Genomic DNA, 56,408 nt, shown 5'->3' with positions numbered 1-56,408 from the left:
GACAGACACCACAACGGTTGTGATCATGACCATGAGGCCCAGCGCAAAGCTGCGCCGGAAACTGCCCCAGATATCCCCCACCGCCTGCTGTTCGAACAGGTCCCGAAACCAATAGAGCGAGGTGCCCCGCATCGGGAAGGTCAGCCCGCCGCCCTCACCCTGAAACGACAGGATGGCGATGGTGATCGTCGGGCCGTAGAGAAACAGCAGGAACAGCCCAAAGACCGCAGCAAGGACGTAAAACGATCTTGATCTCGGCTCCACCTTACAGCTCCTTCCGGATATCGACAAAGCGCAGCATAATCGCGATCACGATCAGCACCGTCAGCAGCAGCACCACCGCCGTCGCCGCCGCCGACGGATATTGCAGCAACGCGATGTCGTTGGAAATCAGCCGGCCCACATTGGCCGACTGAGACCCCGACATGAACCGCACAGTGATAAAATCGCCCATCACCAGCGTGATGACAAAGATCGACCCGATCATGATCCCGGGCTTGCACAGCGGCACGATCACATTCCACAGGATCTGCGCCCCATTGGCCCCCGCATCCCGCGCCGCTTCGATCAGTGACTTGTCGATGCGCATCATGGTGTTGAAGATCGGCACCACCATGAACAGCGTATAGAGATGCACAAAGGCGAGGATCACCGCAAAGTCCGAAAACAGCAGCCATTCCAGAGGCTCGTCAATCACCCCCCAGGAAATCAGCGCCGAATTGGCGATCCCGTTGCGCCCCAGAAACGGGATCCAACTGATCATGCGGATGATGTTGCTGGTCCAGAACGGGATGGTGCACAGCAGGAACAAGGTGATCTGCCAGGTCAGGGTGCGCACATGAAAGGCCAGAAAATAGGCCACGGTGAACCCTATCACAAAGGTAAAGGCCCAGGTGATCAGCGCATATTTGAAGGTGTTCAGAAACACCCGGTAGGTCACGGAAGAGCCGAACAGGAATTCGTAATTGTCAAAGTCAAACGCGGGAATGATGGAAAACTCGGTCGCCTGCCAGAAACTGACAATTGTGATCATCACGATGGGCGCCACCAGAAACACCAGCAGCACAAAGGCCATCGGCGCCGCCTGCAACCAGGCCACTGTCCCTGCTCTCATCCGCCCCATCACGCCACCCAAACTTCCTGTTTCATCTGCCCTTAAATATCCCGGGGAGTGTGAGGGGCTGGCCCCTCACTCCGGCAGAGAGGCCAGGCGCAAACGCCCGGCCCCAGACATCACATCACGCCGCGATGAATTCGTTCCACTTGCGCACCATGTACTGGTTCTGGTCCATGACCGAGTTCCAGCAGGCAACCGAGCCCATACGCTGTTCGAACGACCCGCCGTCGCGCATCTCGCCGACCTGCGCCAGCGGATCGCCAAAGGGCGATGTGATGACATCGGTGGCTTCCTTGCCCTCGAACCAGTAGCCCCATTCGTTTTCGGACATGTAATTTTTCGAGGTCTCGGGCACGGCCGAATAATAGCCCTGACGCATCAGGAAACCGCCAACCCAGCCGTCGAGATACCAGTTGATGTATTCATAGGCCGCATCGCGCTCCAACCCGGTCAGTGCCTTGGACAGGCCGATGCCGCCACCCCAGGAGCGATAGCCCTCTTCCAGCGGCTGGTATACGCATTCGATGCCCTTGGATTTGACCGCCGTGATTGCGGGGGACCACATGGACTGGATCACCACCTCGCCCGACGCCATCAGGTTCACCGATTCATCGAACGACTTCCAAAAGGCTCGGAATTGGCCCGCCTTCTTGGCCTCGGTAAAGATCGCAAGCGTCATGTCGATCTCGTCCTTGGTCATGTTGCCCTTGTCGCCATAGGTGTGCTCACCCATCGACTCGATGACCATCGCCATGTCCATGATCCCGATGGACGAGATGTCGAGGATCGACGCCTTGCCTTTGAATTCAGGGTTCAGCAGTTCGGACCAGTTCTTGATCGGACGGCCGATCAGGTCGGGGCGGATGCCCAGCGTGTCAGCGTTGTAGATCGTGGGGATCAGGGTCATCCAGCCAGATTCCTCCTGCACGAAATCGGTGCCATCGGGACCAGAGGTGAAACCGACCGTATGCGGTGCCGTGCCTTGGGCAATCGTGCTTTCGGGCGTCAGTTTTCCATCGCGGAAGATGCCGACGATCTTATCGTAATTCTTGATCTTCGAGGTGTCCATCGCCTGCAGGTTGCCCGCGGGCCAGACCTTTTTGCAGATGAAATATTCGATGTCGGCGATGTCAAAGCTGTTGGGCTGGGTCGCCGCACGCTGGGTCACGGAATCCGTGTCGAGCGCGGTCATCTCCAGCGTAAAGCCAAGATCCTCTTTCACCTTCTGGCCCACCTCGTTGAGGTTGGACACACCCGTGCCGAACTGGCGCAGGGTGACGTCCTTGATGTTCTGTGCCCAGATCATCGGCGCACCCAGTGTCGATCCGGCAGCAAAGGCGGCACCGCCCTTGAGCACGCCACGGCGGGAAATCTTTGTCGTTTTCATGATACTCTCCTTGTCAGACATATCGCCGCTTCACGCGGTCAGTTTATGCAGATTCTTGGTGTCCCAGGTCAGACCGACGCGGTCGCCCGGGGTATGCGGCTTGGCATAGAACACGTCTTCGGGCACCAGCGCGGTCACTTCCTGATCCCCGGTGATCCGGGCCAGAACAGAGACATGCGTGCCCTGATATTCGATACCGGTCACATGCGCCTCGACGCCCATACCCGGGGTGCTAACGCCCACGGCGTCGGTGCGAATGGCAAAATATCCCTCCGGCAGGGCGACAACGTTATGCCCCCCCATGAACTGGGCCACAAACCGGGTGCGGGGCGCATTAAACACATCCCGCGCGGGGCCCGCCTGTTCGATCACCGCGTTGTTCATCACCACGATCTCATCCGCGAGCGCGAGGGCTTCGTCCTGACCGTGGGTGACATGTACGAAACTGATCCCCAGTTCGTTTTGCAGCTTGCGCAGCTCGCCGCGCATGCGGATGCGCAGGAACGGGTCCAGCGCCGACAGGGGTTCGTCCAGCAGCAGCACCTGAGGCCGCGTGATCAGCGCACGCGCCAGCGCCACGCGCTGTTGCTGACCGCCAGACAACTGATCGGGCAGGCGTTCGGCCATAGCCGACAGATCGACAAGCTCCAGCATTTCCGCCGCCTTGGCGCGGCGTTCTTTCGCGTCCACACCCTTCATCTTGAGGCTGAAGGCGACATTGTCGGTGACGGTCAGATGCGGGAACAGCGCATAGCTCTGGAACATCATCGCCGTGCCGCGCTTTGCGGGCGGCAGGTAAGATATGTCGCGCCCGGCAAGGTTGATCGCGCCCTCGCTCACCGATTCGTGCCCCGCGATCATCCGGAGGGTCGATGATTTTCCACAGCCAGACGGCCCCAGCAGGCACGTGTAACTTCCTGGCCGGAAATGATGGTTGATGGCATCGACCGCGACAGTCTTGCCATAACGTTTGGTGACGGACACCAGTTCAAGGTCTTGGATGGGCTGGCTCATGGTTCCCCCGTGGCTTACTTTGAGGTTAACCGAAGACATGGGCGATCGCGCAAACAGAGTTCGCAGTTGTCGGCCTTCGGTACATCAAACTGCTCAAAAAAAGCGCAGATCCACAGGCTTCTGTCCCTTTTTTGGACACAACATTGTATACAAAGCTGGCTGAGATTGCGTCCATCTGGTCCCGCCTTGTCGGGCGTTCGTGATTCTGCCATTGCATCGCTGAAAGATGTGATGATGCCAAAATCGAGCCCCACCCTTTACAGAGATCCGGACCGTCTTGCCGCAAGTGATCGCGTGGCCGGGGCGCTGTCGCTGGCGATCCATGAACACCGCCTTCTGCCCGGCACCAAGCTGGGCGAGGATGAGATTGGCGAGGTTTATGGTGTGTCGCGCACCATCGTGCGGGCGGCGCTGCAGCGGCTTGCGCATATCCAGCTGGTCGAAATGCAGCGCAACCGGGGTGCCTTTGTCGCGCAACCCAGCCAGCAAGAGGCGCGCGAAGTGTTCGAAACGCGGGAACTGCTGGAACCTCGCACCGCCCATAAGGCTGCGACCCTTGCCACGGATGCAGATGTTTACAGGCTGCGCGAACATATCGCGCTGGAACATGCCGCCATGGATGCAGGGGATCGGGGCCGCGCGCTGCACCTGTCGGGCCTGTTTCACATCGACATTGCCGGTATCGCCGCACAGGCCACCATCGCGGGTTTCATCGAAACGCTGATCGCGCGATCCTCACTGATCATCGCGCTCTATTCCCGTCGCGACAGCGCGCTGTGCGACAGCCACGCCCATCACGCGCTGATTGAGGCGATCGCCGAAGGCGACGGACAGCATGCAGAAGAGCTCATGCGCAATCACTTGCTGGAGTTGCATGAGGCGCTGGATCTGCATCAGTGCGCAGCGCCGCCAAGGTCATTGAAAGACGCTTTGCTCAGCCGGGAAAGCTGAGCGTGGCGCACAGACCGGGCCCGGCATCCGCCAGCGTCAGTCTGGCGTTGTGCACCTGCGCAATGCTTGCCACAAGGCTGAGCCCCAGACCATTGCCCGGCGTTGTGCGGCTGCGGTCCAGCCGGTAGAGACGGCGCAGCACAAGCTCGCGCTCGGCTTCGGGGATGCCGGGACCGGAATCGGTTACGGAGAGGTCCACATGGCTGACGCCTTGCGACAGGGTGACGGTGATCGTGCTGTCCTTGGGTGTGTGGCGCAGGGCATTCTCGATCAGGTTGGCCAACACCTGCCCCAGCAGATTGCGATCCCCGTTCACGGGGCGCACCGGATCACACGGCAGCGCACAGGTCAGCGTCTGACCATTCTCTGCCGCCGAGGGTTCGTAAACATCGCACAGTGTCTGGCACAGGGCGGTCAGATCAACAGAGGTGAACCGCGCCCGGGGGGATCCGCTTTCGATCTGCGCCAATTGCAGCAGCGAGTGGAAGACCGACACGATCCCATCGAGTTCGTCGAGCGCCTTGTCCACCAGCACCCGCTCCTCCTCGGGCAGATCCTTTTGCGACAGCTCGTCCAGATGCACCGCCACACGCTGAATCGGAGTCTTGAGGTCATGCGCAATGTCCGACGACACCTGTCGCAGGCTTGCCACCGTATCCTCTTGTGAGCGCGCCATCTGGTCGACCTTGGCGCCGATCCGGGCCAGATCGTCAGACCAGCCCCCGACGCCGCCCACCCGCGCCTGCATATCGCCAGAGGTCAGCCGATCCAGCGTGCCACCAATCACCGCCACATGCCGCGCGCTGCGCCGGGCGAGGATCAGCCCCCCGGACAGCGCAATCAGGATTGTCGGCAAAAGGCTGAGCCCAAGGATGTTCAGAAACACGCCGCGCAGAGCATCAATCTGCGCCCGGCTGCGCGCCACGGTCAGCTGCCCGCCCTGCATTGAGGCCGTCAATGCAAGGTAGCGTCCGGTAATTTCGGGCCGGTCCGGCAGATCGGTCAGGATGCGGTATCCATCGTCATCCTTGGCCACCACCGCATTGCCATAATGCAGCCCGTTGGGGGCAAAATAGCTGAGCACCACACGTTCTGGATCGGTTGAACGTGCCTCGGCCTGGACCAGCGCCGCCAGAGCCGCAGCAGAGGGCGCGGCACTGAAACCGGCCATGTCCTGCGACAGGTCGGCGCGCATGGTCTGTTCGAACGAGGCCTGAGTGTAGACATAGCTGGCCAGCAGCCCCAGCAGCGACACAACCGAAAACAACAGCACAAGCCCGCCCGCAAGCCGCAGCGGCATGGAGCGCAGCATCGAATCGCGTGTCAGGGTCACGCGTCGATCCGGTAACCGGCGCCGCGCACGGTCTTGATCAGTTCGGTTTCAAAGGGCTTGTCGACCTTGGCGCGCAACCGGCTGATATGGGTTTCGACGACATTGGTCATAGGGTCAAAGGAAATATCCCAGACCGATTCCAGCAGCATGGTGCGGGTCTGCACCCGCCCCTTGCGCCGGATCAGATGTTCTAGGATGGCAAATTCGCGCGGCAGCAGGTCAATTTCCTGCCCCTCCCGCGTGACCTTGCGGGCGATCAGATCCATCTCAAGCGTGCCGGCGCGCAGCACCGTTTCCTGATCCACGGCCTGCGGGCGCCGGGCCAGCGCCGCGACACGGGCAGACAGTTCACCAAAAGCGAAGGGTTTGACAAGGTAGTCATCGCCACCCGCGTTCAGCCCGCTGATCCGATCCTCGACACTGCCCAGCGAGGTCAGAAACAGCACCGGCGTGCGGTTACCAGCGCCGCGCAGGGTCTTGACCAAGGTCATCCCGTCAATCTCGGGCAACATGCGATCAACGATCAGCACGTCATAACTGCCGCCGGTCGCCTGAATCAGACCCTCGCGCCCCGAAGCGACCAGATCGACGCTTTGTCCCTCTTCACGCAAACCCCGTGCGATATAGGCTCCCGTCGTCACATCATCCTCGACCACCAGCAGTTTCATGTCGACCTCATCCGGTTTCGGCCCACCCAGGACCCTTGTCCTAAAATCAGCGCTACGACGCTTCAGGGCAAGGGCCGCGCGCTGGTTAAACTATTTGTATAGCCGGATGCACACGGCTGTGAGGTCCGATCGTCATCTTGAGCGCATCAAGACAACCACCAACGGAGCGTTCGCAGATGAAATCTACCCCCCTTCTTCGCCGACTTGCCGGATCCGCGGCTCTCATGGCTGCGCTGAGCGCGACCGGCGTCACCCTGACCACGGCCACCCCGGCGATGGCCGTGCCAGCAGGCGGCTACGGCGATCTGGTCGCGGCTGTGTCACCCGCCGTGGTCTTTATCGAGGTCACCGAAAAGGCAGATCCGGCAGCAGCCAACCTTCAGTTCCCCGAAGGCATGCCCGAAGAGCTGCGCCGCCAGTTCGAACAAATGATGCCGCAGGGCACTGAGCAGGCACCGCGTCAGGCGCTTGGTTCGGGCTTTATCATTTCCGAGGATGGCAAGATCGTCACCAACAATCATGTTGTCGACGGGGCCGATACGGTGACCGTGAAGATGGCCGACGGGCGCAGCTTTCCGGCCAAGGTGCTGGGAAGTGACCCGCTGACCGATGTGGCGCTGATCCAGATCACCTCTGAGGAAAAGCTGCCCTTCATCAAGTTCGGCGATTCCGACAAGATGCGCCCAGGTGACGAGGTGGTGGCCGTCGGCAACCCCTTTGGTCTGGGCGGAACAGTGACATCCGGGATCGTTTCGGCCATGTCGCGCAACATCAACTCGGGTCCCTATGATGACTTCATCCAGACGGATGCGGCGATCAACAAGGGCAATTCGGGTGGTCCGCTGTTCAACAACGCAGGGGACGTGATCGGGATGAATACGGCAATCTTTTCGCCGGACGGCGGATCGGTGGGAATCGGCTTTGCCGTACCGTCCGATCTGGTCCAGAGCATCGTCGCGGACCTGTCCGACGGCGGAGTGATCACCCGTGGCTGGCTGGGCGTCCAGATCAAACCGATGCCTGACGACATCGCGCAGGTGCTTGGCTACAGCCAGCCCAAGGGCGCAGTGGTCGAAAAAGTCAGCGACGACAGCCCTGCGGCCAAGGCAGGACTGGAAAAAGGCGACATCATCCTGTCCTTCAATGGCAAGCCTATCACTGAGCTGCGTGATCTGACCCGCGCCGTTGCAGCCACCGATCCGGACTCGACCGCGCCGATGACCGTCCTGCACAAAGGGTCGGAAAAAACCATCGATGTGATCGTCGGCACGCTGCCCAAGCAGGACGCCTGATCTGGAATTCCTCGGCATATGCCCCCCCGTATGCCGAGGCGCCCGTGTGAGAGCGGGAAAACGTGCTGCGGTATCTGGGAGAGGCCGTAGCACGTCAATGAAAGCCTGATGGGACCCCTCCCTTCCCTCAGGGTTTACCTCACCTCTCCCTTACCTCGTCTAAACTCCCGTAAACACTTGGCCCCCGGCACTTTGGCGTCGGGGGCTTTTTTAATCTGCAGCGAAGCCGTCGGTGATCAGGTTTTGCCGATGCATCCAAGAGGAGTGTCGCCAAACCCTTTGGGGGACTTCAGCCCGTAGCCAAGCATCCGGTCAAAACCGGAATGCGCGATCCAAAGAGCCCCGAGCGCGGCAAGAACAGGTTGTGCCAGCGCATGACCGACACAAAGCATAAGCTCCCCCACCGCATAGAGATGCACAAGGTTGCACACGAACGCGCCGACCTTCGGACCAGACAGATACCCGAAAAAGCTAAGATCCGGCGGCAAATATCGCAGCCCCTTAAACCTTCTGCCAAATCACGGCTCTGCACATCTTTTCAAGCCGTGCTTGCTGGTCGCTTGACCCGATAGACCGCCAGATAGAGAGCAGGCACAAACACCAGTGTCACCACTGTGCCGGCAATGATCCCGCCCATCATCGCAAAGGCCATCGGCCCCCAGAAGATCTGCCGCGAGATCGGGATCAGAGCGAGGCTCGCCGCCGCTGCCGTCAGCAGGATCGGTCGTGCCCGGCTGTCAGAGGCCGTGAATACCGCATCCCAAGGGGAAAGCCCGTGATCATTGATCTGCACTTCGATCTCATGCACAAGAATGATCGAGTTGCGGATCAGGATCCCGATGAGCGCGAGAACACCAAGGATCGCCACGAAGCCGAGCGGCGCGCCGGAGGGCAGCAGTGCCGCCACCACCCCGATCAGCCCCAGAGGCGCCGCGGCAAAGACCACAAATGCGCGGCGGAAGCTTTGCATCTGCACCATCACCAGAAACGCCATGATCAGCAGCATCAAGGGCACAACCGCAGCAATCGGTGCCTGCGATTCCGCACTGGATTCTACCGAACCGCCGACCTCGACACTGAAGCCCTTTGGCAGGTTCGCATTGAACTCTGCCACCTTGTCAGCCAGCGCATTGACGATTGTCGCAGGCTGATCCTTGGTTGTGATCGCGGCCTTGATTGTGATCGTCGGGCGGCGGTTTTCCTGACGGATCACCGGCTGTTCCGTGTCGTATCTGAACACCGCGATTGAGGACAGCGGCACGGGCTGGCCGTCCGGGCCGCCAAGCTGCAGGTTGGTCAGGCCCTCGATTGAGGATCGCGTCGCATCGGAACCGCGCGCAATCAGATCCACCAGATAGGTGCCATCGCGCAGTTCGGTCACCGCGGTGCCGTCATAGATTCCGTTCAGCGCCGAGGCGATGTCGCGCGAGGTCAGCCCCAGCAGGCGCACCCGGTCCTGCACGATATCGACACGAACCACCCGGGACGGTTCGTTCCAGTCCATGACGATATTGTCCGTCCGATCGTCCGTTGCGACAAGTGCGGCCATATTGCGTGCAACATCCCGCAACCCGTCCAGATCCGAACCGGTCACACGATACTGTACCGGACGGCCCACCGGCGGCCCGATTTCCAGCAGCTTGACGAAGATATCAACGCCGGGGAATTCATCCGCCGCCAGTTTCGTAAGCTGATCTTTCAAACGGTTGCGCGACTCGATCCCCGGCGTCTGGATCACGATCTGCCCCGTGTTCGCGCTCGGCGCCGGCACATCGAAGGACAGGATGAAGCGCGGCGCGCCGCGACCGACGTAGGATGTCCAGAACTTCACATCCTCGTTGTCCTTCAGCGCTGCCTCGAAACGGTCCATCGTCACGCGCGTTTCGGTGATCGACACATTCTGCTGCAAGGCAATGTCGACAACCAGCTCTGGCCGGTCCGAGGACGGAAAGAACTGGTTTTCGACGAATTGCATCGACCAGACGGACACGCCGAAGATGCCCAGCGTCGCGGCAATGGTCAGCCAGCGAAACCGCATCGCCCCACGCAACACGCCGTGAAACATCCGGCGGATGCGCCCGGGCTCACCATGGGCATGCGCGATATTTTCCTTGAGGATCGTCACCCCGATCAGCGGTGCAAAAAGAACCGCAACCACCCATGACACCACCAAAGCCACTGCAATGACGACAAAAAGCGAAAAGGTGAATTCACCCGCCGCCGAGTTGTTCAAGCCGATGGGAATGAACCCCGCAACAGTGACAAGCGTGCCCGACAGCATCGGAAAGGCTATCGAGGTCCAGGCAAAGGACGCCGCCTTTGGCAGGGATTCGCCAAGTTCCAGACGCGAGATCATCGTCTCGATCGCGATCATCGCATCGTCCACCAGCAGCCCAAGCGCGATGATCAGCGCGCCCAGCGAAATCCTCTGCAGTGTGAAGCCGGTATAGTTCATCACCACAAATGTGATCGCGAGCACCAGTGGAATGGTCAGCGTCACAACAAGCCCGGCTCGAACTCCGAGGCTCACAAAGCTGACCGCAAGAACGATCAGCACCGCCTCGACCAGGGCCTGAACGAAATGGCCGACCGCTTCCTGAACAACTTCGGGCTGATCAGCGACATGGTGCACTTCGATCCCGATGGGCAGCGACTGTTCGTATTTGGCCATCACGGCAGACAGTTCTTCGCCAAAAGACACGATATTGGCGCCCGTGCGCATGCCAATAGAGAGGCCAATCGCCTCGCGCCCGTTGTAGCGGAAGAGTTCCGAGGGCGGATCTTCATAGTCGAGCGTTACGGTGGCCACATCCGTCAGACGAAAGAACTGATCGCCCACACGCAGGTTCACATCCGACAGACTTTGCGCATTGTCAAAGCCGCCACCGGTGCGCACCAGAACCCGTTCGGATCCGGCGTCGATTTCACCCGACGGCAGGATGGCATTCTGTGCCGCAAGTGTCGCACTGACATCCGCCTGGGACACACCCAGAGCGGCAAGCCGGTCGGTGGAATATTCCAGATAGACCACCTGATCGCGGGTTCCAAAGATTTCGACCTTGCCCGAATCCTCCAGTCCCTGCACCGCGCGGCGGGCGTCCTCGACATAGTCACGGACCTCTCGTGGGGAATAGCCGTCCGAGGTGAAGGCATAGATATTGCCATAGACGTCGCCGAAATCGTCGTTGAACTGAAAACCGGCGAATTCAGATGGAAAATCGGGCCGGATATCCGACATCATGTTGCGGATTTGCTGCCAAAGGCGCGGCAGATCCTTGGCCTTGGTCGTGTCCAGAAGATCGACATAGACGATGGACACACCCGGCTTGGTGATCGAACGTGTTTTATCGAGCGAGCCCAGATCCTCGAGCTTTTTCTCGATCCGGTCTGTGACTTGATTCAGCGTCTCTTCGACCGAAGCGCCGGGCAGGCTGGCGGTGATGACCATCGTCTTAATGGCGAAATTCGGATCTTCCTCGCGGCCTATATTGATATAGGACATTGCACCCGCCAGAATGCTGACAAGCATCAGGAACCAGACAAAAGACCGGTGCTTGAGCGCCCAGTCAGAAAGGTTGAAACTTTTCATTGGGTGGCCCCCGGAATTTGCCGCACGGCAATGCGCGCACCGACGGTCTGGCCGTCCTCAATGGAATTCACACCGCGAATGACGACTTCGTCCCCAACCGCGACACCTTGCAGAATGACCACGCGTCCCCCGGCGCGCGGGCCAGGCGTGACCGTTGCGCGGCTGACCTTGCGGCCCTCCTTGCCCACCCGCCAGACGGCGGCTGGTTCAGCACCGGCGATCAGCGCGGTGACCGGTAAGGTGGTGGCCGCGCCGCCCCCCGCATCAAATGTGGCGTTGACCAGCGCACCAAGCCGAAAACCGGCATTCGCACCTTTGGCCAGCGTCAGGTGCGCGTCTCTTGTCCGGGTCGCGCGCGCCGAAACCGGATCGATCCGGGACAGGGTGGCCTGAGTCGTTATCTCGGGGTTGGACAGAAGACGCACGTCAAATACCGCATCGGCCGTCATTCCCGCCGCATCCTCTTCGGTCAGCGCGATGATGACTTCGAGCTTTTCGGTCGAGGAAAGGCGCATCACCGCCTCGCCCGCCGATAAAGTCGCCCCTGGTTCAGCGCTGACACTGGTGATGACACCAGCCATTGGGGCCGTCAGATCGGCGTATTCGCGGGCGTCTTCGGCACGAGCCTCTGCGGCACGAGCCTGCTCCATCGCAGCCTCTGATGCGGCAAGATCATTGCGGGCGGATTCCAGTGCCATCTCGCTCCCGACGCCGCGGGTGGCCAGCTGCTTGGCGCGATTAAACGCGTCCTGGGCGGTTTGCAGATTGGCCTTGGCTATCGTCACTCCGGCCTGGGCCGCACGAAGTTCAGAATCCAGGGTGGAAGCATCTATCCGCGCCAGAACATCGCCTTTTTCAACGATATCGCCGGCGTCCACAGCACGTTCCGCCAAAGTGCCCAGACGCAGAAAGCCAAGGTCCAGCTCTGACGATGCCGCGACGCTGCCCACCCAACTGGAAGAGAGGCCTGCTTGCGGCGTCACAATTTCGGAAATCACGGGACGGGGGGCTGCAAGTGTTTGCGCAGCATCTTCGGCCATCAGCGGCTGGGTCGCACACAACAACTCCAACATGGCCGGGAAAACAAGATGCCTCATTCCGGAACCTCCACAACCCGGACAACCCGCCCGGGGTAAAGCAGCTGAGTGCCCAAACGCACAACGGTTTCTCCCGGCGCCACGCCGGACGTCAGCAGGATCGACTGGCTGGTGTAACGACGTACCTCGACCTGTCGCAGGCTGACGGTACTGGTGTCGGGATCCAGGATCCAGACAGCCGGTCCTTCGACTGTGGCTGAAATCACCGACCAAGGCAGCGTCACGTGCGCACCTTCCTTCTGAACCGTCCGACCGCGCACTGCATCTCCATAGCTGAGTCCCGGCAGGGTTCCGTCCAGCATGACCTTGATCGCTACTGTCCCACTCGCCGCATCGACCAGCGGCGAGATTTCGGACACATGGCCCACAACAGTCGTTTCCGGATGGTCTATAGGCGAAAGCATAATCTTGGGGTCAGGGTTAGACCCTTCGGTCAGCACTGATTCGGGCACATCAAAGACGGCCTCGATTCCCTGGCCCTGCGCCAGTTCAAAAACCGGCTGGGCTGCGCCGACCACTTGGCCGGGTTCAGCCAGACGCTGAATTACCGTGGCATTCTGCGGTGCCAGAAGGACCGTATCTGCCAGATCTTCCTGCGCCTGTGCCAGCTCGGCCTCGGCCTGGGCCTTGCGTGCGACGGCAGCGGCAAAGCGATCTGCGGCGGCATTGCGCGTCGCGCGGGTCGTGGCACCCCGTTCAAAAAGTCCGGCCTGCCGGGTATCATCCTCGCGCGATGCGGTAAATTCTGCGGTTGCGGCGGCCAGTTGCGCCTCGGCGCTGCGCAGGGCCTGCTCCTGCTGGACCCGGTCGATCCGCGCCAGCATGTCGCCTGCGGCAACGCGGTCACCGTCATCTACCATTATTTCGGCAATGCGACCACCGGTCGGAAAAGACGCGTTCAGCGTTTCAGGCGCCCTCAGCTCTCCGGTCAGGGACAGGGTCCGCACGGTATCGGCGCTTTCGGCCTTGATGACGGCAACGGCAAGAGGGTCTTGCGCACGGGCTGGACCCGTCGAAAATATCAAAGATGCTGCAAGGCAAAAGCCCGACCGCACAATAAATGCGTATCCCATAGCGGTGATCCCCTTGTGGACGCTAAAGTTGACAGCTCCAAACTAAACCATTTAGTTCAGTTCGTAGCCGAAACCTATTCAGGGATCAAGCGAAGGAGCGCAGGGTCTTTAACAAGTGACCCTGCGTCACATTTTTATCGAGATTCCTCTGAGATACCTATAAAATGGTACCTGTTTCAGAAGTGTTACTTACCTGCCTCAATCGCATCGAGACGGGCCTTGAGGGCCATGTTCTCTTCACGGGCCTTCTGCGCCATGGCGCGAACCGCATCAAATTCTTCGCGGGTAACGAAATCGCGATCCGCCAACCAGCGATCCAGCATGGATTTCATCGCTGTCTGCGCTTCTTCCCGCGCACCCTGAGCCACGCCCATGGCGTTGGTCATGAGCTGCGAGATATCATCAAAAACTTTGTTACGCGTCTGCATGGTACTCTCCGCCGTTACATCTGATTCCTATATGGGCCGTGACCGCCCGGGTCACAAGTCCGCCAGCCGGTTGACTTCCGCGCACAGCCAGAGGCAATTAGCTGCAAATGAGCACAGGTATCCCTTTCCCGCCCCTTTCGCCCGAACTGTTTTCGATCTCGGTTTTCGGGATGGAGTTTGCCCTGCGCTGGTATGCGCTGGCCTATATAGCAGGCATCCTGATCGCGTGGCGACTTGCTGTGACCGCGGTCAGGCGCCCCGCGCTATGGCCCGCTGAAAAATCGCCCATGCAACCCGCGCAGGTCGAGGATCTGCTGACCTGGATTATCCTTGGGGTAATTCTGGGTGGTCGCCTGGGTTTTGCGCTTTTCTACGAGCCGGGCTATTACCTCAGCAATCCGATGCAGATCCTGATGGTGTGGCAGGGCGGCATGTCATTTCATGGCGGGCTGATCGGGGTCACGCTGGCCGCGCTGATCTATGGCCTGCGCAACAATCTGCCACTGCTGTCGCTCGCCGATATGATGGCGTTGGCCACGCCGCCGGGGCTTATGCTGGGACGGCTTGCGAATTTCGTGAATGCCGAACTTTGGGGCCGCCCGACGGAGCTGCCCTGGGGGGTGATCTTTCCCGGAGACATGGCGCAGTCCTGCGGACAGGCCTTGGGCGAGCTTTGCGCCCGCCACCCCTCTCAGCTGTACGAGGCTGCGCTTGAGGGGCTGTTGCTGGGCGTGCTGCTGATCTGGCTGGCCTTTCGCAGTAATACACTGAAGCGGCCTGGCCTTCTGACCGGCGTCTTCATCGCGGGTTACGGGCTGGCACGGTTTCTGGTGGAATTTGTGCGTCAGCCGGATGCGCAATTTGTCTCACCCGGCAATCCACTGGGGCTTGCCTGGCATATTGGTGGTTACGGACTGACAATGGGACAAATGCTGTCGCTGCCAATGATCCTGCTGGGTCTGGCACTGATCATCTGGGCGCGCCGCCGCTGATGACGACGCTGCGTGATATCCTTGCGGCGCAGATCGCAACACACGGCCCTCTGAGTATTGCGCAATACATGCACGCCTGCCTTTTGCATCCGGAGCATGGTTATTACACAACGCGCGATCCCTTTGGCACCAGCGGCGATTTCACCACCGCGCCCGAAATCAGCCAGATGTACGGAGAGCTGATCGGGCTCGCGCTGGCACAGGCCTGGCTGGATCAGGGCGCGCCTGCGGCATTCACTCTGGCCGAACTTGGTCCCGGTCGCGGAACGCTGATGGCCGATATTCTGCGCGCAACCGCGCGTGTGCCCGGATTTCATGCCGCCGCGCGCTTGCACCTGGTTGAGGTTTCCGCAGGTCTGCGCGCCCGCCAGGCCGAAGCCCTCAGCGCTACAACGCCTGTATGGCACAACAGCACAGAGGGACTGCCCAAAGATGCGCCGCTTTTTGCCGTGGCGAGTGAATTCTTTGACGCCCTTCCGGTCCGGCAATTCCTGCGTGATGGCGATGGATGGCGTGAACGGGTGGTCGGCCTGCACGACGGAAAGCTGAGCTTTGGCCTGACCGATGCGCTGCCGGATGCGCGCCTCACAGGGCGGCTGGAGGACACGCGGAATGGTGATCTGGTCGAAACCTGTGCCCCCGCCCTGCCCATCGCCGAAGCCCTTGGCCAGCGCATCGCTGACCATGGCGGGCTGGCCCTGATCGCGGATTATGGCAGCTGGCGCAGCCTGGGCGACACGTTTCAGGCGGTTCGCCGGCATCGCAAAACCGATCCGCTGCAGGATCCCGGGCAGGCCGATCTGACCGCCCATGTGGATTTTCAAGCGCTGGCCGAGGCCGCGCCTTGTGCCCATACCACACTGACCCCGCAGGGGGTGTTTCTGGAGCGCCTTGGCATCACAACACGGGCGCAGGCGCTGGCCCGGAACATGCAGCCGGATGCCCTCAGCAGTCACATTGCCGCACATCGCCGGTTGACCCACCCCGATGAAATGGGGACGGTGTTCAAGATGATTGGATTCTTCCCCCACGGCGCCCCGACGCCCCCCGGATTCGCCCATGATGCTTGAAATCATATCCGCCAACAGCCTATCGCCGTTTCGCCACGGCTTCTTTACCCGCAAGGGGGGCGCGTCCTCGGGCGTGTATGCCGGATTGAACTGCGGCACCGGATCAACAGACCAGACCGAGATCGTGGCGATCAACCGTGCCCGCGTGTCCGAGGCGATGGGGGTGGCGCCCAGCCATCTTGTCGGCGTGCATCAGGTGCATTCGACGGATGTCGTGGCCATAAGCGGCCCCTTGGCGGACAAGCCAAAAGCTGACGCGCTTGTCACTGCAACCCCCGGCGTTGCCCTGTCGGTCCTTACGGCGGATTGTCAGCCCGTGCTGTTCGCCGATACACAAAACGGCGTGATCGGCGCGGCCCATGCCGGCTGGCGCGGGGCCTTGGAAGGGATTCTGGAGCGGACAGTGGACGCGATGGAAGTGCTCGGGGGCAATCGTGACACGATCGCTGCGGTCATAGGGCCGGCAATCAGTCAGCGCGCCTATGAGGTCGGCCCCGAGTTCTTTGAGACTTTTCTGGCAGAAGACCCGCAATATGCGCGTTTCTTTGCCAATGGGACCGGCGATCGGCTGCATTTCGACCTGCCGGCCTTTGGCCTCTACCGGCTGCGCCTTGCCGGTGTCGCGGCGGAATGGACGCGGCACTGCACCTACTCAGATGCCGCGCGATTCTATTCCTTCCGTCGCACGACCCACGACCAAGAGGCGGATTATGGTCGCCTGATTTCCGCCATCCGGCTCTGAACCCGCTCTAGGCCCTATGCTGAGAGTTTCAGGCAGATCTGCTCAGACGCTCTTCGAGAATTTCAAAGGGCACACCGGGTTCATCCTTGGCACCACGAATGACAAGCGATGTCTTGACGCTGCCCACATTGGATGCGGTCAGCAGCTGGCCTGTCAGAAAGCTCTGAAAGGTGCTCAGGTCCGGGGCGACGCATTTCAGGATGAAATCCACCTCACCGTTCAGCATGTGACATTCCCGGACAAGCGGCCAGTTGCGGCAGCGCTCTTCAAAGGCGCTCAGATCCACCTCTGCCTGACTTTGCAAGCCAACCATGGCAAACACCTGCACCTCGAATCCCAGCTCGCGCGGGTCGACATCGGCATGATACCCTCGGATGAATCCCTGCTCTTCGAGCGTGCGCACGCGGCGCAGACAGGGCGGCGCGGAAATGCCAACCCTTTTGGCAAGTTCCACGTTGGTCATCCGGCCATCGGCCTGAAGTTCGGAGAGAATTTTACGGTCGATCGGATCAAGCCTGTGTGCCGGCACGCCCTTACCCCCTTTTTTTTGTTTGTTACCACACAACCCTGAGAACGCGCAATAATATAACACAATTGCGCAAGTATCTTAACCTGTCTTTGGTTAAAAACCTGCTGCTCACGGCTGCGTGTCCCGGATTTGCGCCGGCGCTTGCCTGCGCGTATATGCAAAGCCTGAACGGGATACGCAAGCACACGCGAAGGGGTCTTTTGATGACCAAGACACGCCACACCAAGGTTCTGATCATCGGATCGGGCCCGGCCGGTTACACAGCCGGCATCTATGCCAGCCGGGCGATGCTTTCGCCGATTCTGGTGCAGGGGATCGAACCGGGCGGCCAGCTGACCACCACCACCGAGGTCGAAAACTGGCCCGGTGACACCGAGGTTCAGGGCCCTGACCTGATGATTCGGATGGAGGCTCATGCCCGCGCCATGGGGACAGAGATCATCGGCGACATCATCACCTCTCTCGACATGGACAGCCGCCCCTTTGTGGCGCAGTCTGACAGCGGCACAATTTATACCGCAGATGCGGTGATTCTGGCGACTGGCGCACGCGCGAAGTGGCTTGGCCTGCCGTCGGAAGATAAGTTCAAGGGCTTTGGCGTGTCCGCCTGCGCCACCTGCGACGGCTTCTTTTACCGGGGACAGGAGATCGTGGTGATCGGCGGCGGCAACACCGCTGTGGAAGAGGCCCTGTTTCTGACCAACTTTGCCTCAAAGGTCACGCTGATCCACCGCCGCGACACACTGCGGGCAGAAAAGATCCTGCAGGATCGGCTGATGAAGAACCCCAAGATCGAAACGCTCTGGTTCCATGAACTGGCCGAAGTGATCGGTGCCGAGTCACCACTGGGTGTCGAAGGCGTGCGGGCGCGTCACGTCGAAACAGGCGAGATCACCGAAATCGCGGCCAAGGGCGTCTTTGTCGCCATTGGCCACGCCCCGGCAACCGAACTGGTCAAGGACAAGCTGGAAACCCATATGGGCGGCTATGTGCTGACAAAACCGGACAGCACCGCAACGTCCATCCCCGGGATCTTTGCCGCTGGCGACCTGACAGATCACAAATACCGGCAGGCCGTGACATCAGCCGGAATGGGCTGCATGGCAGCCCTTGAGGCGGAGCGCTGGCTTTCCGAGCAGAATCTGGATTCCGGAAAAGACGAAACGGAACCGCTGGGATGGGGCGCACCCGTGGATGAAACCGCCTGACACAACGCACGATCCGGTCACAAAAAAGGCTGCCCTGACGGGGCAGCCTTTTACGTTTTACAGCCCTCGGCTCTGGCTCAATGCACGGTCACCGGGGCAAGATCGTTTTCACGCGCCAGCGAAAACGCCATGCTGCGGTCCGTGACAAGGGCAAGACGCTCTCCGTCCGCGCGGTGCACGGCATACAGGATATCCTGATCCTCGACCTGGTCCTGCACATCCTCGGGCAGATCGCTGACCAGAACGGGCCTTACATAGACCAGTCGATCCTCGTCCTGTCCGTCGAAATCATACTTGGTATTCACCTGCTTACCCCTTTCTGATTTGTATTGTCTGCACAACCATCTCGGGTCGAGACAGCGTGAGATCGACATGCAGCAATCCGTTTTCCATAACCGCCTCGCCAACCTCGACTCCGTCAGCCAGCACAAAAGACCGCTGAAACTGGCGCGCCGCGATGCCGCGATGCAGGAAAATACGCTCTGGCGCATCTTCACGGCTGCGACCGCGAATCACCAGTTGCCGGTCTTCTACGGTGATCGCGAGATCTCCTTCGGAAAACCCCGCCACGGCGAGCGTTATGCGATACGCATCCTGAGCCGTCTGTTCGATATTGAAAGGCGGATAGCCTTCGTTTCCGGTCTTGGCGGTACGCTCCAGCAAGCGCTCCAACTGCTCAAAACCCAGCATATGGGGGTGTGATCCCAGTGTCATTTTTGTCATCGACACGTCCTCTTGCACAAGCGACAGTCTGCGAAGGTCCCGTTATGGCAACCTTGCTCTTCAAATATGGGAACTGCGGTGTGGCAAAGCAAGGGCTTTGCGCGGGGGCTGCGAGTCGCTATTCTGAAATTCAGCCAGCCCAAGGATTCAGACCAGCCATGAACGCACCCGGCGAAATCTCGATGAAAACCGATGACGTGCTGCGTGTCGAGCTTGAGGTGTTCCGACGCGAACACCGTGATCTCGATGACGCGATACGCGCCCTGCAGGACCGCGGTACGGCAGATCAGCTGACTCTGCAGCGTCTGAAGAAGAAAAAGCTGTACCTCAAGGACAAGATCGCCCTGATCGAGGACCGCCTTCTGCCCGACATCACCGCCTGAACGGTAAGGACGCAGGAACACGCCGGCGCTTTTCACTGTCCTTTCAATTTGAATATTCGAGAAGAGAAGAAGGCGGGAACGGCAGTTTAAAACATGCCCGCCGCACAGGTGACCAAGGTGACCATCCGCCAGCTTCTTCCCTTCAAAAACACGCATTCTTCGACAGTTGCCGTTCAAGAGCGGTCTGGCGACATTGCTCCTATCCCTCAAATGCATATAGTGCGCTTTCGCAATATCGAGGGATCTGAATGACACAGGCGAAGGTCAAAGTCGGCATCATCATGGGCAGCCAGTCCGACTGGCCCACACTGAAAGAGGCCGCAGATATGCTGGAGGCGCTTGCCATCTCACATGAGGTCAAAATCGTATCCGCCCATCGCACGCCCGACCGGTTGTGGGACTATGGCAAGACCGCTGTCGAGCGCGGACTTCAGGTGATCATCGCCGGGGCCGGAGGGGCAGCACATCTGCCGGGCATGATGGCGTCCAAGACGCGGGTGCCGGTGATCGGTGTACCGGTACAGACCCGCGCACTTTCGGGGGTCGACAGCCTCTATTCCATCCTGCAGATGCCGCGCGGCTTTCCGGTGGCGACCATGGCGATCGGTGCTGCGGGTGCTGCCAATGCCGGGCTTATGGCCGCCGGCATCCTCGCGTTACAGGATGCTGCGTTGGCCGAACGGCTGGACAGATGGCGCGCCGATCTGTCGGCCTCGATCCCGGACGAGCCGGATCGCAACTTGACATCCTGACGCCCGGCACCTTCTTACCTACCTCAAGACCGCAGCAAGAATGAGACTGACATGACAATGCCCCTCCCCTCTGGCTCGACCATCGGTATCATTGGCGGCGGCCAGCTGGGCCGCATGCTTTCGGTCGCCGCCGCGCGTCTTGGCTATCGCAGTCATATCTTCGAACCCGGCACCCTGCCCCCGGCGGGGGACGTTGCCCATGCGGTCACGACGGCGCCCTATGATGACCACAAGGCGCTGCGCAGCTTTGCCGAAGCCGTTGACGTGATCACCTATGAATTCGAGAATATCCCGACCGAGGCATTGGATCTGTTGCAGGACCTGCGCCCGATCCATCCGGGACGCGAGGTTCTGCGGATCAGTCAGGACAGGCTGACGGAAAAGGCCTTTCTGCAGGACTTGGGCCTGACCACGGCCCCGTATGCCGATATTCCCGATGCCGCCGCGCTGGAGGCGGCTTTGTCACAGATCGGCACGCCTGCCATCCTCAAGACACGCCGTTTTGGCTATGACGGCAAGGGGCAGGCACGGATCATGGCGCCCGAAGACAGCGCCGCCGCCTGGGAGGATCTGCAGGGCAGCGCGCTGATCCTTGAAGGGTTCATCGACTTCAGCCACGAGGTGTCCGTCATCGCGGCGCGGGGGCTGGACGGGTCGGTGGCCTGTTTCGATCCGGGTGAGAACGTCCACAAAGACGGCATCCTGCGCACCACCACCGTTCCGGCCCGGCTGAGCCCGTCGCAGCGCTCGGACGCCGTACTGATCGCCGCGCGCATCCTGAATGCGCTCGACTATGTCGGTGTGCTGGGGGTCGAGCTGTTTGTCACACCCAAAGGCCTCGTGGTGAACGAAATCGCGCCACGGGTGCACAATTCCGGCCACTGGACCCAGAATGGCTGTGCGGTGGATCAGTTCGAGCAGCATATCCGCGCGATCACCGGCTGGCCGCTGGGAGATGGGGCACGCCATTCCGATGTGCGCATGGAAAACCTGATCGGGGACGATCTGGACCGCCTTGCGGAACTCGCGAAAGCACAACACGCCGCGCTGCATCTTTACGGCAAGACCGAGGTGAAGCCGGGCCGCAAGATGGGCCATGTGAACCACATCCTTCCCGGCTGAAGCGACCGGGTGGCGATCAGGCGATGAACCGCGCCGCCACCGGCCCGGACAGATAGGCCACCTGCCCGGCGGAAAGTGTCGCGACCACGCGATGTGTGTCCAGCTCAATCACGATGAGATCCGCCCGCAGCCCCGTTTGCAGCCGTCCACGGTCCGTCAGACCCAGAACCTGGGCCGGACCGTCAGAGACCAGCGCCCAGGCCGCTGGAGCATCACAGACCCCAAGCTCGACCAGCCGCCAGGCCGCGCGCGCCGGAGAAGGGTAGTGGTAATCGGACGCCAGCGCATCAACGCAGCCCGCCTGTACCAGATCCAGCGCCGAGGCATTGCCCTTGTGGCTTGCCCCGCGCACCAGATTGGGCGCGCCCAGCACCACAGGCTCGCCCGCGCCCGCAGCTTCGGACGCCGCAGACAGTGTTTCCGGGAATTCCGACACCAGAGCGCCGCGCGCGCGCCAGACCTGCCGCATTTCGGCGTCGTGGTCATCATGCGATCCCAGACGCACTCCTTTTGCCACCAGACGCGCAGCCAGAGCCGAGGCTGCCTCGGGCACCTCTGAGGATCGCGCCTCAAGATCCAGCAGCATACGGAAATGATCCTCGGGGTTGCGGCCACCTTTCAGCGCCTGCCCCGTCAGGCGCGGCGGCCTGCGGCCCTCGGACAGGCGGTCATGGGGCAGATGGTCGTTGAACACGACGTAGGAGATTCCGAACTGATCCACCGCAGCCTCGGCCCGGGCATAGTCATCCAAAAGGTGTGTTTCCAGGCGCAGTTGAAGGCGCACATCCACCGGAAGCGACGGTGCTACGGCATTGACGCTTGCAAAGACATGTTCGGCGAAGTCCGGGCCGCGCATGCCGCCCTCCCAGCTGAAGAACTGCGCGAGAACGCCGGTGGTTATGCCGTTCGCTGCAAGCTCTGCCGCGCAGGCGACCACCCCGTGCGACGCCTCGCGCAGCGCGCCGCGCCGGGGGGCCATGTGGCGTTCAAACCCGTCGCCATGCACATCGACGATCCCGGGCAGCACAAGATAGCCTGACAGATCCACGCGCCGACCAACTGTACCGTCCACGATCTGACCGCCAGAGATCGCCAAAGGACCTTTGTCCCAGCCGGTTGGCCGCAGAACCTCTGCACCCTCTAGCGTTACTTCAATTGTCATCGCCACAAATCCCCACGAGGCATGCCAGTTCGCGTGCCGAAAAAACCTTGGTCCAGTCCAGATCGGGATCGAACTGGCCGTCCTCAAGAAACACCAGTACCTGCGCCATGACGCTGGGTGCCTGCATGATAAAGGTATGTGTAACGGGCATGATGATCTGCGCCTTCATACCCGCGACCTCGGTCGAGGCGACTGAAACCTTGCCGTCGTCCTGCCCCGGAATAAGTTCGGAAAAAAGCGGGTTGAGCGAGCGCGTCCCCGACACCACGCCCAATTCGTAATCCACGGGGGGCAGTTGCGCCGGCAAATCCTCGGGCCCGGTGCCCAATTGCTGTCCTGCAGGGCCGTTGAGCCAGGTGAAGAGCTCAAGCCCACCCAGCTCATCCACCAGCTCACTTCCGTGATTGGCTGGGGCGAGCATGACAACGCGTCCCATCAGTGCCGGACGGTGATCGCGCAGCCAGACCCGCAACAGAATGCCCCCCATGGAATGGGTCACGAAATGCACGCGCCGCTCACCGCACTGCGCCATGGCCTGTGGCAGGGTCTCATCAACCAGTGTCTGGATCCGGGCCGAGGTCGATTCATACCCCGGAACCACGGTCTTATAGCCGCGCACCGTCAGCACCCGTGCCATCAAGGCAAAGGAGTATTCACTGCGTGCGAGACCATGCAGCAGGATCACGCAGTCCCCCGGCGCGGCCCGGGCGGGTCCCGCGAACGGCATGGTGATCAGCACAACGATAAGAAGCAGGACAAGACGCATGGGCCGTCAGATACGCCGCTTTTCCATCCTGAGAAAGAGCGAACCACTTTCGCCAAGGCTGCCCACAGTCTTCGCTATACGAAAAGGGGCCGCCCGAAGGCGACCCCAAATCATCCGGTAAGATGGCGTGATTTACATCATGCCGCCCATGCCGCCCATGTCGGGCATACCGCCGCCGCCGCCATTGCCTTCTTTGGCAGGACGATCAGCAACCATCGCTTCGGTCGTGATAAGCAGACCAGCGATCGAGGATGCATCCTCAAGCGCGGTGCGCACAACCTTGGCCGGGTCAATGACGCCGAACTTGAACATGTCGCCATATTCGTCGGTCTGAGCATTGTAACCAAACTTCAGGTCCGAAGATTCGCGGATCTTGCCAGCAACAACGGATCCGTCAACACCGGCGTTCTCTGCGATCTGACGCAGCGGCGCTTCGAGCGCCTTGCGCACAATTGCGATACCGGCGTTCTGGTCACTGTTTTCGCCCTCAAGACCTGCGAGGGACTTGGCCGCCTGGATCAGGGCAACACCGCCGCCAACGACGATACCTTCCTGAACAGCTGCGCGTGTTGCGTTCAGTGCGTCATCAACGCGGTCTTTACGCTCTTTCACTTCGGTTTCGGTCATGCCGCCAACGCGGATGACTGCAACGCCGCCTGCGAGCTTCGCAACACGTTCCTGCAGCTTTTCTTTGTCGTAGTCGGACGTGGTTTCTTCGATCTGGTTGCGGATCTGAGCAACGCGTGCCTCGATCTCTGCCTTCTCGCCCGCGCCGTCGATGACGGTGGTCTCGTCCTTGGTGATCGTGACCTTCTTGGCCGACCCGAGCATGTCCATGGTGACATTCTCAAGTTTCATGCCGAGATCTTCGGAGATCACCTGGCCGCCGGTCAGGATCGCGATGTCCTGCAGCATGGCCTTGCGACGGTCACCAAAGCCCGGTGCCTTGACAGCAGCGATTTTCAGACCGCCACGCAGCTTGTTGACCACGAGGGTCGCAAGTGCTTCGCCTTCGACATCTTCAGCAATGATCAGCAGCGGCTTTTGCGACTGAATCACGGCTTCGAGCAGCGGAACCATCGGCTGGAGCGACGAGAGTTTCTTCTCGTGCAGCAGGATCATGCAGTCGTCGAGATCTGCAATCATCTTGTCAGCGTTGGTGACGAAATAGGGGCTCAGGTAGCCGCGGTCGAACTGCATGCCTTCGACAACATCGGTCTCGGTTTCGAGGCCTTTGTTTTCTTCGACGGTGATAACACCCTCGTTGCCGACTTTCTGCATCGCATCCGCGATCTGACGACCGATTTCAGCTTCGCCGTTTGCAGAGATCGTACCGACCTGAGCAACTTCAGCGGAATCGTTCACCGGACGGGCAGCGGCCTTGATGGCTTCAACCACTTTGGACGTCGCGAGGTCGATGCCGCGCTTGAGGTCCATCGGGTTCATGCCGGCAGCAACGGATTTCATGCCTTCCTTGACGATGGCCTGAGCCAGAACCGTCGCGGTGGTGGTACCGTCGCCAGCTTCGTCATTGGTGCGGGAAGCAACTTCCTTCACCATCTGTGCGCCCATGTTCTCGAACTTGTCTTCCAGTTCGATCTCTTTGGCGACAGACACACCGTCCTTGGTGATGCGCGGCGAACCGAACGACTTGTCCAGAACGACGTTACGGCCTTTGGGGCCTAGGGTCACTTTGACGGCGTCGGCGAGGATGTTCACGCCTTTGAGCATACGCGTACGTGCGTCAGTGCCGAATTTCACGTCTTTAGCAGACATATGGATTTCTCCTGTTATTCAGTGAATGGAATCAGAGGTCGTGACAGCTCAGGCTGCTTTTGCAGCCGCGTCGTCCTCGATGATCCCGAGAATGTCGGATTCTTTCATGATCAGCAGCTCTTCGCCGTTGACCGTGACTTCGGTGCCCGACCACTTGCCGAACAGAACCTTATCGCCTGCCGAAACAGCCATTTCGATCAGTTCGCCAGAATCCTTGCGGGCGCCATCGCCACACGAAACTACGATACCTTCAGCGGGCTTTTCTTTCGCGCTATCGGGAATGATCAGACCACCCTTGGTCTTTTCATCGCCTTCAACACGGCGAACAAGCACACGGTCATGGAGCGGTTTAAATGCCATCTTCGAGTCTCCTTGGCTCAAAGTTTCTCTTGGCCCCCCGTCGTCGGGCAGGCCGTTAGCACTCACGTCAGTCGAGTGCTAACGACGCATAGGTATGGAGCGAGGGTGCACCTGTCAACACGGGATTTTGCAAAAATTTGCCTCCTCCGGGCTTGAAGTCAGAGCAAGCTTGCCAGTGTCGACAGAGGGATTATGTGCCGTTTCGATCAGATATGATCCCAGACGCAGAACACAACGCCGGCGGCATCTTCCGGTGAACATTCCAGTTGAAATCCGCCAATGGGCAGGCTGGCGCCCCCGCCCCTGAGTTTGCAGGATCACGATTCCCAGGACTCCGCCCAGTGGACCAGACCCGCCCGGCCTGCATCACTCAGCGCGTAGACGCCCTTTTCGACGCGCGCGAACCAGCCATAGTGGTTCTCGGCCATGATCCGAGTTGCAGGTTTCACACCTGTTGCCTTGGACACCACGGCGCCCTTGCTCGCTCCATGTTCGGCAAGATGCGCCGCGCAGCGCAGCGCGTCCTGCCGATACCCCGTGACAATCCCGTAACGTGTCGCGCCGCCGTCGTTTGGATCACCGCGCAGCCGGTCGAATTCCCGCAGCAAGCGCGCCTGCCCCTTGCGATTGCGTCGGGGTGTTGGTCCCGCCGGGTCACACAGAACTTCGGTCACGCCATCGGCGCGCACGGTGATGAACCCCAATCCCAACCGACGGCACAGCGCCGAGTTGTCCTTCAGCGCGCGCTTTGCCTGCGCGCCTTCGGGACGGGGTACAGCGATATAGACCAGATCACTGAGGGACAGCCGCGACACGGCCTGATGAAACAGGGTCAGCGTGATTCGCAGCTTCAGCTCGACAATCACCGGCTCTTCGCCCGCGCGCCGCGCCACCAGATCGGCCTTGCCGACCTCGCCCTTGACTTCATACCCTTGCCGCTGCAGCAGCGCCTTGACTGGCGCATAAAGATCGCTTTCCCGCTTCATGACACCCATCTTCTTTCGCCTGCTTGCCGCTGACAAGGGCAACCCCTAAGTATCAGGCAACTGACCGGAGAGTCCCCTATGCGCCTGATCGCCAGCCTTTTTATTTGCCTCGGACTTGCCGGTCCCGCAATGGCGCAATGCACGGGTCAGGACCTGCGCCAGACTTTGTCAGAGTCTGATAGGGCGGAATTAAAGGCCATTGTCGCTGAAACACCCTTTGCCACCGGCAATCGCTGGCGCGCGGTGCGGGGGGATAGCGTGGTGGACCTGATCGGCACCGTGCATCTGGATGACCCGCGGCTTGATGCGCCTGCCGAACGGATCAGGCCGCTGATCGAAAATGCCAAAGTGGTCTTGCTTGAGATGTCTGCCGCAGATCAGGCAGAATTGACCGGCGCGTTGTCGTCTAGGCCCGAAATGCTGCTGCTGAGCGACACCACCCTGCCTGAACTGATGGATGAAGCTTCTTGGCAGGCCCTCGCCGCTGCGGCCAGTGCACGCGGTGTTCCGCCTGTCATGGCCGCCAAATTCCAGCCTTGGTATCTGTCGATGCTGCTGTCGCTGCCGCCTTGTGCCACGGCAAATTTGACGGATGCGCAAGGGCTTGATGGCCGAATCATGGACATGGCCCTCTCCGCAGAGGTGCCCATGCAGTCGCTCGAGGCTTACGAGACGGTGTTCAACACCTTCTCTGACGCGCCGATGGAACAACAGATCGCGATGGTGAAAGCCGCGCTTGTTGCACCCGACACCAGCGAGGACATGTTTGCCACCCTGCTTGCCAGCTATTTCGAAGAGGCCGGAACAGAAGCCTGGCAAGTCTCGCGACTGCTGTCCCGCCAGCTTGCAGCACTTGATCCTGCAACAAGCGACGCGATGTTCGCACGGATGGAGATCGACCTTCTGGATGCACGAAACCGCGCGTGGATTCCGGTGATCATGGACGCGGGCAAGGCTGGCCCCATTGTGGTAGCCGCCGGTGCCGCCCATCTTCAGGGCGAGGCTGGACTGCTTAACCTGCTCAAGGCCGAAGGTTTCACACTCACCCGCAAGCCATTCTGATCTGGTGCAAGGAGAAGGATTCCCCTTGCACCAATATTCTCACTTGCCTTCAAGCGGCGAGACCGCGCCCCCGCAACAGCGCATCAACGCCCGGCATCCGACCGCGAAACTGAGTATACAGTGCCTCCGCATCCTGCGAGCCGCCCGCAGACAGGATGAACTTCTCAAGCCGCGCTGCCATTTCCGGATCAAACGCTGACCCGGCCTCCTCGAAGGCGGCAAAGGCATCAGCATCCATCACCTCGGACCACATGTAGCTGTAGTATCCGCTGGAATAGCCGTCACCTGAGAACACATGGGCAAAATGCGGCGTCGCATGGCGCATGGTGATGGCCGACGGCATGCCAACCTGCTCCAGTATCTCGGCCTGCATCTTCATCGGATCAGCAGGGGCCTTGCCATCATGAAACTCCAGATCCACCAGGGCCGAGGCGATGTATTCAACCGTCGAAAAGCCCATATCGAAATTTGCGGCTTTAAGCACCTTGTCCAGCAGGGCGCGCGGCATCGCCTCCCCCGTTTCGGCATGGGTGGCGAATTCCTCAAGCACCTGCGGCACTTCCAGCCAGTGTTCAAACAGCTGGCTTGGCAATTCGACAAAGTCCCGCGCGACAGATGTCCCCGCGACCGAGCCGAAGTCCACATCCGACAGCATCTGGTGCAGCGCGTGGCCAAATTCATGAAACACCGTGCGCGCATCATCATAGGACAACACGGCGGGCTGTCCCTTCGATGGCTTTGAAAAGTTGCAGACGTTTATGATAATCGGCGTCTTGACCTGTGGCCGTTTGGCCTGACTGCGCATCGCGGAACACCATGCACCCGACCGTTTGGACGACCGCGCAAAATAATCCCCTATGAACACCGCCAGATGTTTGCCATCCCGCAGCACCTCCCACGCGCGGCAGTCGGGATGATAAAGCGCCACATCCAGCGGCCGGAACTCTAGCCCAAACAGGCGGTGCGCACAGGAAAACGACGCCTCGATCATCTTGTCCAGCTGCAGGTAGGGCTTCAGCTCGGCCTCATCAAGATCATGTTCGGCCTTGCGGCGTTTCTCTGCGTAAAAGCGCCAGTCCCAAGCCTGCAGCGGGCCGTTCACGCCGTCTGCCTGCATCATGCCTTCCAAGACTTCGCCGTCCGCCAGCGCCTGCGCACGGGCCGGCTTCCAGACCTGCATCAGAAGATCACGCACCTTGTCCGGGCTGCCGGCCATCTCAGTTTCAAGCTTGTATTCGGCAAAAGAGCGGTAGCCCAGCAAGGCCGCGCGTTCCGCGCGCAGGGCGAGAATTTCGGCAGCGATCCCTGTATTGTCCGTCTCGCCGCCATTCTCCCCACGTGCCACCCAGGCGCGCCAGGCTTTCTCGCGAAGATCACGGCGACTGGAAAACTGCAGAAAGGGTACAATCAGTGACCGCGACAGGGTGATCACCGGGCCATCTTTGCCCAGATCCTCACCCGCAGCACGAGCCGATGCCTTCACAAATTCCGGCAACCCGTCCAGATCTCCTTCGGACAAGGCCATATGCCAACCCGCCTCATCCGCCAGCAGGTTCTGGGTGAACTCTGTCCCCAGCACGGCGAGGCGCGATTTGACCTCGGCCATGCGCTTTGCCTCCTCCCCATTCAGTGCCGCACCGGCCCGCACAAAACCGCGGTGCGTCAACATCAGCACCCGCGCTTCTTCGTCCGAAAGGCCCAGCGACTCGCGCCGTTCCCAAAGATCACGCACCCGGGCAAACAATGCGGCATTTCCATAGATCGCGGTTGAATGGGCCGAAAGCTTTGGCGAAAACTGCCGTTGCAGATCCTGCCGCACCGGATTGCTGTCCGCACCCGAAATGGAAAAGAACACCGACAGCACCTTGTCCAGTGCCTCGCCCGCGCCTTCCATCGCCTCGATGGTATTGGCAAAGCTCGCAGGCTCGGGGTTGTCGGCGATGACCTCGACCTCGGCCAGATGTTCGGCCAGGGCCTCTTTGAAGGCGGGCGCATAATCCTCATCGGAAATGGCGGCGAAAGGGGCGAGACCGAACGGCGTGTCCCAATCGGCAAGCAGCGGATTTGTCATGAAAGCTCTCCTTTGACCTATAGCTAGGCCCCCAAAGGCCGCCTTACAATCTCAGCCCGCGTTTCATCTGTCCAAAAATATCCCCGCCGGAGGCATCCCAAATACACTGTCGCGACGCTCACGGCTTTTGGCGCAAGTGCATCTCTAGCCGCCGCAGGGCCAAAGACAGGCCGATCGTCATCGTCAAATAGATCAGCGCAACCACATTATAGGTTTCGAAATAGCGGAAATTTCCCGCCGCGGTGACCTTGCCCAGCTGCGTGACATCAAGCACCCCCAGCACGGATACCAACGAGGAATCCTTTATCATCGCGATAAAATCATTGCCCAAAGGTGGTAGAATCGTCTTGATCGCCTGCGGAAAGACCACCAGCCGGAACCGCTGCCAGGGACTTAATCCCAGCGCGTTGGCAGCCTCGATCTGTCCGGGTTCCACCGCCATCAATCCGGCCCGAAACACCTCTGCAATAAAGGCGGAATAGCCGATGGTCAGCGCGATGACCGCCCGCCAAAGCAGTGAAAATTCCCGCGTGCGGATCGGGTCAACCCCCAGAGAACCAAGCGCCCAGTTGCGCAGATCGACCAGCCCCGGCGCCAGAACAAAGGCGACATAGAGCAGGAGAACCAGCATCGGGATGCCGCGCACCACTTCGGTGTAGAACCGCGCCACCTGTCTCAGGACCAGCGAACGGGACAGCGACATCAGTGCCACAACCAGCCCCAGGCTGGCGGCCAAGGCAAAGCCCACCAACGTCACAAAGACGGTGATCTGCACGCCCTTCAGCAATGTGCTCAAGATCTGCGCCTGCAGATCATCCATCAGGACCCGGGTGAAAAGCAGCGCGCCAAGCCCTGCCACCGCAACAAGCCACCAGGGAAAATCCCCGCGCCCCGGCACCGCCGGTCCCATCAGCGCAACATGGTGATGCGCAAAGTCAGCCCGCTCACTCGCCCATCTTGAAGTCTAGGAACCACTTCTTGTTGAGCGCCTCAATCGTGCCATCTGCCTTCATCCCGGCAATGGCCGCATTGATTGGCGCGACAAGATCGGAACCCTTGGGAAAGATGAACCCGAAATCTTCGGCACCCAGCTTTTCCCCCACACTCTTGAGTGCGCCGTCAGAGGCCGCCACATACCCTGCCCCGGCGGTGCCATCGGTCAGCACCAGATCCACATCCCCGGTGCGCAGCGCCTGCACCCCGGCGCCAAAGGTTTCAAACAGGCGGATTCGCGGAGTCGCCTCATCCCCGTCCAGCACGTCGTAGACCCCTACATAGAAAGGCGTCGTCCCGGGCTGCGCCGCCATCAGCAGATCCGGATCGGCGGCAAAACCGGCGGCATCAGAAAACCTCTCCTCACCGCCCCGCACCAGCATGACCATTTCCGAGCGCATGTAGGAATCCGAGAAGTCCACAATCTCGGCCCGATCCTCGCGGATGGTGATGCCGGTCATGCCCATGTCGAACTGGCCCTCAGCCACGGCCGGGATCATCGCATCCCAGCTGATGTTCTCGTAGGACACCTCGACATTCAGCCGTTTCGAAATCTCAGCCATGGCGTCGTATTCCCAGCCCATGGCCATGCCCGTTGCGGGATCAATATATTGCAACGGCGGATAGGCATTCTCGACCGCGACAACAACCTCGCGCCCGTCAAGATCAGGCATATCCGCAGCCGAAACAGCCCCCGTTACCGACATCCCAAACGCCAGCGCACAGCTCAGAACGAATTTCATCTGTCTCTCCCCAAGATCCAGTTTCCGACAGGCTATCGCCGCAACCGGGGCCAAGGCAAGCCTCAGCCATCGCAAACGGAACAGCCATCGCGTCGTTTCAGTGCGATCTTGCGGGTCTCACCCCAGAGCGCATCATATATCAGCATCTCACCGCGCAGGGCCTGACCTGCCCCGGTCAGAACCTTTATCGCCTCGACCGCCATCATCGCGCCGACGACGCCAGGCAAGGGGCCCAGAACACCCGCCTCCGCGCAGGACGGGGCAAGCCCGGCAGCGGGGGCTTCGGGAAAAATGCACTGATAACAGGGCGTTCCACTAGAAGGATCAAAGACAGACAGCTGCCCTTCCCATTGGCTTAACGCGCCAGAGACCAGCGGCTTTCCCAAAGAAGCCGCCACCCGGTTCGCCAGATAGCGCGTGGCGAAATTGTCCGTGCCATCCAAAATCACGTCATAATCGGCAAACAGCTCTGCGGCAACATCCGCCTCAAGCCGCCGGTGATAGGGTTTGACGCTGACATAGGGGTTCTGCGCCTTCATCGCCGCCTCGGCGGAAAACACCTTGGGCTGGCCGATGTCCCGGTCACGGTGGATCACCTGCCGCTGCAAATTGGCATTCTCGACCAGATCATCATCGATCACGCCGATCGTCCCAACCCCTGCCGCCGCCAGATACTGCAGGGCCGGTGCGCCAAGGCCACCCGCACCGATCACCAGAACACGTCCGTGCTGCAGCGCCTTTTGCCCGGGTCCGCCAATTTCGCGCAGCACGATATGGCGCGCATAACGTTCCAATTCTGCTTCGGAAAATCGATCCGCCCGCACCAGCGGCGCCTCGGCTGTCTCGCGCAGCGTGGCCTTTGCCCGCACACGGCCAAGCACGGCGCGATACAACAGCACAAGCCCGACAAATCCGCCGAAGATCAGCCAGAGCGCTGCAGATTCACCCGTCGCCATGCGCAGGGGATGTCCATCCGGCAGCACGAGATGAAGACCCAGCACTGCAACAAACAGCAGTCCGATCATATAAAGCCGTGCCTGACGCGGCGCGCCCATCAGAGACCCGATTCCCCAAAGCGCCCCGGCCATGATCAGAACCAGCAGCATCAGCTGACCCCGGTCGAGCCGAAGCCACCCGCCCCGCGCGCGCTGTCATCCAGCGCCTCGACCACATCAAACGACGCCTGCACAACCGGGGCCACAACCATCTGCGCGATGCGGTCGCCATGGGTGATGCGGAAAGGCGAGTCGCCAAGGTTCATCACAATCACCCCCAGCGGTCCGCGATAATCCCAGTCAATCGTGCCCGGGCTGTTCGGCAGCACGATCCCGTGCTTCAGCGCCAAACCAGAGCGGGGCCGGATCTGCACTTCATAGCCCTCGGGAATGGCCAGCCTCAGACCTGTCGGCACCAGCATCCGCGCCCCAACCGCCAGATCAACCGCGCCGCGATCGGCAAACTGCGCCCGCAAATCCGCACCCGCCGCCCCATCCGTCGCATATTTCGGCAGACCCAGCGTCTGATCAGCCCCTTCGTCCCAGATCATCTGAACGCGCACCATGTCGTTCCCCTCATTGCTTCATTTGCAGATAGGACGGGACAGCAACCCAGCCAGAGCTGAACTTCACCGCTTGCGCCCCCCGCTTCTTCTTTTTTCAACGACGCAGAACGCGACGTTCACCTTGCGCGCAGCGCCTCGGCCATGCGCTGCGCCAATCGTTTGGCAACCTCACGCTTGCTCATTCTTGGCCAGACTTCGGCGCCAGCGTCTGAGATCAGGGTGACCGCATTTTCGGCGCCGCCCATAATGCCCGTCGCCGGGCTGACATCGTTCGCGACGATCCAGTCGCAACCCTTGCGCAGGCGCTTGGCAGTGGCATTAGCCTCCACATCATCCGTTTCGGCCGCAAAGCCGACAACCAGCGCCGGGCGGCCCCGCTCCATCTGCGATACCTCAGCCAGGATATCCGGGTTCTCGGCGAACTGCAGCAGCGGCAGTTTCCCTGCAACCTTTTTTATCTTTGAGGTGACCGCATCTGCCATCCGCCAGTCCGCCACGGCGGCTGCAAACACCCCCGCATCAACCGGCAACGCCGCTAGAACAGCATCACGCATCTGCCGGGCCGTCTCGACACGCACAACCTCGACCCCTTCGGGGGGCGGGACAGATGCGGGGCCGGTGACAAAGACCACTTCGGCACCCAATGTCGCAAGCGCGCGGGCAATCTCGGTCCCCTGCGCGCCAGAGGATCGGTTGGCGATATAGCGCACCGGATCGATAGGTTCATGGGTCGGGCCAGAGGTGACCAGCACCCTGCGCCCGCTCAACGGCCCCACCAGCAGCGCCGCCTCGATCGCCGCAACGATTTCAAGAGGTTCCGCCATGCGGCCGGGGCCGAATTCGCCGCAGGCCATCGTGCCGTCGTTGGGACCAACAAACCGCACGCCATCGCCGCGCAGCACTGTAAGATTGCGCTGGGTCGCGGGATGTTCCCACATCCGAACATTCATTGCCGGGGCAACCAGAACCGGCGTGTCCGTCGCCAGCAACAGGGTTGAGGCCAGATCGTTCGCCAGCCCCTGTGCCATCTTCGCCATCAGATCCGCCGTGCCCGGCACCACAACCAGCAGATCCGCCACGCGACTCAGCTGGATATGGCCCATCTCGGCCTCGTTGGTGAGGTCGAAAAGATCAGTGTAAACTCTCTCTCCCGCCAGGGCAGACACCGACAGCGGCGTTACGAACTCTGCCGCTGCAGACGTCATCACCGGTGTGACCGAGGCGCCGCGTTCGCGCAGCCGACGGATCAGGTCCAGCGCCTTGTAGGCCGCTATTCCGCCGCCGATGATCAGAAGGATCCGCTTGGCTTTCAGCATGTCCGCGCCTTCCGGAAAGTGTCAGTTGGCGCCAGTGTTAGCCAGCCAGCCGGGGAAACTCAATCACCTGCGCCGTCGGTCTTGGTCGTGTCCGTATGAAATGCCGCGCAGGGATCGCCGCGCTCCACATCTGCCGATACCTCGACGGCGTCGAAACCGCCGTCCGGCGCACCAAAGGATTCCTCGCCCTGTCCCAGTGCCGCGATGCGCAAACCGGGCCGTGCGAGGTCCAGCAATGCGGGCGCACCCCAGTCCAGCCGCGCGTGCCCATTGCCGGTGATCACCACTACCGGCCCGCCAGTTTCGTCCAGAGCCTGCGCCGCTGCGCGCGCCAGCAATGCGTCGCGCATCCGCTGGATATCGACCATCGTCGGCAGCATCTCTTCTGGCATCATGTCGCAATGCGCCGCCATCTGCAGCGCCTCACGTGCTGTCTGCTGATCCTCCGGCAACGCCGTACCCAGCCCATACTCCGGCGCGTCCGGACCAAAAACGGCCAGAACCCCGTCGCTCACGACCTTTTGCGCTTCGTCCCGTGGTAGCGCGGCGCCAAAATAGTCAGCCTTTGGCGCTGCTGCGAAAATCGGGTAATAGAGCGCGAAATCCGGCCATCCGCTGTCGTTCCAGCCCAGCGCAGAGTCCAGCGCACTTTCCTCCCCCAGCAGGTCCGGCGTGATCCGGGCGGCCTGTGCAGGGGTGAGCATCTCGAACACCAGCGCCTTGGGGGCAATCTGACCCACCAGTTCGGCCTGACGTCGGTGATGTTGCGCATTGTCGTGCTGCTCGCCCAGAAACACCACGTCCTTATCGGAAAAAATACCCCCGTCAGCCAAGGCTGCGGAGGCGACAAGCGCCAGCAGCACGCAGGTTTTCAGAGCATGCATCAGGCGAAGAATGCGTGCACCTCACCCGACTGACTTTCAAGCGTCTTACGCATCTTTGCAAATGCCGCCGCCTCCAGTTGGCGCACACGCTCCTTGGACAGCCCCAGTTCGGTGCCTAAGCTTTCAAGAGTACGGGATTCGTCGCGCAGCTTTCGTTCGCGCACGATGAACCGTTCGCGTTCGTTCAGGGCATTCATCGCAAACAGCAGCCATTCGCGCAACTGCGCAGTGTCATGGCTGTTTTCGACTATTTCCGCAGCCTGTGCGCCGCCATCTTCCAGCGCATCGATCCATTCGCGTCCCTCATCCTCGGCTGACTGAGTCGCGTTCAGGGAATAGTCCGATCCAGAGAGGCGTCCTTCCATCATCTCCACATCATGCAGTGGAACACCGATTTCGGTCGATATCATCTGCCGCAGCTGATGGCGGTCAAGCGCCATTCCAGAGGCTGCGGCCTCACGCTCCAGACGGGCCTGAACGCGGCGCAGGTTGAAGAACAGCGATTTTTGGGAAGAGGTCGATCCCGTGCGCACCATGGACCAGTTGCGCATCACATAATCCTGAATCGATGCCTTGATCCACCAAACCGCATAGGTTGAAAAACGCACGCCACGGTCAGGATCAAACTTTTCCGCAGCCTTCATCAACCCAAGACCCGCTTCCTGGATGAGATCATTCATGGGCGCGCCGTAGCGTTTGAATTTGGATGCCATGGAAATGGCCAGTCGCATATAGGCCGTAATCAGACGATGAAGCGCCGCCTCATCTCGTTGATCTCGCCATGCATATGCCAGGCGAAGCTCAGTTTCTGCGTCCAGCAATTCGGCCTTCATGGCACGGCGGGACAGGGTCTGGTCATTGAAAGTGTCAAGTGCCATGTCGTCTCCCCAAATATCACGTTTGCCCCGGGCACGACAATTGGACTGTGCCAAAGGTAGACTTATGCATGGACATACGAGAGATAAACGCGAGCGGATCAAAATTGGTTGCAGAATAATTTCACCAACGCCCGTGACTTTTATCGAGATGCATCATTCTGCGTGATGCGAAGTCACACAAAATTACTCTGTGACACGGCAGGTCGCGCATCTATGAATTTCTCAGTGACTTGCGGAGACTCAATTATGACATATCAGATACATCTTGGCGACTATTCCTTTTCCAGTTGGTCCCTGCGTGGCTGGTTGCTGCTGCATCGCTGGGAGTTGCCCTACAACGTGACCTTTGTTGATTTTTCGGATGGTCCGGTCGCCGGACAGATGTCTGAGATTGCCCCGGCGCGCACGGTACCGACACTCGTGACGCCAGAGGGCACCGTTATCTGGGACAGCCTTGCCCAAGCCGAAGAACTGGCAAGCCGTCACCCCGAGGCTGGCATCTGGCCGACCGATCCCGCCGCACGTGCCACTGCCCGCGCGCTTGCTGCCGAAATGCATGCAGGTTTCGGGGCGCTGCGCAGCGCCTGCCCGATGAACCTGCGCGCCGCCTATGCCGACTATACCCCCACTGAAGCGGTTCTGGCCGATCTTGCACGGATCGAGCAGATCTGGTCCTTTGCAAAGAGCCGTTTCGGCTCTTCTGGTGATTGGCTGTGCGGCGCATATTCGGCGGCAGACGCGTTTTTCGCCCCGGTTGCCATGCGTATCGCGGGCTATGGCTTGCCTGTTTCAACTCAGGCGCAGGCTTATGTCGAGGCGCACCTGAGCGATCCCGCCTTCCGGCGCTGGCGCGCCATGGGCCTATCGCGCGGGGGCGAGCTGCCACAATATGCGCGGGACTATACGCGCAAGCCATGGCCCGGCCCCGTGCCGCTCGCCGCCAAAGTGACCGAGAACAGCGCTGCCGAAAACACTGCATGCCCATATTCAGCTGACCCAGTGACGCATTTCCTGTCCCTGGATGGCCGCATCTTCGGGTTTTGCAATGCCTTCTGCCGGGACAAGACTGTCGCAGACCCTGCGGCATGGCCTGCCTTCATGGCGCTGGTAGATCAGGGATGAGCCGGAAGCGTGACAGCAGATTTAGTTAACACCGGCACGGAGAAATTAACCGTTCACTAACCATGCCCGCCCCACCCTTGGCTCATCAAGGACAAGAGGGGCGGCATGGTCGCGACTTCCTATACCGTCGCGTTCGAAGGCGTGGAGGCCCGTCCCGTCGAGGTGCAATGCGCCGTGACCCCTGGCCTGCCGTCCTTTTCGATCGTTGGCCTGCCGGACAAGGCCGTATCCGAAGCCCGCGACCGGGTGCGCGCGGCGCTGACCTCGATCGCGATTGCGCTGCCGTCAAAACGGATCACCATCAACCTTTCCCCTGCAGACCTGCCAAAGGAGGGGTCGCATTTCGACCTGCCCATCGCGCTGGCCCTTCTGTCGGCGCTGGATGTCATCCCCTGCGACGAGGTGGCGCAGCTGGTGTCGTTGGGGGAATTGTCGCTGGACGGCTCTCTGGTCGCGGTGCACGGGGCGCTGCCCGCTGCTATGAACGCCGCAGAAAATGACCGTATCCTGATCTGTCCGCGCGCTTCCGGGGCAGAGGCCGCCTGGGTCGAAGCCTGTACCGTGCTGGCGCCGGCCAACCTGATGGAGTTGATCCACCATTTCACCGGACGCAGCATCCTGTCGCCCAGCACTGCGGGCGAGGTGCGCCCAAGCCCCACCGGACGCGACCTGCGCGACATCAAAGGCCAGGAACGGGCCAAACGGGCCTTGGAAATCGCGGCGGCGGGGCGTCACCATCTGATGCTGATCGGCTCTCCCGGGTCGGGAAAATCCATGCTGGCCGCCCGCCTTCCCGGTATCCTGCCCCCACTCACGGCGGTTGAGGCGCTGGAAACCTCGATGATCCACTCGCTTGCCGGGCTCCTGGACGAAGGTGGCATTTCACGGGCACGGCCGTTCCGCGAACCGCACCACACCGCGTCGATGGCGGCCATCGTGGGTGGTGGCAAGCGGGCGCAGCCCGGGGAAATCAGTCTGGCGCACAATGGTGTGCTGTTCATGGATGAATTTCCGGAATTCCCCCGTACGGTGCTGGAAACCTTGCGCCAGCCGATCGAGATGGGCGAGGTCATGGTCGCCCGGGCAAACGCGCATATCACCTATCCCTGCCGCTTCATGCTGATCGCCGCCGCAAATCCCTGCAAATGCGGCTATCTTGCCGATGCGGCAAAGGCCTGTTCGCGCGCACCGATCTGTGGCGAGGATTATCTGGGCCGTATTTCCGGCCCGCTGATGGACCGTTTCGATATGCGCATCGAAGTGCCGCCTGTCGCGTTTCGCGATCTCGACCTGCCGCCCTCGGGTGACCCATCCACCACGGTGGCGGAACGGGTGGCCACCGCCCGCGCGGTGCAGACCCTGCGCTATGGCGACCAGCCGGGCCTGCGCACCAATGCCGATGTGCAGGGACAGAGGCTCGAGGAAGTCTGCGCCCATGACAGCGAAAGCCACGACCTGATGCGCCGCGCCGCGGACCGGTTCGGCCTGTCGGCGCGGGGCTATCATCGTGTCCTCAGGGTGGCGCGCACCATCGCCGATCTGGACGGCACCGAAAAGATTCAACGCCCCCACGTGGCCGAGGCTTTGAGCTATCGGCTGATGTCGGTGAATGACACCTGAATAAAACGTGCAACATGGCACAGACTGACGCGCGCCTCTGGCAGCCAGCCATCAAAGATCTGCCAGACATGGGGGCAATCCGCCTCGCGCTCGACAGTGACATTTGCGCCAAAGCTGCGCAGCCGCTCTGCCATCCGCAGCCCGTCGTCGCGCAGAACTTCGGTGTCGCTGAGCTGGATCAGAACAGGCGGCGCGCCGGGAAAGTCCGCGTAAAGCGGAGAGGCGCGCGGATCGCACCGATCCGCGTCTTGCATGTAGATCTCGACCAGTTCGGCCATACGCTCGACCGGCAAAAGGGCGTCACGGCTCTGGTTTGACTTCAGGCTGTCACCTGTCCCCGCCAGATCCGTCCAAGGGGAAAAGGCAAAGACCGCGCGGGGCACCGTCCCCCTTGCGCAGCACCAGGCGAGCAACGCAAGCATCAGCCCACCACCGGCCGAATCGCCCCCAAGGACGATGTCCCGGGGGTGATATCCCAAAGTTTCAAGCCGCTGGAAGGCGGCGACGGCATCGTCAAAGGCGGCGGGAAATCTTGCCTGCTGGGCCAGCCGGTAACGGGGCGCACACACCTCGATCCCGCTGAGTTGCGACAGCCGCCCCAACAGCCCAAGATGCGTCCGTGGGTGACCGGAAATATAGGCGCCCCCGTGCAGGTAGAGGATTACCCGCCCCGGGTCACAGGTCCCGGCGCTGATCCAGTGCAGGCCGCCTGGCCGTTTGAGGTGGCGTAAATAGGGCGGCGCGCGGAACAGCCACCGCGCCGTGCGGGCAAAGTCGCGATCCGCCTCTTCGGGCCCCAGGGTGCGCCGCAACCGGGGTTTGGCAAACAGCCGCATCTGCGTATTGAGCAGACGCAGCTGCCAGCTCATGCACGCCGCGCTTCGATGGCGTGCCAGATCTTTTCGGCAATATTGACACCGTCAAAACGTTCCAGCTCCTGAATGCCGGTGGGTGATGTCAGGTTGATCTCGGTCAGGTAGTCGCCAATGACGTCGATCCCAACAAAGATCTGACCCTTTTCTTTCAGCCGCGGGCCGATAGTGGCACAGATCTCGCGGTCACGTTCGGTCAGGGCAACCTTTTCCGGGCGTCCGCCCACATGCATGTTCGAGCGAACCTCGCCTTCAGCGGGCACCCGGTTGATCGCGCCAACCACTTCGCCATCCACCAGGATAACGCGCTTGTCACCCTTGGTCACGGCGGGCAGATATTTCTGCACGATCAGCGGCTCGCGACTAAATCCCGTAAAGAGTTCGTGCAGCGAACTGAGGTTGCGGTCATTGGCATCCAGCCGGAACACACCCGCGCCGCCGTTCCCGTAAAGCGGCTTGAGGATGACATCGCCATGCCGCGCCTTGAAATCGCGTATCGTCTGAAGATCACGTGCAATGGTGGTGGGCGGTGTCAGATGCGGGAAATCCAGTACCATCAGTTTTTCAGGGTAGTTACGCACCCAGAACGGATCGTTGACCACAAGCGTTCCGGGCGCCAGACGGTCCAGAAGATGCGTCGAGGTGATGTAATGCATGTCGAAAGGCGGATCCTGACGCAGCCAGACCACGTCGAACCCCGAAAGATCCACCGTCTCCATCTCGCCCAGAAGAGCATGGTCACCGACCACGCGCTGCACTTTCAGCGACTGTCCCCGAGCGGTGATCTTCCCCTCTTCATAGGCCAGATGGTCAGGCGTATAATAGAACAGCTCATGCCCACGCGCCTGCGCTTCTTCGGCAAGGCGGAACGTGCTGTCCGCATTGATATTGATCGGACCAATCGGGTCCATCTGAAAGGCGATTTTCATGCCGCATCCCCTGCAGTTTCACACCAGTACATGGCGCAACCCGCAGGGCGGTGCAATGGCCGGCTAGAAATGTCCGAAGGCGTTTTCGATCATGCGAAGAGCCCCCTGCCCATCCACCAGGGCCACGTCAAAGCGCACATCGGTCAGCTGGCCAAGTGGCTGGGTGCTTAGATACTCCTCAGCAGACGCATAGATTCGCCGCATCTGAGCCCGCGACAGACGTTCCGCTGCACGATCAAAGGTCCGGCTTTTCTTGACCTCAACAAAAATAAGGCCGTCGCCATCCCGCACGATCAGGTCGATTTCTCCAGCCCTGCCCCGCCACCTTTGACACGCAATCGGATAACCGCGCCGTTCGTAATCCTGTGCAATCCGCAGTTCTGCTGACAGGCCCGCCTGATAGCTGACAGCACCCCTGTCCCGCGCGCCATGTTCCTGTGTCTCAGGCTCGGCAGTCATCCCCAACCTCTTTCACGCGGCACAACTTTCAAGCGGTCAGTCCTGCCGACCAATCTGCATCGCCTGCTGATACACCGCACGACGCGGCAGGCGGTACATTTGCGATACAAAATCCGCCGCATCGCGCACCGACATTGTTTCCAACGCCTCTTGCAAGGATTTTGTAACATCCTGTTCGCTAACAGATGGTGAATCCGCACGCGCCACCAGGACCACGATTTCACCTTTGACGTTGGTATCCATCAGGGACTCTGACAAAGACGACAGCGTGCCGCGCAGGCATTCCTCGAATTTCTTGGTCAATTCCCGGCACACAACCGCATCACGATCGCCCAGCGCTTCGGCTGCGTCCCGCAGCATGGCTGCGACGCGCTTGGGCGATTCGTAAAAGGCCAGAGTTGCGGGCACATCCGCCAGCGCCTTGAGCTGGGTCTTGCGCGCACCGCTGGCGTTCGGCAGGAACCCTGCAAACAGAAAACGGTCTGTGGGCAGCCCCGCCAGCGTCAGCGCCGTCACCACCGCTGAAACGCCGGGCGCGGTGGTTGCCGGAATTCCCCCTTCGACACAGGCGCGCATCAGGTCAAACCCGGGATCCGAGATCAGCGGCGTTCCCGCCTCGGATGCATAAGCCACCGAAAGACCAGCGGTCATATCCGCCATCAGGCGCGGTCTGGCGCGGTCTCCGTTGTGATCATGATAGGCAACCAGCGGACGGTCGCCAAGCGGTATGCCGTGGATTTCCATCAGTCGGCGCAGGCTGCGCGTGTCCTCTGCCGCCAGCACATCTGCCGCGCGCAGAACATCGAGTGCCCGCAGCGTGATGTCGCGTGCATTGCCGATCGGCACCGCCACAAGATAAAGACCCGGCGTCAACTTGCCCGCTTCTATATTCGCCATTGGACCTGTCCCTCGCCTCGTTTATGGTTTCCGGCAACGTCACGCTGGCCAAAGCCGCGCTCAACCCCGAGGGAGTTCGTCCACCATGTTTGCCCCTTTGTCCACCGCCCGCAAGGTGATCCGCCGCGGGGTCGTCCTCGTTTCCTGCCTTTGGCTTGCCGCCTGCGATGCTTCCATGACGGGTCCTTTGGGCGGGTCGGGCGGCGCTGGCGGGCCGCAGATCGACACAAATGCCCCTGTGCAGGTTGCCCTTCTTCTGCCCAAATCCGATCCTGGCGCGGGATCTGTCGCGCGTAGTCTGGAAAATGCGGTGCGTCTTGCCATCACCGATCTGCAAGGCGCACGCATTGACCTGCGCGTCTATGACACCGGGGGGCAGGCAAGCATGGCCGCCTCGCAAGCGCAGCTGGCTGTGGACGAAGGCGCCAAGATCATCCTTGGCCCGCTTTTCGGCGAAGCTGCCAATGCCGCCGCCGTTGCGGTCGCGGATGAGGGCATCAGCGTTCTGAGCTTTTCCAACAACACCTCGATCGCCGGCGGCAATCTTTTTGTGCTGGGCGCGACATTTGAAAATACCGCTGACCGGCTGATGGGCTACGCCACCCGGCAGGGCAAAGGCAATGTCGCAGTTTTGTACACCGACAATGTTGCCGGAACTCTGGGCCGCGATGCCATCACTGCCGCAGCCGCCCGCAGTGGCGGTTCCGTGGTCGGATCAGTGCCCTACGCGCTGAACACCGAAAGCCTCAATTCCGCCCTCAATCAGGTCAAGGGCATGGTCGACAGCGGCGCCGCTAACGCGATGTTCATCACCGACAACTACGACGGGGGCCTCTCAGTCGTGCTGCAGCTCGGGCCAGAACGTGGCATAAGCCCGGCTTCGACGCAGTATATCGGTCTGACCCGCTGGGATGTACGCCCCGATGCGTTCCTCCTGCCCGGAATCGAAGGAAGCTATTTTGCAATGCCCGACGTGGCGATGAACAACAGCTTTGAAACGCGCTACACAAATGCCTATGGCAGTGCGCCACATGCGCTTGCCGGCCTTGGATACGATGGCATTGCTGCCATCGGCGCCCTTGTGGGGCAGGGCCGGAAGGATGCACTGACGCGGCGCGCGTTGACGCAAGCGTCTGGCTTTCAGGGTACGGGCGGTGTATTCCGCCTCTTGTCGGACGGAACAAACCAGCGCGGCCTGGCGGTCGCGACAATTCGCAACAGCCAGGTGGTAATCCTTGACCCTGCCCCAAGAAGCTTCGGCGGCGCTGGTTTCTAAAACTGCGCTTACGCTCTCACTGCCGGACGATCTGATCGTTCCGGCAGCAGACATCTTTGACAGACCCGCCGTGCGCGCCGAGCTTTGGGACGCGATCGCGGACGCCGCAGATGAACGCGCTGTACGTGCAAAGACCGTGGCGATTCTGGGTCGCGCCCGCGACACCGGGAGGGAGGTCATCGCTGCGGCCTTGACGCACCATCCGTTCGAGGCGTTCGGCGCCACCCGCGCCTACACCTGGATCACCGACTGCCTGATCACCCTGACCTGGGAGGTTGCGACAGAACGGCTCCACCACAATGCCAACCCGACCAAGGGCGAACAGATCGCAGTGTTGGCCGTTGGCGGCTATGGTCGCGGCGAAATGGCGCCATTTTCCGATGTCGATCTGCTGTTTCTCACCCCCTACAAGATCACCGGCTGGGCCGAGAGCGTCATTGAATCGATGCTCTATATGCTCTGGGATCTCAAGCTGAAGGTCGGTCATTCCTCGCGCACGGTGAAGGACTGCCTGCGCCTTGGGGCAGAGGACTTCACCATCCGCACGGCCATGCTGGAACAGCGGTTCCTGATCGGCCACGCACCGCTCGCCAAAGAGTTGGATACCCGGCTGTGGAAAGACCTGTTCAACGGCACCGCCCGCGAATTTGTCGCAGCCAAGCTGGCAGAGCGTGACGCCCGGCATGAAAGGCAGGGCGGGCAGCGCTATGTGGTGGAACCCAATGTCAAAGAAGGCAAAGGCGGTTTGCGCGACCTGCAATCGCTGTTCTGGATCACGAAATATGTCTACCACACCGAAGACACAGGCAAGCTGGTCGGGCTTGGCGTGTTCAGCCCGGAGGAATACGCCACCTTCGTGAGGGCCGAGACATTCCTTTGGGCCGTGCGCTGTCATTTGCATCTTCTAGCCGGTCGCCCGCTGGAAATGCTGACTTTCGACATGCAGGTCTCTGTCGCTGAGGCTATGGGATATACAGACCGGGGCGGACGCCGCGCGGTCGAAATTTTCATGCAGCACTATTTCCGCCATGCCACGTCGGTGGGCGATGTGACGCGCATCCTGCTGACTTCGCTAGAGGCTGACCACACAAAGGACGCGCCGCTGCTCATGCGGTTCTTCAAACGGCCGCCGCAGGTCAAGGACGGCTTTGAGGTCATCAACAACCGCATCACCATCATCGACGACAAGGCGTTTCTGTCGGACAAGGTCAACATCCTGCGCCTGTACGAGGAAGGCCTGCGCACCGGCCTGCTGATCCACCCAAACGCCATGCGACTGGTGGCTGCGAACCTGCGGCTGATCGACGAGGATATGCGCCAGAACAAGGAGGCGCAGCGCATCTTTCTTGACCTGCTGCTGAAACATGGCAACCCGGATCGCGCCTTGCGCCGGATGAATGAACTTGGGGTGCTGTCCGCATTTATTCCCGAATTCGAACCCATCGTGGCGATGATGCAGTTCAACATGTACCACCACTACACGGTGGACGAACATATCATCCAGTGTATCTGGCACCTGTCCGAAATCGAAAACGGCGCCCGTGTCGATGAGCTTCCCGTTGCCTCGTCGATCCTCAAGGAAGGCGTCAACCGCAAGATCCTGTATATCGCCCTTCTTCTGCATGACATCGGCAAAGGACGAGATGAGGATCATTCCATTCTGGGGGCCCAGATCGCCCGCAAGGTCGCGCCGCGCCTGGGCCTGAACCCCAAGGAATCTGCAACTGTCGAATGGCTGGTCCGGCATCACCTGCTGATGTCCGACATGGCACAGAAACGCGACATCGCTGATCCGCGCACGGTGCGTGATTTTGCCAAGGCGGTGCAGACGCGGGAACGGCTGGACCTGCTGCTGGTTCTGACCGTCTGCGACATCCGCGGCGTTGGCCCCAGCACCTGGAATAACTGGAAGGCTGCGCTGCTGCGCGGGCTCTACAGACAGACCCGCAACGGCCTTGAAAACGGAATGGAAGCACTGAACCGCGAACGTCGCGGGGCAGAGGCCAAGCGCCTGCTGAAAGAAGCTCTGTCTGACTGGGATGCCAAGGATCTGCGTATCGAAAAGGCGCGGCATTACCCCACCTATTGGCAGGGGCTGCACGTCACGGCGCATGTGATCTTTGCAAAACTGCTCAAGGACCTTGGAACGGACGAGATACGTATCGACATTCACCCCGACGAAGATCGCGACGCCACGCGAGTGTGCTTTGCTCTGGTCGATCACCCCGGGATCTTCTCACGCCTCTCCGGGGCGCTGGCTCTGGTCGGTGCAAATGTTGTGGACGCGCGCACCTATACGTCAAAGGACGGCTTTGCCACCGCCGCTTTCTGGATTCAGGATGCAGACGGCTCCCCGTATGACTCCACGCGCATCCCGCGCCTGCGCCAGATGATTTCCAAGATCCTGCGCGGTGAAATCGTGGCTCGCGAGGCGATCAGAGACAAGGACAAGATCAAGAAGCGTGAACGCGCGTTCAGGGTGCCCACATCGATCACCTTCGACAATGAAGGGTCTGAGATCTATACCCTGATTGAGGTCGACACGCGTGATCGACCGGGGCTGCTCTATGACCTCACGCGGACGCTTGCTGCGCATAATGTCTACATCGCAAGCGCGGTCATCGCGACTTTTGGGGAACAGGTGGTCGACACCTTTTACGTCAAGGACATGTTCGGGCTGAAATTCTACTCCAGCTCCAAACAGAAGTTTCTGGAAAAGAAGTTGCGCGAGGCGATCGATGCAGGCGTCCAAAGGGCCATTTCCTGAATAGATGTGGTTCTGGAGATCTGAACAGCTGAGATAAGTGGATTTTCAGAGTAGCAGCAGCATGTTGCTGCGAGCGAGGACAAGACCATTGCAAGAGGCCCGACTGATAGCGCTTCGGTGTCAGCCCAAGACAGGCACCGACGGTACAGTCCGACCGCAACCGCGCTGGGTCGTCCACAGCCGTCACGAAGGCGATCGCCGTAAGACTGCCGACACCGGGGCACTTGAGACGATCCGGCAGGCCTCATCTTCTCGTGCGAAGCGAGCAAGTTGCCGATCAAATGCCCGGCGCTGGTCCGTGAGTCCTGACAGCACCCACAGAAGGCTTTCGAACAGATCGCTCAAAACGACATCGTCTGGGAATGCGCGACGCACTGACTGCTCGAAGACCTGCCCTTTGCCCGCCGATAACTGTAACCCGAAGGTCTTTGCCAAGCCTCGGATCTGGTTGATCATCGTCGTGCACATCCGCACGATACGCTCCCACGCCGTCAGCACGGCCCGCATGCGGTAACGGTCAAAGGACTTGATCGCCACCCGTTCATGCCAGCCACTGTGCACCAAACGGACAAGCCCGAAGGCATCGTTGCGATCCGTTTTGTTGGCTGGCAACTTCAAGGCGGCAGCAGCACGCTGTGCGTGAATGCAGTCGACTGCGATCCCCTGTCCCACAAGGCATGCCAAAGCCAGGCGGCTTGAGGACCGGTCTGCGTACCTGCTCGAACCAGAGCCGGGGCCTTCTCAGGAATGATCCCTGCAATCGCATCGCTCGTGCTCGGAACACTCCCTTCCCAGATCCGCTGCCCGGCATCTTCCACAACGCAGCCGGCCGTTTCCTTCATAGACACGTCGAGTCCCATAAAATGCTTCGTCCTGCTCTTCAGTGCGGGGATGAGGCCTCATCACGGCTCCGGAATTTGCAAGGTTTCCGCACCCACCATTCGAAACCCTGCAATTTCTTGCTACAGTTTTGCCGGGATCACCAAAGAAATTCAGAGGCTTGTGACTTGTTCAGGACGAACTCGTTAGTTTTGGGGAAGATTACCCTTATCGGCCATACCCAATTGTTAGATGACGTCTCTCGTGGGTCCCCTGATGTTCCAAACACAGCGATAGAGAGGGCTGTGCAAGAGATGGCGACGTAAATGGCCGTTGCCATGTGGCTGACGGCTTTGGGAATTGTTCGGGGTGCCCGCTGGGGATTGAAAATTGGGCTCGGGGCAAATCGTGCTCGCAGGCGAGGTTTTGGGGCTGTTGAGTTGCATAAACCTCTATCCGCGCGATTTGGGTGAGCGATTCAGCAAGATCTACGGGCGCGCAGCGAGGATAGAGCGACGGTTCGGCCCAGGCCGACAGCCTGACATTTTAAATCACTGACTTATACGAATTTTTTTGCACATGAATCCGTTGCGCTTCGGGCGGCAGCGACGAATCTTTTCGAAGCCAATCGTGCCACAGCAGGTTTAGGATCTCCGCGCAGAGGCCCGCAGAGGGCCAGGCGGATTGTCCTGCCGACAAATGCCGACAGGACAAAGGGTTTGACGGTTTACATCATTCCGCCCATGCCACCCATGTCGGGCTGACCGTTCGCGCCCGCCTTGGCGGGTTTGTCAGCGACCATCGCTTCGGTCGTGATCAGCAGGCCCGCGACAGAGGCGGCATATTCCAGCGCGATACGCACAACCTTGGTGGGGTCAATGACACCGGCCTTGAGCATGTCGCCATAGACATCGGCCTGCGCGTCATAGCCGAAGGTGCGGCTTTCGTTTTCAAGGATGCGACCGGCCACAACCGAACCGTCGATCCCGGCATTGTCCGCGATCTGGCGCAGCGGGGCCTGAATGGCCTTGCGGATGATCGCAATCCCGGCAGCTTCGTCCGAATTGTCCGACTTGAGACTGCTCAGAACCTTGCCTGCATGCAGCAGGGCAACGCCGCCGCCCGGAACAACGCCTTCCTGAACCGCCGCACGTGTGGCGTTCAGCGCGTCATCGACGCGGTCCTTGCGTTCTTTGACTTCGATCTCGGTCGCGCCGCCGACCTTGATCACGGCAATGCCGCCTGCCAGCTTGGCCAGACGTTCCTGCAGTTTTTCGCGGTCGTAATCCGAGGTGGTGTCTTCGATCTGCGCGCGGATCTGGCTGACCCGGGCCGCAATCACGGCCTTGTCGCCTGCGCCGTCGATGATGGTGGTGTCGTTCTTGGTGATCGTGACCTTCTTGGCGACGCCAAGCATGTCCATGGTGACATTCTCGAGCTTGATGCCCAGAACTTCGGAAATCACCTGCCCGCCGGTCAGCACGGCAAGATCCTCAAGCATCGCCTTGCGACGGTCGCCGAAACCAGGCGCCTTGACACCGGCAACCTTCAGACCACCGCGCAGCTTGTTGACCACCAGTGTGGCCAGGGCTTCGCCGTCGATATCTTCGGCGATGACCAGAAGCTGCTTGTCGGCCTGCATCACGGCTTCGAGCAGTGGGACCATCGGTGCCAGGGATGTCAGCTTCTTCTCGTGCAGAAGGATGACGCAATCCTCAAGGCTTGCCGTCATCTTGCTGACATCGGTGATGAAATAGGGGCTGAGGTAGCCGCGATCGAACTGCATGCCCTCGACCACTTCGGTTTCGGTCTCAAGGCCCTTGTTTTCTTCGACGGTGATGACACCTTCGTTGCCTACTTTTTCCATGGCATCAGCGATCTGCTGACCGATGGCGGATTCGCCATTGGCGGAAATCGTGCCGACCTTGGCAATTTCGGCCGTGCCGTCAACGGGGCGCGACATGGTCTTGACCTCGGCGACGACGGCGGCAACGGCCTTGTCGATGCCGCGTTTCAGATCCATCGGGTTCATGCCGGCGGCAACCGCCTTCATGCCTTCCTTGACGATGGCCTGGGCCAGAACGGTGGCGGTGGTGGTGCCATCGCCGGCCTCGTCATTGGTGCGCGACGCCACTTCGCGGACCAGCTGTGCGCCCATGTTTTCAAACGGGTCGGACAGTTCGATATCCTTGGCGACGGTGACGCCATCCTTGGTGATGCGTGGCGAGCCGTAGGATTTGTCGATGATTACGTTGCGCCCCTTGGGGCCAAGCGTGACCTTGACGGCGTTGGCAAGCGTGTTGATGCCGCGCAGCATGCGGTCACGGGAATCCGTGCCGAATTTGACGTCTTTTGCAGACATATGCGTATTCCTAAATGAAAAAGCGTTGTGAAAAGTCGTGCGACGTTCAGGCCAGAATGCCCAGAATATCGCCTTCCTTCATGATCATCAGGTCTTCACCGTCGATCTTGATTTCGGTGCCGGACCATTTGCCGAACAGGACTTTGTCACCCGCTTTGACATCCATCTTGATGCGCTTGCCGGACTCGTCGCGTGCGCCTGCACCGACCGAGACGACTTCGCCTTCCTGGGGTTTTTCCTTGGCGTTGTCGGGGATGATAAGGCCGCCTGAAGTCTTTTCGTCACCTTCGATACGGCGAACCAGGACGCGGTCGTGGAGAGGGCTGAACATCTTGGAAATGCTCCTTTTCGAGATTTCCGGGAATGGGTGGCATGCGTAGAAGATACGCTGGCACTCGCCACGCCTGAGTGCCAATGATCCACACATGGCAACTTGCGCAACCCGGCACAATGGGGTGGCGCAAATATAGTCGCAGGCCCGGGGGCGAAGAGCTGTTTGCGCGGTCTTTTGCCGCGGCAGCTTGACCCCGGGCGCAGACGGCGCAGGTCCTGCCCTCTCTGCAATACGATTGGAAGTCATAATGTTTGCTGTCGAAGTACGTGATCACGTCATGATCGCCCATTCCCTGCCCTCGCCGGTCTTTGGCCCGGCACAGGGGATGCACGGGGCGACCTTTGTCGTCGATGCGGCGTTCTATACAGGGGATCTGGATGAAAACGGGCTGGTGGTGGACATCGGTCTGGCGACCGAGGCGCTGAGTGCAGCGCTGGCCCCGCTGCGGTACTGCAACCTTGATGAGGTGGCGGCGTTCAAGGGCAAGATCACCACAACCGAATTCCTGTGCCATCACATCTGGTCACAGTTGCGCGAGACGACGCAGACCACCGGGCTGGGCGACGGGGGCCGGGTGCGCCGGATCCGCGTCATGCTGCACGAAAGTCATGTGGCGCGCGGCTGGTACGAGGCTGACATCTGAGATGGGGTTTACCGCTGACTGGCTGAGCCTGCGCGAACCGGCCGACCTCGCCGCGCGCAACGCTGATCTGCTGGCGCGCGCGGCGGCTTGTGTCCCGGCGGACGCTGTGGTTCTGGATCTGGGCAGCGGCACCGGATCCACCGCGCGGGCCTTTGCCGCGATGGGGCATGATGCGCTGCGCTGGCGCTTTTTGGACAATGATGCCACCCTGCTGGCCGTCGCGCGACAGACTCATCCGGGGGCAGAGTGCGTTCAGGGTGATCTGGGCGCGGTGGAGGATCTGCCGCTGCAGGGGGTCGGTCTGGTGACCGCCTCGGCCCTGCTGGATCTGATGCCGTTGCCCTGGGTTGCGGCGCTGGCGGGGCGGCTGCGCGCGGCGGCGATCCCGTTCTATGGCGCGCTCAGCTATGACGGGCACATGGGCTGGACCCCCGCCCATGGCGAAGACGCGGCCGTGACGGCGCGGTTCAACGCCCATCAGCGCGGGAACAAGGGGATCGGCGCGGCGCTCGGGCCGGACTCTGGTGCGCAATCGGCCCGGGTCTTCGCAGCCGAGGGGTTCGAGGTCACGCTGGCTGACAGCCCCTGGGTGATCGGCCCGGATCAGGCAGCGCTGCATGCTGCATTGCTGGAAGGCATCGCCGCCGCTGCAACCGAGGCCGGGCACGCCACCGCCGATGTCTGGCTCGCGGCGCGGCGGGCGAGCGTCGCGCAGTCGCAGGCGGAGATCGGCCACAGCGATCTGCTGGCCCTTCCGCCGTCATGACATTCCCGTGGCGCGCGCTAGATCCGTTACATGACGCACTGCAGGCCGGGACACGCCCCCGGCCTGCCCGAACACCCCCCACCCGGAGAAAGACATGAACCTTGTCGATGTGACACCGAAAGTCTGGGACAGGATCCTGGCCGCCCGTCTGGACAAGGCCTGCCTGTGCTGCGGCGACTGGACACCGGGCGAGCGGCAGTCGCTGGCGCTTTACGGTGCGTTGGCCCAGCCACCTCACAAGACCAGCGTCGTGGCGCAGATCGGCCAGTCACTGGACGGGCGCATCGCCACTGTATCGGGGGATGCGCAGGATGTGTCCGGCCCCGACGGTCTGGCGCATCTGCACCGGATGCGTGCGCTGGCGGATGCGGTGGTGATCGGGGTCAAGACAGCACTGCATGACAATCCCCGGCTGACCGTGCGTCTGGTGGCGGGCAAGAATCCGGCGCGCGTGGTCATCGATCCCGCCGGGCGGCTGCCCAATGATGCCGGTTTGCTGGCCGATGACAGCGTGCGCCGCGTGGTGATCCAGGCTGTGGACAAGCCCCGTCCTACGGGGGTCGAGGTTGTGCGCCTGCCCCGCACCAACTGGATTGAGCCCAAGGATATTGTCCGCGCCCTGCGCGCAATCGGGCTGAACCGGCTGCTGATCGAAGGCGGCGGCATCACCATCGCGCAATTCCTTGAGGCGGATCAGCTGACCCGCCTTCATGTGGCGGTGGCGCCGCTGCTGATCGGCGCGGGTCCGCAGGGGCTGACCACCGCGCCTGTGGCAAGCCTCGCACAGGCGCGCCGGCCCACGACCCTGAGTTATGCGCTGGGTTCGGACGTGGTGTTCGACTGCGCCATGATTCCGGGGGCGGCCCGGCCGCGCGCCTGCCTGCATGCGCTGCAGCACAGCGCGCAGTGACGCCCCCGTCCCTGCCCTTTTCCCTGCCCCACCTCTTTCCCTGAACGACGCGATCCCAAGGAAGCCAAAGATGCCCTCATATGCCAGCGCGCTTGCGCCCACCCCTGCGGAACACCTGACCCGTGTCCAGAGCGATCTGCGCATGGGGCTGCCCTGTGTGACGGCGCAGGGCGCGACACAGGCCGTGGTGGTCGCGGTCGAGCCGCTGACGCAGGAGCGGCTTTCCGCGCTGCGCGATCTGTTTGGCACGCCCGAACTGGTGCTGACGGCGCGGCGCGCGCGCGCGGTGATGACACCGGCCGCCGCCGCTGATCTGAGCGACGCACCGGTGCGCATCGCCCCGCCCGAGGGCGCCGGGATCGACTGGTTTCGTGCCCTTGCGGATCCCGCATCTGACAGACGGGCCGGGCCGCGCGGCCCGCTGCACCTGCTGCGCGGTGGTGAAGGCGGCCTGCAGGGGTTTGCTCTGCGTCTGGTGAAATCCGCACAGCTTTTGCCCGCCGTGCTGCTGTTTGCCCGCCCACCCGGTGCCACCCTGCCAGCGGGGCTGGATCTGAGCCGGATCGAGGTGACACAGGACCGCTTTGCCCCCCCGGCCCTGTCCCCCGTCGCCTCGGCGCTGTTTCCGCTGCAAGCGGCAGAGTCCGGGCGCCTGCATGTCTTTCGCGACCCGACCGGGGCGCGCGAACATTACGCGCTTGAAATCGGAACGCCCGACCGCAGCCTGCCGGTGCTGTCGCGGCTGCATTCCGCCTGTTTCACCGGCGACGTTCTGGGCAGCCTGAAATGCGACTGCGGCCCGCAGCTGCGCGCAGCCCTTGCGCAGATGGGCGACGCCGGGGCCGGTGTGCTGCTCTATCTCAATCAAGAAGGGCGCGGCATCGGCCTTGCCAACAAGATGCGTGTTTATGACCTGCAGGCGCAGGGGTTCGACACGGTCGAGGCCAATCACCGGCTGGGGTTCGAAGATGACGAACGGGATTTCCGCATCGCGGCGGTGATGCTGCGGCGCCTTGGTTTCAGCGCCGTGCGGCTGCTGACCAACAATCCCGCCAAGGTACAGGTGTTCCGCGCCGAAGGTATTTCGATCACCGAACAGCTGCCGCTGCGGGTGGGCCGCAACGCCCATAACAGCGGCTATCTTGCGACAAAGGCGCTGAAATCGGGACACGCCCTATGATGACAGAAACACAGGCGCTGTGGATCACAGGCGCGCGCATGTCGGAATGCCGCAAGACGGCCTTTGAGGTGCCAGAGGGTCATCTGGACATCAAGACGCTGTTCAGCGGCATCAGTCGCGGCACCGAGCGGCTGGTGTTCGAGGGGCGCGTGCCGGAAGGCGAATACCAGACCATGCGCGCGCCGTTTCAGGACGGCGATTTCCCCTTTCCGGTGAAATACGGCTACGCCGCCGTCGGGCGGGTGCAGGGCGGCCCATGCACGGGCGAGGTGATCTTTGCCCTCTTCCCGCATCAGGCGCGCTTTGCCCTCCCGCCAGAGGCGGCGATTCCGGTTCCCGCCGCAGTCCAACCGGAGCGCGCCGTTCTGGGCGCAAACATGGAAACCGCACTGAACATTGTCTGGGATGCGGGCATCCAGCCGGGGGATCGGGTGGCGGTTGTGGGCTGCGGCGTTGTCGGCGCGCTGGTTGGCTACCTTGCCACGCGCATTCCCGGCACAGAGGTCTGCCTGAGCGATATCGACCCCGCGCGCAGGCCGCTGGCTGAAACGCTGGGCTGTGCCTTTGCTCTGCCGGGGCAAGCCCCTCAGGAGGCGGATGTGGTGATCCATGCCTCTGCATCCTCTGCCGGACTTGCCACGGCGATTGCGCTGGCGGGGCTAGAGGCCACGATTGTCGAGGCAAGCTGGTACGGCACCGGCCTGACAGAGGCGCCGCTGGGCGGGCGGTTCCATCAGCGGCGGCTGCGGCTGATCGGCTCACAGGTCGGGCGGATCCCGCCGGGCCATGCCGCGCGCTGGACCTATCGCCGCCGGTTGCAAAAGGCGCTGAGCATGCTGGCGGACCCGGTGCTGGACGCGCTGATTTCGGGGGAGACGCCGTTTGACGAACTTGCCCCGCGCTATGGCGCGATCCTGCAGGATCCGGCAACCCTGTGTCACCGCGTGCGGTTCGGGGGCTGACATGCGTGCTGATACCCTGTTGCCCGACACCGCATCCGACACCCTGCGCGCCATGACTGACGCGGCGGTGCAGGCCGGGGCCTATCTGCGCGACGCGTCAGCCAACCGGGGCCTTTTGCGCATCGATGAAAAGACAGCCGGGGACTTTGTCTCGGACGCTGATCGCGGGGCAGAGGCGCTGATTGCGCAAAGTCCGGAGCGCGCCTGCCCGGGCCATGGCTGGCTGGGCGAGGAAAGCGGCGCGCGCGGGACCGGCGATCTGCGCTGGATCGTCGATCCGCTGGATGGCACGACGAATTTCCTAAGGGGTTTGCCGCACTGGGCGGTGTCCATCGCTCTGTGCCGGGGGGACGTGCCCCTGTGCGGCGTCGTGCATGACCCCGCCAAGGCAGAGACCTTTGTCGCCGAACGCGGCGGCGGTGCCTTTCTGAACGGCGCGCCGATCCGTGTGACCCAAGCTGTGCCGCTGGCATCGGCGCTGTTTGCCACCGGTGTGCCTGCGGGGGGGCGTGTGGGCCACCTGCCCGATTGCCTTGAGGATCTGGAACGGCTCATGCCGAAATCCGCTGGCATCCGCCGCTGGGGCGCGGCGGCGCTGGATCTGGCCTATGTGGCGGCAGGACGGCTCGACGGGTACTGGGAACGCAACCTTGGCCCCTGGGATGTGGCGGCGGGAATGCTTCTGGTGCAGGAGGCGGGTGGTCAGGTGGAACCTCTCTGGCCCGGGCGGCCGGTCCTGTCCTCTGGGTCGTTTGTGGCCAGCAATGCCGATCTGGGGCCGGAGCTCGCCGCGCTGATCGGGACGCGGCAATGACGCCGCAGATCGCCTTTGCCGTGCCCGGCGATATCCGCACACTGACCGGCGGCTATCTTTATGATTTCAACCTGATGACGGCGCTCTCGGGGCTGGGCCCGCCCATACAGCATATGGCATGGGGGGACAGTTTCCCCCAGCCCAGCGCAGATCATGCCGACGCCGCGCTGGCGCAGCTGCAGGCGCTGCCGCCTGACTGCCCCGCGCTGGTCGATGGTCTGGCATATGGCGCTTTGGACACCGACGGCCTGCGCCGGGTGCGCGCGCCGCTGTTTGCGCTGGTGCATCATCCGCTGGCGCTGGAACCGGGGCTGGACGCTGCGCAGGCCCGCGACATGGCGCGGCGGGAACAGGCCAATCTGGACCTCGCCCGGCACATCTTTGTCACCAGCCCGCACACCGGTGATCTGTTGCACCAGTCCTATGGCGTGAGCGTTGACAGGATCACCGTCGTGCGTCCGGGCTTTGGTCCGCCCGTGCAGGGTGGGGCGGCCAAGGCCGATCCGCCGCTGATCCTGTCGGTTGGCCTGCTGACACAGCGCAAGGGGCATGATGTGCTGCTGCGCGCGCTGGCGCAGATCGCGGATCTGAACTGGCAGGCAGATATCGTCGGGCGCGACCATGAACCCAGCATGACGGCACGCCTGACCGCGCTGATCGACGATCTGGACCTTGCCCCGCGCGTGCGCCTGTCGGGGGAAGTGTCCAGCGCGGCCCTGCAAGCGCGCTATTGTAGTGCCACGCTCTTTGCCCTTGCCACCCGGTACGAAGGCTATGGCATCGTCTTTGGCGAGGCGATGGGCCATGGCCTGCCCATCATATCGACCCGCGCCGGGGCGGTGCCCGAAACCGTGGGGGCAGAGGCCGGACTGCTGGTGGCACCCGACGATGCGGATGCCTTTGCCACCGCCCTGCGCCGGATGCTGAGCGAGCCTGCCCTGCGCGACACCTGCGCGCGCGCCAGCCTGCGGGCGGCAAGCGATCTGGCAACATGGGCGGATTCGGCCGTCTTGGTGCGGGATGCGATGGTCCTGCCCTAAAGCGTACCGCCTTAAACGTGAATCCCTTGTTCGCTGCCTGTCCACTGTGCCTCCAGCGCGAAAAGCGATGCGTATGTTTTCAGGTTAAAGGCGGGACGCTCTGGGCGCGGGCCTTCGCGGTCTTCGCGCTCAGCGGGATAAGCAGCAGGCCGGGCAGACAAGCGATCATCAGCGCCAGACCATAAGCCGCCCCCGCCGCGACCCCGGCACTGGGTGCGGCACCGATGATCGGGAACAGCGCCGCTGCGGCACCTTCGCGCAGCCCCCAGCCGCCCACAGAAAGCGGGATCATCATCGCCGTCAGGATCAGCGGCACCAGAGTCAGCGCCGCCTCAATGGACAGCAGTGTCCCGGTGGCCTGCGCGCAGGCGGCAAAACCCGCGATCAGCAGCAGCACAATTGCCAGCGACAGGGCGATCTGCGGCAGCATCACGCGACGGTCCAGAACCGCGATGCCAAGCGACTGGCCAAAGCGCTGCACCGGCCCTGCCCGCCGCGCGACAAGGGCCAGCACCACCCCGCCAAGGCACAGCGCCAGAGCACCCCAGCCCAGCGCCTGCAGCAGCCAGCCCGGCCAGTCGACGCCCCCCGGCAGCAAGGCCAGCGCC

57 protein-coding genes (1 of these 57 running past the window's edge) are annotated in these 56,408 nt (G+C 61.5%); 21 read left to right on the top strand and 36 right to left on the bottom strand.

From position 1 onward, the window contains the following. From P775_RS23365 to P775_RS23350, 4 genes are all read right to left on the bottom strand, one after another. Positions 1-264: the start of an ABC transporter permease gene (locus P775_RS23365; RefSeq protein ID WP_099913242.1), read on the bottom strand. Its footprint begins 576 nt before the window's first position; the window shows 264 of its 840 coding nt (coding positions 1-264); it begins with the start codon at positions 262-264; the stop codon falls past the left edge of the window. 1 nt (position 265) lies between these two features. Next, positions 266-1,114, bottom strand: coding sequence for an ABC transporter permease (locus P775_RS23360; RefSeq protein ID WP_425439928.1), 849 nt, complete (start codon positions 1,112-1,114; stop codon positions 266-268). A gap of 124 nt (positions 1,115-1,238) precedes the next feature. Next, positions 1,239-2,504 carry an ABC transporter substrate-binding protein gene (locus P775_RS23355; protein ID WP_099913240.1) on the bottom strand — a complete coding sequence of 422 codons (1,266 nt, stop codon included), beginning with the start codon at positions 2,502-2,504 and terminating at the stop codon, positions 1,239-1,241. Positions 2,505-2,534: 30 nt separating this feature from the next. After that, a complete protein-coding gene (locus P775_RS23350) occupies positions 2,535-3,518 on the bottom strand; it encodes an ABC transporter ATP-binding protein (RefSeq protein ID WP_099913239.1) in 984 nt (327 codons plus the stop codon). A 234-nt stretch (positions 3,519-3,752) separates the two neighbouring features. Here P775_RS23350 and P775_RS23345 point away from each other — a divergent pair, with 234 nt between their 5' ends. Next, positions 3,753-4,469: a GntR family transcriptional regulator gene (locus P775_RS23345; RefSeq protein WP_099913238.1), complete on the top strand. Its 717-nt coding sequence runs from the start codon at positions 3,753-3,755 to the stop codon at positions 4,467-4,469. Here P775_RS23345 and P775_RS23340 read toward each other — a convergent pair. Together P775_RS23340 and P775_RS23335 are read right to left on the bottom strand one after the other, a co-directional pair. Further along, positions 4,453-5,802 carry a sensor histidine kinase gene (locus P775_RS23340; RefSeq protein ID WP_245875829.1) on the bottom strand — a complete coding sequence of 450 codons (1,350 nt, stop codon included), beginning with the start codon at positions 5,800-5,802 and terminating at the stop codon, positions 4,453-4,455. The genes P775_RS23345 and P775_RS23340 overlap by 17 nt on opposite strands. Beyond that, positions 5,799-6,470, bottom strand: coding sequence for a winged helix-turn-helix domain-containing protein (locus P775_RS23335; RefSeq protein ID WP_099913237.1), 672 nt, complete (start codon positions 6,468-6,470; stop codon positions 5,799-5,801). The genes P775_RS23340 and P775_RS23335 overlap by 4 nt, the downstream gene beginning before the upstream one ends. 176 nt (positions 6,471-6,646) lie before the next feature. Here P775_RS23335 and P775_RS23330 point away from each other — a divergent pair, with 176 nt between their 5' ends. Then, positions 6,647-7,762 carry a Do family serine endopeptidase gene (locus P775_RS23330; RefSeq protein WP_099913236.1) on the top strand — a complete coding sequence of 372 codons (1,116 nt, stop codon included), beginning with the start codon at positions 6,647-6,649 and terminating at the stop codon, positions 7,760-7,762. A gap of 236 nt (positions 7,763-7,998) precedes the next feature. Here P775_RS23330 and P775_RS23325 read toward each other — a convergent pair whose 3' ends face one another. The 5 genes from P775_RS23325 to P775_RS23305 form a co-directional block, all read right to left on the bottom strand. Beyond that, complete coding sequence (locus P775_RS23325; protein ID WP_245875828.1) at positions 7,999-8,250, bottom strand: DUF4260 family protein; 252 nt, start codon at positions 8,248-8,250, stop codon at positions 7,999-8,001. 50 nt (positions 8,251-8,300) lie between these two features. Next, positions 8,301-11,351, bottom strand: a complete 3,051-nt coding sequence (locus P775_RS23320) for an efflux RND transporter permease subunit (protein WP_099913235.1) — start codon at positions 11,349-11,351, stop codon at positions 8,301-8,303. After that, the gene (locus tag P775_RS23315; RefSeq protein ID WP_099913234.1) at positions 11,348-12,448 is read right to left on the bottom strand and encodes an efflux RND transporter periplasmic adaptor subunit; all 1,101 of its coding nucleotides are present in this window, start codon (positions 12,446-12,448) and stop codon (positions 11,348-11,350) included. The genes P775_RS23320 and P775_RS23315 overlap by 4 nt, the downstream gene beginning before the upstream one ends. Then, complete coding sequence (locus tag P775_RS23310; RefSeq protein ID WP_099913233.1) at positions 12,445-13,521, bottom strand: efflux RND transporter periplasmic adaptor subunit; 1,077 nt, start codon at positions 13,519-13,521, stop codon at positions 12,445-12,447. The genes P775_RS23315 and P775_RS23310 overlap by 4 nt, the downstream gene beginning before the upstream one ends. 185 nt (positions 13,522-13,706) lie before the next feature. Beyond that, entirely contained in the window at positions 13,707-13,949 is a 243-nt protein-coding gene (locus tag P775_RS23305; protein WP_099913232.1) for an accessory factor UbiK family protein, read from the bottom strand. A gap of 107 nt (positions 13,950-14,056) precedes the next feature. On the opposite strand from P775_RS23305, the gene lgt reads away from it, so the two are divergent. From lgt to pgeF, 3 genes are read left to right on the top strand one after another with little or no spacing between them, the layout of a single operon-like run. Then, the gene (lgt, locus tag P775_RS23300) at positions 14,057-14,941 is read left to right on the top strand and encodes a prolipoprotein diacylglyceryl transferase (RefSeq protein ID WP_099913231.1); all 885 of its coding nucleotides are present in this window, start codon (positions 14,057-14,059) and stop codon (positions 14,939-14,941) included. Next, positions 14,941-16,011 carry a class I SAM-dependent methyltransferase gene (locus P775_RS23295; RefSeq protein ID WP_099913230.1) on the top strand — a complete coding sequence of 357 codons (1,071 nt, stop codon included), beginning with the start codon at positions 14,941-14,943 and terminating at the stop codon, positions 16,009-16,011. Before lgt ends, P775_RS23295 begins: the two co-directional genes overlap by 1 nt. Next, entirely contained in the window at positions 16,001-16,753 is a 753-nt protein-coding gene (gene pgeF / locus P775_RS23290; protein ID WP_099913229.1) for a peptidoglycan editing factor PgeF, read from the top strand. Before P775_RS23295 ends, pgeF begins: the two co-directional genes overlap by 11 nt. A 28-nt stretch (positions 16,754-16,781) precedes the next feature. On the opposite strand, the gene P775_RS23285 is transcribed toward pgeF, so the two are convergent. Next, on the bottom strand, positions 16,782-17,282 hold the full coding sequence (locus P775_RS23285) for an Lrp/AsnC family transcriptional regulator (RefSeq protein WP_099913228.1): 501 nt from the start codon (positions 17,280-17,282) through the stop codon (positions 16,782-16,784). A gap of 203 nt (positions 17,283-17,485) precedes the next feature. On the opposite strand from P775_RS23285, the gene trxB reads away from it, so the two are divergent. Continuing rightward, a complete protein-coding gene (gene trxB / locus P775_RS23280; protein ID WP_099913227.1) occupies positions 17,486-18,490 on the top strand; it encodes a thioredoxin-disulfide reductase in 1,005 nt (334 codons plus the stop codon). Between the two features lie 77 nt (positions 18,491-18,567). Here the strand turns inward: trxB and P775_RS23275 are convergent, their stop codons facing one another. Beyond that, on the bottom strand, positions 18,568-18,795 hold the full coding sequence (locus tag P775_RS23275) for a DUF1150 family protein (RefSeq protein WP_099913226.1): 228 nt from the start codon (positions 18,793-18,795) through the stop codon (positions 18,568-18,570). Between the two features lie 4 nt (positions 18,796-18,799). Beyond that, the gene (locus tag P775_RS23270; RefSeq protein WP_099913225.1) at positions 18,800-19,213 is read right to left on the bottom strand and encodes an Hsp20 family protein; all 414 of its coding nucleotides are present in this window, start codon (positions 19,211-19,213) and stop codon (positions 18,800-18,802) included. Between the two features lie 158 nt (positions 19,214-19,371). On the opposite strand from P775_RS23270, the gene P775_RS23265 reads away from it, so the two are divergent. From P775_RS23265 to P775_RS23255, 3 genes are all read left to right on the top strand, one after another. Next, on the top strand, positions 19,372-19,596 hold the full coding sequence (locus tag P775_RS23265; RefSeq protein ID WP_089270156.1) for a YdcH family protein: 225 nt from the start codon (positions 19,372-19,374) through the stop codon (positions 19,594-19,596). Positions 19,597-19,844: 248 nt separating this feature from the next. Continuing rightward, on the top strand, positions 19,845-20,348 hold the full coding sequence (gene purE / locus P775_RS23260) for a 5-(carboxyamino)imidazole ribonucleotide mutase (protein WP_099913224.1): 504 nt from the start codon (positions 19,845-19,847) through the stop codon (positions 20,346-20,348). 51 nt (positions 20,349-20,399) lie between these two features. Beyond that, positions 20,400-21,470 carry a 5-(carboxyamino)imidazole ribonucleotide synthase gene (locus P775_RS23255; RefSeq protein ID WP_099913223.1) on the top strand — a complete coding sequence of 357 codons (1,071 nt, stop codon included), beginning with the start codon at positions 20,400-20,402 and terminating at the stop codon, positions 21,468-21,470. 16 nt (positions 21,471-21,486) lie between these two features. Here the strand turns inward: P775_RS23255 and P775_RS23250 are convergent, their stop codons facing one another. From P775_RS23250 to P775_RS23230, 5 genes are all read right to left on the bottom strand, one after another. Next, positions 21,487-22,632, bottom strand: a complete 1,146-nt coding sequence (locus P775_RS23250) for an alpha-D-ribose 1-methylphosphonate 5-triphosphate diphosphatase (protein ID WP_099913222.1) — start codon at positions 22,630-22,632, stop codon at positions 21,487-21,489. After that, positions 22,622-23,398, bottom strand: a complete 777-nt coding sequence (locus P775_RS23245; protein WP_180287553.1) for an esterase/lipase family protein — start codon at positions 23,396-23,398, stop codon at positions 22,622-22,624. The genes P775_RS23250 and P775_RS23245 overlap by 11 nt, the downstream gene beginning before the upstream one ends. A 132-nt stretch (positions 23,399-23,530) precedes the next feature. Beyond that, a complete protein-coding gene (gene groL / locus P775_RS23240; RefSeq protein WP_099913221.1) occupies positions 23,531-25,174 on the bottom strand; it encodes a chaperonin GroEL in 1,644 nt (547 codons plus the stop codon). Positions 25,175-25,222: 48 nt separating this feature from the next. Next, positions 25,223-25,534, bottom strand: a complete 312-nt coding sequence (locus tag P775_RS23235) for a co-chaperone GroES (protein ID WP_099913220.1) — start codon at positions 25,532-25,534, stop codon at positions 25,223-25,225. A 317-nt stretch (positions 25,535-25,851) separates the two neighbouring features. After that, positions 25,852-26,520, bottom strand: coding sequence for a DUF2161 domain-containing phosphodiesterase (locus tag P775_RS23230; protein WP_099913219.1), 669 nt, complete (start codon positions 26,518-26,520; stop codon positions 25,852-25,854). A gap of 78 nt (positions 26,521-26,598) precedes the next feature. On the opposite strand from P775_RS23230, the gene P775_RS23225 reads away from it, so the two are divergent. Then, positions 26,599-27,582: a TraB/GumN family protein gene (locus P775_RS23225; protein WP_099913218.1), complete on the top strand. Its 984-nt coding sequence runs from the start codon at positions 26,599-26,601 to the stop codon at positions 27,580-27,582. A gap of 49 nt (positions 27,583-27,631) precedes the next feature. Here P775_RS23225 and P775_RS23220 read toward each other — a convergent pair whose 3' ends face one another. The 8 genes from P775_RS23220 to P775_RS23185 all read right to left on the bottom strand — a co-directional run bounded on the left by P775_RS23220 (position 27,632) and on the right by P775_RS23185 (position 36,028). Then, positions 27,632-29,653: a M3 family metallopeptidase gene (locus P775_RS23220; protein ID WP_099913217.1), complete on the bottom strand. Its 2,022-nt coding sequence runs from the start codon at positions 29,651-29,653 to the stop codon at positions 27,632-27,634. 118 nt (positions 29,654-29,771) lie between these two features. After that, positions 29,772-30,563 carry an amino acid ABC transporter permease gene (locus P775_RS23215; protein ID WP_099913216.1) on the bottom strand — a complete coding sequence of 264 codons (792 nt, stop codon included), beginning with the start codon at positions 30,561-30,563 and terminating at the stop codon, positions 29,772-29,774. Between the two features lie 34 nt (positions 30,564-30,597). Beyond that, entirely contained in the window at positions 30,598-31,389 is a 792-nt protein-coding gene (locus P775_RS23210; RefSeq protein ID WP_099913215.1) for a transporter substrate-binding domain-containing protein, read from the bottom strand. A 62-nt stretch (positions 31,390-31,451) separates the two neighbouring features. After that, positions 31,452-32,495, bottom strand: a complete 1,044-nt coding sequence (locus tag P775_RS23205) for a HesA/MoeB/ThiF family protein (RefSeq protein WP_099913214.1) — start codon at positions 32,493-32,495, stop codon at positions 31,452-31,454. Beyond that, entirely contained in the window at positions 32,495-32,950 is a 456-nt protein-coding gene (dut, locus tag P775_RS23200) for a dUTP diphosphatase (protein ID WP_099913213.1), read from the bottom strand. The genes P775_RS23205 and dut overlap by 1 nt, the downstream gene beginning before the upstream one ends. A 116-nt stretch (positions 32,951-33,066) precedes the next feature. Continuing rightward, a complete protein-coding gene (coaBC, locus tag P775_RS23195; RefSeq protein WP_099913212.1) occupies positions 33,067-34,266 on the bottom strand; it encodes a bifunctional phosphopantothenoylcysteine decarboxylase/phosphopantothenate--cysteine ligase CoaBC in 1,200 nt (399 codons plus the stop codon). A 59-nt stretch (positions 34,267-34,325) separates the two neighbouring features. Beyond that, complete coding sequence (locus tag P775_RS23190) at positions 34,326-35,150, bottom strand: ChaN family lipoprotein (protein WP_099913211.1); 825 nt, start codon at positions 35,148-35,150, stop codon at positions 34,326-34,328. Further along, positions 35,150-36,028: an RNA polymerase factor sigma-32 gene (locus P775_RS23185; protein ID WP_099913210.1), complete on the bottom strand. Its 879-nt coding sequence runs from the start codon at positions 36,026-36,028 to the stop codon at positions 35,150-35,152. The genes P775_RS23190 and P775_RS23185 overlap by 1 nt, the downstream gene beginning before the upstream one ends. Before the next feature lie 246 nt (positions 36,029-36,274). Between P775_RS23185 and P775_RS23180 the strand changes: the two genes are divergently transcribed. Continuing rightward, the gene (locus P775_RS23180) at positions 36,275-37,150 is read left to right on the top strand and encodes a glutathione S-transferase (RefSeq protein ID WP_099913209.1); all 876 of its coding nucleotides are present in this window, start codon (positions 36,275-36,277) and stop codon (positions 37,148-37,150) included. Positions 37,151-37,255: 105 nt separating this feature from the next. Then, positions 37,256-38,770 (top strand): YifB family Mg chelatase-like AAA ATPase, encoded by a 1,515-nt coding sequence (locus tag P775_RS23175; RefSeq protein ID WP_099913208.1) that lies wholly within the window; start codon positions 37,256-37,258, stop codon positions 38,768-38,770. Here the strand turns inward: P775_RS23175 and P775_RS23170 are convergent. The 4 genes from P775_RS23170 to rsmI all read right to left on the bottom strand — a co-directional run bounded on the left by P775_RS23170 (position 38,740) and on the right by rsmI (position 41,927). Further along, on the bottom strand, positions 38,740-39,639 hold the full coding sequence (locus P775_RS23170; RefSeq protein ID WP_099913207.1) for an alpha/beta hydrolase: 900 nt from the start codon (positions 39,637-39,639) through the stop codon (positions 38,740-38,742). The genes P775_RS23175 and P775_RS23170 overlap by 31 nt on opposite strands. Next, positions 39,636-40,571 carry a glutathione synthase gene (gshB, locus tag P775_RS23165; RefSeq protein ID WP_099913206.1) on the bottom strand — a complete coding sequence of 312 codons (936 nt, stop codon included), beginning with the start codon at positions 40,569-40,571 and terminating at the stop codon, positions 39,636-39,638. Before gshB ends, P775_RS23170 begins: the two co-directional genes overlap by 4 nt. A 63-nt stretch (positions 40,572-40,634) precedes the next feature. Continuing rightward, positions 40,635-41,030, bottom strand: a complete 396-nt coding sequence (locus P775_RS23160) for a YraN family protein (RefSeq protein WP_099913205.1) — start codon at positions 41,028-41,030, stop codon at positions 40,635-40,637. 36 nt (positions 41,031-41,066) lie between these two features. Continuing rightward, a complete protein-coding gene (gene rsmI, locus P775_RS23155) occupies positions 41,067-41,927 on the bottom strand; it encodes a 16S rRNA (cytidine(1402)-2'-O)-methyltransferase (RefSeq protein ID WP_099913204.1) in 861 nt (286 codons plus the stop codon). A gap of 85 nt (positions 41,928-42,012) precedes the next feature. On the opposite strand from rsmI, the gene P775_RS23150 reads away from it, so the two are divergent. Continuing rightward, positions 42,013-43,203: a penicillin-binding protein activator gene (locus P775_RS23150; protein WP_099913203.1), complete on the top strand. Its 1,191-nt coding sequence runs from the start codon at positions 42,013-42,015 to the stop codon at positions 43,201-43,203. After that, positions 43,163-45,970: a [protein-PII] uridylyltransferase gene (locus P775_RS23145; RefSeq protein WP_099913202.1), complete on the top strand. Its 2,808-nt coding sequence runs from the start codon at positions 43,163-43,165 to the stop codon at positions 45,968-45,970. Before P775_RS23150 ends, P775_RS23145 begins: the two co-directional genes overlap by 41 nt. Here the strand turns inward: P775_RS23145 and P775_RS30015 are convergent. The 4 genes from P775_RS30015 to P775_RS23120 form a co-directional block, all read right to left on the bottom strand. Beyond that, positions 45,864-46,148 (bottom strand): hypothetical protein, encoded by a 285-nt coding sequence (locus tag P775_RS30015; RefSeq protein ID WP_425439929.1) that lies wholly within the window; start codon positions 46,146-46,148, stop codon positions 45,864-45,866. The genes P775_RS23145 and P775_RS30015 overlap by 107 nt on opposite strands. A 5-nt stretch (positions 46,149-46,153) precedes the next feature. Next, complete coding sequence (locus P775_RS23135) at positions 46,154-46,642, bottom strand: transposase (protein ID WP_143520976.1); 489 nt, start codon at positions 46,640-46,642, stop codon at positions 46,154-46,156. Between the two features lie 874 nt (positions 46,643-47,516). Then, positions 47,517-49,151 carry a chaperonin GroEL gene (groL, locus tag P775_RS23125; protein WP_099913198.1) on the bottom strand — a complete coding sequence of 545 codons (1,635 nt, stop codon included), beginning with the start codon at positions 49,149-49,151 and terminating at the stop codon, positions 47,517-47,519. Between the two features lie 46 nt (positions 49,152-49,197). After that, complete coding sequence (locus tag P775_RS23120; protein WP_099913197.1) at positions 49,198-49,482, bottom strand: co-chaperone GroES; 285 nt, start codon at positions 49,480-49,482, stop codon at positions 49,198-49,200. A gap of 250 nt (positions 49,483-49,732) precedes the next feature. Between P775_RS23120 and P775_RS23115 the strand changes: the two genes are divergently transcribed. The 7 genes from P775_RS23115 to P775_RS23085 all read left to right on the top strand — a co-directional run bounded on the left by P775_RS23115 (position 49,733) and on the right by P775_RS23085 (position 55,800). Next, positions 49,733-50,128: a 6-pyruvoyl trahydropterin synthase family protein gene (locus P775_RS23115; protein ID WP_099913196.1), complete on the top strand. Its 396-nt coding sequence runs from the start codon at positions 49,733-49,735 to the stop codon at positions 50,126-50,128. Position 50,129: 1 nt separating this feature from the next. Beyond that, entirely contained in the window at positions 50,130-50,894 is a 765-nt protein-coding gene (locus tag P775_RS23110; protein WP_099913195.1) for a class I SAM-dependent methyltransferase, read from the top strand. Between the two features lie 94 nt (positions 50,895-50,988). After that, complete coding sequence (locus tag P775_RS23105; protein WP_099913194.1) at positions 50,989-51,804, top strand: RibD family protein; 816 nt, start codon at positions 50,989-50,991, stop codon at positions 51,802-51,804. Positions 51,805-51,874: 70 nt separating this feature from the next. Next, on the top strand, positions 51,875-52,984 hold the full coding sequence (locus P775_RS23100) for a GTP cyclohydrolase II (RefSeq protein ID WP_099913193.1): 1,110 nt from the start codon (positions 51,875-51,877) through the stop codon (positions 52,982-52,984). Then, positions 52,981-53,946 (top strand): zinc-dependent alcohol dehydrogenase, encoded by a 966-nt coding sequence (locus P775_RS23095; RefSeq protein ID WP_099913192.1) that lies wholly within the window; start codon positions 52,981-52,983, stop codon positions 53,944-53,946. Before P775_RS23100 ends, P775_RS23095 begins: the two co-directional genes overlap by 4 nt. 1 nt (position 53,947) lies before the next feature. Continuing rightward, positions 53,948-54,760 (top strand): inositol monophosphatase family protein, encoded by an 813-nt coding sequence (locus tag P775_RS23090; RefSeq protein WP_245875827.1) that lies wholly within the window; start codon positions 53,948-53,950, stop codon positions 54,758-54,760. Further along, on the top strand, positions 54,757-55,800 hold the full coding sequence (locus P775_RS23085; protein ID WP_099913191.1) for a glycosyltransferase family 4 protein: 1,044 nt from the start codon (positions 54,757-54,759) through the stop codon (positions 55,798-55,800). Before P775_RS23090 ends, P775_RS23085 begins: the two co-directional genes overlap by 4 nt. A 79-nt stretch (positions 55,801-55,879) precedes the next feature. On the opposite strand, the gene P775_RS23080 is transcribed toward P775_RS23085, so the two are convergent. Further along, a partial coding sequence (locus P775_RS23080) for a lysylphosphatidylglycerol synthase domain-containing protein (protein ID WP_180287551.1) occupies positions 55,880-56,408 on the bottom strand: 529 nt, incomplete at its 5' end.

Source organism: Puniceibacterium antarcticum (genome assembly GCF_002760615.1).
GTDB lineage: Bacteria > Pseudomonadota > Alphaproteobacteria > Rhodobacterales > Rhodobacteraceae > Puniceibacterium > Puniceibacterium antarcticum.
Note: the sequence above shows the minus strand (reverse complement) of the source record. Positions and strands in the feature narration are given on the sequence as shown.

Excerpts from the sequence above, each read along its gene's own strand:
- P775_RS23210 (WP_099913215.1), bottom strand. The coding sequence starts at position 31,389 with ATGAAATTCGTTCTGAGCTGTGCGCTGGCGTTTGGGATGTCGGTAACG.
- P775_RS23360 (WP_425439928.1), bottom strand. The coding sequence starts at position 1,114 with ATGAGAGCAGGGACAGTGGCCTGGTTGCAGGCGGCGCCGATGGCCTTT.
- P775_RS23105 (WP_099913194.1), top strand. The coding sequence starts at position 50,989 with ATGAACCTTGTCGATGTGACACCGAAAGTCTGGGACAGGATCCTGGCC.
- P775_RS23095 (WP_099913192.1), top strand. The coding sequence starts at position 52,981 with ATGATGACAGAAACACAGGCGCTGTGGATCACAGGCGCGCGCATGTCG.
- P775_RS23270 (WP_099913225.1), bottom strand. The coding sequence starts at position 19,213 with ATGACAAAAATGACACTGGGATCACACCCCCATATGCTGGGTTTTGAG.
- P775_RS23120 (WP_099913197.1), bottom strand. The coding sequence starts at position 49,482 with ATGTTCAGCCCTCTCCACGACCGCGTCCTGGTTCGCCGTATCGAAGGT.
- P775_RS23255 (WP_099913223.1), top strand. The coding sequence starts at position 20,400 with ATGACAATGCCCCTCCCCTCTGGCTCGACCATCGGTATCATTGGCGGC.
- P775_RS23230 (WP_099913219.1), bottom strand. The coding sequence starts at position 26,520 with ATGAAGCGGGAAAGCGATCTTTATGCGCCAGTCAAGGCGCTGCTGCAG.
- P775_RS23330 (WP_099913236.1), top strand. The coding sequence starts at position 6,647 with ATGAAATCTACCCCCCTTCTTCGCCGACTTGCCGGATCCGCGGCTCTC.
- P775_RS23235 (WP_099913220.1), bottom strand. The coding sequence starts at position 25,534 with ATGGCATTTAAACCGCTCCATGACCGTGTGCTTGTTCGCCGTGTTGAA.
- P775_RS23355 (WP_099913240.1), bottom strand. The coding sequence starts at position 2,504 with ATGAAAACGACAAAGATTTCCCGCCGTGGCGTGCTCAAGGGCGGTGCC.
- P775_RS23315 (WP_099913234.1), bottom strand. The coding sequence starts at position 12,448 with ATGAGGCATCTTGTTTTCCCGGCCATGTTGGAGTTGTTGTGTGCGACC.
- P775_RS23345 (WP_099913238.1), top strand. The coding sequence starts at position 3,753 with ATGCCAAAATCGAGCCCCACCCTTTACAGAGATCCGGACCGTCTTGCC.
- P775_RS23185 (WP_099913210.1), bottom strand. The coding sequence starts at position 36,028 with ATGGCACTTGACACTTTCAATGACCAGACCCTGTCCCGCCGTGCCATG.
- P775_RS23310 (WP_099913233.1), bottom strand. The coding sequence starts at position 13,521 with ATGGGATACGCATTTATTGTGCGGTCGGGCTTTTGCCTTGCAGCATCT.
- P775_RS23335 (WP_099913237.1), bottom strand. The coding sequence starts at position 6,470 with ATGAAACTGCTGGTGGTCGAGGATGATGTGACGACGGGAGCCTATATC.
- P775_RS23250 (WP_099913222.1), bottom strand. The coding sequence starts at position 22,632 with ATGACAATTGAAGTAACGCTAGAGGGTGCAGAGGTTCTGCGGCCAACC.
- P775_RS23205 (WP_099913214.1), bottom strand. The coding sequence starts at position 32,495 with ATGCTGCTGGTTCTGATCATGGCCGGGGCGCTTTGGGGAATCGGGTCT.
- P775_RS23115 (WP_099913196.1), top strand. The coding sequence starts at position 49,733 with ATGTTTGCTGTCGAAGTACGTGATCACGTCATGATCGCCCATTCCCTG.
- groL (WP_099913221.1), bottom strand. The coding sequence starts at position 25,174 with ATGTCTGCTAAAGACGTGAAATTCGGCACTGACGCACGTACGCGTATG.
- P775_RS23220 (WP_099913217.1), bottom strand. The coding sequence starts at position 29,653 with ATGACAAATCCGCTGCTTGCCGATTGGGACACGCCGTTCGGTCTCGCC.
- P775_RS23160 (WP_099913205.1), bottom strand. The coding sequence starts at position 41,030 with ATGACTGCCGAGCCTGAGACACAGGAACATGGCGCGCGGGACAGGGGT.
- gshB (WP_099913206.1), bottom strand. The coding sequence starts at position 40,571 with ATGAAAATCGCCTTTCAGATGGACCCGATTGGTCCGATCAATATCAAT.
- dut (WP_099913213.1), bottom strand. The coding sequence starts at position 32,950 with ATGGTGCGCGTTCAGATGATCTGGGACGAAGGGGCTGATCAGACGCTG.
- P775_RS23320 (WP_099913235.1), bottom strand. The coding sequence starts at position 11,351 with ATGAAAAGTTTCAACCTTTCTGACTGGGCGCTCAAGCACCGGTCTTTT.
- P775_RS23305 (WP_099913232.1), bottom strand. The coding sequence starts at position 13,949 with ATGCAGACGCGTAACAAAGTTTTTGATGATATCTCGCAGCTCATGACC.
- P775_RS23215 (WP_099913216.1), bottom strand. The coding sequence starts at position 30,563 with ATGGGACCGGCGGTGCCGGGGCGCGGGGATTTTCCCTGGTGGCTTGTT.
- P775_RS23085 (WP_099913191.1), top strand. The coding sequence starts at position 54,757 with ATGACGCCGCAGATCGCCTTTGCCGTGCCCGGCGATATCCGCACACTG.
- P775_RS23170 (WP_099913207.1), bottom strand. The coding sequence starts at position 39,639 with ATGAGCTGGCAGCTGCGTCTGCTCAATACGCAGATGCGGCTGTTTGCC.
- lgt (WP_099913231.1), top strand. The coding sequence starts at position 14,057 with ATGAGCACAGGTATCCCTTTCCCGCCCCTTTCGCCCGAACTGTTTTCG.
- P775_RS23265 (WP_089270156.1), top strand. The coding sequence starts at position 19,372 with ATGAACGCACCCGGCGAAATCTCGATGAAAACCGATGACGTGCTGCGT.
- P775_RS23295 (WP_099913230.1), top strand. The coding sequence starts at position 14,941 with ATGACGACGCTGCGTGATATCCTTGCGGCGCAGATCGCAACACACGGC.
- P775_RS23180 (WP_099913209.1), top strand. The coding sequence starts at position 36,275 with ATGACATATCAGATACATCTTGGCGACTATTCCTTTTCCAGTTGGTCC.
- purE (WP_099913224.1), top strand. The coding sequence starts at position 19,845 with ATGACACAGGCGAAGGTCAAAGTCGGCATCATCATGGGCAGCCAGTCC.
- P775_RS23350 (WP_099913239.1), bottom strand. The coding sequence starts at position 3,518 with ATGAGCCAGCCCATCCAAGACCTTGAACTGGTGTCCGTCACCAAACGT.
- rsmI (WP_099913204.1), bottom strand. The coding sequence starts at position 41,927 with ATGGCGAATATAGAAGCGGGCAAGTTGACGCCGGGTCTTTATCTTGTG.
- P775_RS23150 (WP_099913203.1), top strand. The coding sequence starts at position 42,013 with ATGTTTGCCCCTTTGTCCACCGCCCGCAAGGTGATCCGCCGCGGGGTC.
- trxB (WP_099913227.1), top strand. The coding sequence starts at position 17,486 with ATGACCAAGACACGCCACACCAAGGTTCTGATCATCGGATCGGGCCCG.
- coaBC (WP_099913212.1), bottom strand. The coding sequence starts at position 34,266 with ATGCTGAAAGCCAAGCGGATCCTTCTGATCATCGGCGGCGGAATAGCG.
- groL (WP_099913198.1), bottom strand. The coding sequence starts at position 49,151 with ATGTCTGCAAAAGACGTCAAATTCGGCACGGATTCCCGTGACCGCATG.
- P775_RS23225 (WP_099913218.1), top strand. The coding sequence starts at position 26,599 with ATGCGCCTGATCGCCAGCCTTTTTATTTGCCTCGGACTTGCCGGTCCC.
- P775_RS23245 (WP_180287553.1), bottom strand. The coding sequence starts at position 23,398 with ATGCGTCTTGTCCTGCTTCTTATCGTTGTGCTGATCACCATGCCGTTC.
- P775_RS23190 (WP_099913211.1), bottom strand. The coding sequence starts at position 35,150 with ATGCATGCTCTGAAAACCTGCGTGCTGCTGGCGCTTGTCGCCTCCGCA.
- P775_RS23100 (WP_099913193.1), top strand. The coding sequence starts at position 51,875 with ATGCCCTCATATGCCAGCGCGCTTGCGCCCACCCCTGCGGAACACCTG.
- P775_RS23090 (WP_245875827.1), top strand. The coding sequence starts at position 53,948 with ATGCGTGCTGATACCCTGTTGCCCGACACCGCATCCGACACCCTGCGC.
- pgeF (WP_099913229.1), top strand. The coding sequence starts at position 16,001 with ATGATGCTTGAAATCATATCCGCCAACAGCCTATCGCCGTTTCGCCAC.
- P775_RS23175 (WP_099913208.1), top strand. The coding sequence starts at position 37,256 with ATGGTCGCGACTTCCTATACCGTCGCGTTCGAAGGCGTGGAGGCCCGT.
- P775_RS23110 (WP_099913195.1), top strand. The coding sequence starts at position 50,130 with ATGGGGTTTACCGCTGACTGGCTGAGCCTGCGCGAACCGGCCGACCTC.